Origin of the sequence: Caballeronia fortuita, assembly GCF_001544835.2 — a bacterium.
GTDB lineage: Bacteria > Pseudomonadota > Gammaproteobacteria > Burkholderiales > Burkholderiaceae > Caballeronia > Caballeronia fortuita.
Window position 1 is genome coordinate 112,729 of record NZ_FCNX02000001.1, and the last position, 57,671, is coordinate 170,399.

Genomic DNA, 57,671 nt, shown 5'->3' on the forward strand with positions numbered 1-57,671 from the left:
CGAGATCGCCGTCGACTTCGCGCAGCACGCCCGGCGGATTCTTCGCGAATTCTGGATTGCCCGGCCGCATTCCCGAACGCAGTTGATCTTCCTGCGTATCCAGCCCGTTCTTCACGTAACTGCCACGCGTGCCGTGGATCGCGAAACGCGGCGGCTCCAGCGCCGCGAGCGCACTCGCGTGCAGGACGACTTCCTTGTCGTCGTAACCGAGCACCAGATGCACGTAATCCGGCGCGTGCGCGTGATCGCGATGCGCCTTCACGAACGCCGTCACCGTCTGCGGCGCGCCGAACAGCGTCAGCGCCTGATCGATCAGATGCGGTCCCAGATCGAACAGCAAGCCGCCGCCGCGCTCCGCTTCCTCGCGCCACCGCTGTGGCACTTTCGGGCGAAAACGGTCGAAGTGCGATTCGTAATGCGTGATGCGCCCGAGCCGCCCGCTCTCGATCAGCGCACGCACCGTCATGAAATCGCCGTCCCAGCGGCGATTGTGAAACGGCGCGAACACGAGGCCTTTTTGCTGCGCGAGATCGGCGAGCGTGCGGGCGTCGCGAGCGGAAAGCGTGACCGGCTTGTCGACCACGACGTGCTTGCCCGCCGACAGCGCCCGATGCGCGAGGTCGAAGTGCGTGTCGTTCGGCGTCGCGACCACGACGCAATCGAGTTCGTCGATGGCGAGCAGCGCATCGAAATCGGCGACGATCCGCGCATTCGGATAGTCGGCCTGCGCGCGCTCGGCCTGCGACGTGGCGATCGCCGTCACTTCGGCGCGGCCGCAATGCTCGATGACGGGCGCGTGAAAAGTCGCGCCGGCGAGGCCGTAACCCATTACGCCGACCTTCAGTGCTGTTTCCATGCGGGCATCGTCCTGTTGGGAAATCGATCGGATATTGTGGCACGAACGAGGGCCGGAACCGTGCCGCTTCTATCGTGTTAACATCGCCCTCTCCTTTGCGCGCAGGTAACAGCTAGGCGCGCCCAAACTCCAAAGCCAAAACGATGTCCGCTGGTCTGAACGCCGCGCAAAGCGAAGCCGTGCGCTATCTCGATGGTCCCTGTCTCGTGCTCGCCGGCGCCGGCAGCGGCAAGACGCGCGTGATCACGCAGAAGATCGCGCATCTGATCGAAAGGCGCGGCTTCGAGCCGAAGCACATCGCCGCGCTCACCTTCACGAACAAGGCCGCGCTCGAAATGCGCGAGCGCACCGCGAAGCTCCTCGAAGGCAAGACGCTCACCGCGCCCGGCAAGGAAGGGCGCAAGATTCCCGTCAATCAGTTGACGATCTGCACGTTTCACTCGCTCGGCGTGCAGATCATGCGGCAGGAAGCGGAACACGTCGGACTGAAGCCGCAGTTTTCCATCATGGATTCCGACGACTGCTTCGGCATGGTTCAGGAGCAGCTCGGCACGACGGACAAAGGCCTGATCCGCAAGATCCAGTCGATCATCTCGCTGTGGAAGAACGCGATGGTCTCGCCCGATCAGGCCTCCGTGCTCGCGAGCAGCGAGGACGAGCATCAGGCGGCGATCGTGTATCGGAGTTACGCGGCGACATTGCACGCGTACCAGGCGCTCGATTTCGACGATCTGATCCTGCGGCCCGCGCAGCTTTTCGCGGAGAACGAGCAGGTGCGCGACAAGTGGCAGAACCGCCTGCGCTATCTGCTGATCGACGAGTACCAGGACACGAACGCGTGCCAGTATGAACTGGTGAAGCAGCTTGCCGGCCCGCGCGCGGCGTTCACCGCCGTCGGCGACGACGATCAGGCGATCTACGGCTGGCGCGGCGCGACCATCGAAAATCTCGCGCAGCTCGGCAAGGATTTCCCGAAGCTGCACGTCATCAAGCTGGAGCAGAACTATCGGTCGACGGTGCGGATTCTGACGGCGGCGAACAACGTCATCGCAAACAATCCGAAGCTGTTCGAGAAGAAGCTCTGGTCCGAGCACGGCATGGGCGACACGATTACCGTGACCGGCTGCAACGACGAAGAGCACGAAGCGGAGTCCGTCGTGTTCCGCTTGTCGGCGCACAAGTTCGAGCGGCGCACGTCGTTTCGCGATTACGCGATTCTCTATCGCGGCAACTTTCAGGCGCGCATCTTCGAACAGGTGTTGCGGCGCGAGCGCATTCCGTATGTGCTCTCGGGCGGGCAATCGTTCTTCGACAAGGCCGAGATCAAGGATCTGATCGCGTATCTGCGTCTGATCGCCAATCCCGACGACGATCCCGCGTTCATCCGCGCGATCACCACGCCGCGGCGCGGCGTCGGCAACACGACGCTCGAAGCGCTCGGCGCGTTCGCGGGCGCGGCGAAAGTGTCGCTGTTCGAGGCGGTGTTCATGGGCGGCATCGAGGCGCGTCTTTCGGCACGGCAGGTCGAGCCGCTGCGCACGTTCTGCGAATGGATGCGCCGTCTCTCCGATCGCGCCGACCGCGATCCCGCGACCGAAGTCCTCGACGACATGATGGAAGCCATCCACTACGAGTCGTATCTCTACGACGCGTACGACGAGCGCCAGGCGCAGTCGAAATGGCAGAACGTGCTCGAATTTCTCGAATGGCTGAAGCGCAAGGGTACGAAGCCGGAGGCCGCGCCCGGTACGGAGCAGACCGGTTTCGATACCGCCGACGGTTTCGCCGATGAAGGCAAGAACCTGCTCGGCCTGATTCAGACCGTCGCGCTGATGTCGATGCTCGAAGGCAAGGAAGAGGATCCGGATGCGGTGCGGCTGTCGACGGTGCATGCGTCGAAGGGGCTGGAATATCCGCACGTGTTTCTGGTGGGCGTCGAGGAAGGCATCATGCCGCATCGCGGCGGTTCGGACGATGACGCGCCCGTCGACGATGCGCGTATCGAAGAAGAGCGGCGGCTGATGTACGTGGCGATCACGCGGGCGCAGCGCAGTCTGCATCTGAACTGGTGCAAGAAGCGCAAGCGCGCGCGGGAGACGGTGGTGTGCGAGCCGTCGCGGTTCATCCCCGAGATGCTGCTCGACGATGCCCCGCCGCCGACGGCCGAAGAAGCGCCCCTGTCGCCGAAGGATCGCATGGCGATGTTGAAGGCGATGTTGCAGAAGGGATGATGCGTTTGCCGCCTTGCCAATGAGAAACCCCGCTGACGCGGGGTTTTCTGGGGCTTACTTCGCTGCGTTCGCCATGTAATCGACGGCGGCTTTCACGTCCGCATCCGATGCGTTCGATCCGCCCTTCGGCGGCATCGCGCCCTTGCCGTGCAGCGCGTAGTTGTAGACGGTTTCCATCGGCTCCTTGAGGCGCGGCGCCCACGCAGCCTTGTCGCCGAACTTCGGTGCGCCGAGCACGCCCGCCGCGTGACATGCCTGACAGACCTGTTCGTAGAGCGCCTTTCCGGCCTGAGCGGCATCGGCGCTTTGCGCGCCCGCTGCGGGCGCCGCCGATGTCTGCGGCACCGAGGCCAGCGCGGCCACGGCGGCAGCGGCTTGAGCGTTTTCGTTGGAACTTGCTGCTGCCGGCGCAGCCGCCGCAGCCGATGCGCCTGCCGCCGCGCCCGGCGCGGGCTCCGCCGGTTCGGCGAACTTGCCGCCGCTGCCGTTGGCCATGTAGACGACGGCGCGCGCGATCTCGAAGTCGCTGTAGTCGTCAGGGCTGGTGCCGCCGCGCGCGGGCATCGCGCCTTTGCCGTTGAGCGCGTTGTGCAGAAGCGTGTCATAACCTTCGCTGATGCGCGGGGCCCACGCGCCGGCGTCGCCGAACTTGGGTGCGCCCGCGGTGCCAGCGGCGTGGCAGGCGGAACATACAGCCTTGAAAACTTCCTCGCCGGTTTTGTAGACGCGCGGCGCGTTGGCGTCGCGGACATCGACCTGAGCGGCGGGCGCGATGCGCTCTTTCACCGACTGTTCGATGTCCGTGCCCGCGCCGATGCGCGTGGAGTTGTTCACGTACACCGCGAGCAGGATGATGATGGCGACCGGGATGCCGAATCCCGCGATGACCGCGGCGATGAGTTGGCCGGGTGTCTTGATCGGGGCTCCGTGGGGTGCTTCGCTCATGCTTGTCTCGTCTCCCGTTTTTTGGTGTGAGTCGGTTCAGTGACAGCGTGACAGCTCATGCATGGCGCTAGAGCGCGCCTTGGGGAAAGGCACGGTCGATTATAGACGGAACGCTTAACTGACGGCACGGAGTGGCCGGCGCGGCGGAGCGGGCGTTTACCCGAATCGTGTGATGCTTCGTGACTTGTTTCGCACGGCGCTCGAACGCCCGCACGATGGACGGCGTCACGAAAAACAGGTATTCTTTCGGATTCGCATGGGCCTTGCAGCCGTCTTACGGCAAGTTGTTCCTCCGCAAGCCCTTCTCCGATGCGCCCGTAGCTCAATGGATAGAGTACTGCCCTCCGAAGGCAGGGGTTGCTGGTTCGATCCCAGCCGGGCGCGCCAAGATTCTCACCTCATCAAACTCGCGACCAGCCGCGGCGCACTTTCAGAATCTTTCATCCGTCGGTTCGTATATCATTTGGACATCCCGCCCTTGGCAGTAAGCCGTCCGCCCATTCCGGACACGCCGAACCCTCGGGCGTTTTCATGTCTGGAGTCAGGAAGTGCCGACTGCTGTGCTGATAGACGGGGCTTACTTCGTCAAACGATTCCGTCAGATCGAACCTCAAAACGCGTACAACGCCCAGCGTGCATCGGAGCAGGCTTTTCGCTGGGCCGTCGCTCACTTGCACGAAAGCCGTAGTCGTACCAAGCATGATCTCTATCGGATTTTCTTCTACGACTGCCCGCCTGTGCAGAAGAAGCATCACAATCCAATCGACAAAAGACCCGTCGATTTCTCGAAGTCGACCGAAGCGATCTTCCGTCTCGAACTGCACGAACTTCTGAAAAAGAAGAGAAAGCTGGCGCTGCGCCTCGGCCATCTCGCCGGCGATTCGGGCTGGACGATCAAGCCTTTCGTCGTCGGCGAGTTGCTAAAAGGTCGCAAGAAATTCGAGGAACTTGCCGCCGACGACGTCTATCTCGATGTCAGGCAAAAAGGTGTCGACATGCGCATCGGCCTCGACATCGCTTCGCTGTCTTTCAAGAAGCAGGTTCGCCAGATCGTCTTGATTGCCGGTGATGCCGATTTCGTACCCGCCGCGAAACTCGCGCGCCGCGAAGGCATCGATTTCATCCTCGATCCGATGTGGCAGTCGATACCAGCGAGTCTGAACGAACACATCGACGGACTGCGATCAACCTGTCCGCAGCCCGGCAAGCGGCCACGAATCGAATCGGCCGAAGCGCTTAACGCTGCTTAGCATCGAGCTGGCTGATCGTCCCCCACCCAAACCCCATCCCCGCCAGCCACCTCCTATACCCCACCGCCATCCGATCGCACTTCTGATGCAGCTCCGCATCCAGCTCGAGCGGCAGGCGCTGCGGCCACTGCGATTCCACGATCGGCGTGTCCTGCATCAGGATCTCCATATTGAAGTCGTAGAGCTCCTGATCCGAATGCGTCGAATCATCCTCATGAATGGACACGAGCCACGCGCGCGTCTCCGTTTGGGTCACCGGCGACGCCGCCAGCAGGATATGCAGCGCGCCCGTCCCGCCCGATGCCATCTTCGTCAGCTTCGCAATCAAAGGCCGCTTCACGCGATACACATAATCGATCATCGCGCCGCCCTGCCCCGGCATGCCCGCGGGTTGCCAGTATCGGCATTGCCGCGCTTCGAGACCTTCATCGCTCGCGACGACTTCGTAATCCGGCACTTCTGTATGCGTGTCCTCGCCCAGAATCCCCGCATGCACGAACGAAAAGTGCGCCATATCCAGAAAGTTTTCGACGACACGCGGCGCCGATGACCGCACCGTCTGCGGCGCGAGATTGATGCGCCGTCCACCGGCAATCGCGGCTTCGGGAAAGAAATCGAGCGCATAAGCAGGCGCGCCGAAACACATCCAGACAACGCCGTATCGCTCCTCGCTTGCGAACGTCGTCGCGCACGCGCGCTTCGAAGGACGCAACGACGGGTTCGACGGAATCCGCAAGCACTGTCCTTCGATGTCGTATTGCCAGCCGTGATACGGACACACGATCTGATCGCGCATCACGTGTCCGAGCGACAACTGCGCGCCCCGATGCGGACAGTAATCGCGCCACACATGCGCCGCGCCGGCGCTGTCGCGCCACACGACGATCCGCTCGTCCGCGACGACGAAACTCCGCGCGGCGCCGTCGGGCACGTCTTCGCTATTGCAGACCGGCAGCCATTCGCCCGCCAGAGAAACAGAATCGTCGCGCATCACGAGAACCGGAAATAGATGTCTAAAACCCGTTCATACACGAAACACAGCGTCTTCACAAAACGTTGCAAAATAGCGGATCGCTCGCTCGGCGCAATACGATACGACTCCATTTTGCCGATGCCATGCGACGGGGCCGCAGTACAGAGCAGCAAAGATAAAAGAAAGAAATCACCAGTCAGGGGTTCAGTATGGAGCAGGCGCATCACCCGGCACGCCGGACTTATGCCTTTGCATGGTTCGAGCACCGGAATCCCGAACGGGAACAGGCCACGCTGCGAATCTGGATGGGCGCGGCGGTCCTGCTGGCCTACGCCGTCTTCGCGTGGGTACGCCCTTCACACGATGCACTGCTCGTCGCACGCATCATCGCGCTTTACGTGTCGTACGGCGCGATCACGCTGCTGATCCTGAGCCGCGTGCGCGCGCCTTCCGGCACGCGCCTCATCATCACGACCATCGCCGATCAAACGCTGCTCGGCATCGCGCTCGCCGCCGGCGGTTCGACCGCGCTGCCGCTCATCTGGGTGATGTTCTGGTTCCTGATCGGCTCGGGATGCCGCTACGGCAAGCGCCCGCTCGCCGTGTCGTGCGCGACGGCGCTCGTCATCGTCGTCGTGCTTGGGATCTGGCAGCCTTGGTGGCGCGAGAATCTGCCCGCCGCGATCGGTTTGGGGTTGAGCGTGCTCGGCGCATCGGTGTATCTGAGCGTGCTCGTCGACCGGCTCGGCAATGCCAATCGCGATCTCGCGCGGCAGGCATCGACCGATCCGCTCACGGGTCTGTCGAACCGGTATGCGCTCGAGCGCATCGTCGATCGTGCGATGACCTCGCCCGAAGCCAGCGGCGATAACCACACGGCGCTGCTACTGATCGACCTCGACGGCTTCAAGGAAGTCAACGACACCTACGGCCACGCCGTCGGCGACATGCTGCTGCAAGCCTTCGCGCAATCGCTCGCGAGGCGCATGCGCAAGTCGGACACCATCGCGCGTCTCGGCGGCGACGAGTTCGTCGTGCTCGCGCATCAGATGCGCGACCGCGCGGCCGTGCTTTCCGTGGCCGACAGCATTCATTCGACACTGCGCGCGATCACGTCCGTGCAGGAGCGGCCGGTGTCGGTATCGGCGAGCATCGGCGCGTGTTTGCTTTCCAGCGCGACGGCGGCGGCGAGCGGAACAACGAATCAGCCCGGCATGAGCGCCGTGCTGCGCGCCGCCGACCGCGCGATGTATCGCGCAAAAAGTCTCGGCGAAGGCAAGACCGTCTTCGCCGAGACGCGGGACTTCGAGGCCGGCTAAAAAACGTCAGGCTTCGACGCTCGTCCATGCCTGCTCGCGCAGCTTCGTGCGCAACCGTGCGACCGCCTGGCTGTGCAACTGGCACACGCGCGACTCGCTCACTTCCATCACCGCGCCGATTTCGCGCAGGTTCAGGCCGCGTTCGTAGTAGAGGCTCATCAGGAGCTTCTCGCGCTCGGGCAGCTTGTCGATGGCTTCGATCAGCGCGCCGCGCAGACTGTCGTCGAGCAGCGCCGAAAGCGGATCCGAACGGTCGACGCAATAGCGGTCGAGGAACGGCTCGTCGTCGGCGGAACGATCGAAGTCTTCGTAGTAGATCAGCTGGCTGCCGTGCAGGTCCTGCAGCATCGACTGATACTCGTCGAGCGGCAACTGCATGTGCTCGGCGATTTCGGTCTCGCTCGCCGAGCGGCCGAGGTTCTGCTCGACCTTGTGCACCGCCGATTCCACCTCGCGCGAAGTCTTGCGCATGCTGCGCGGAAGCCAGTCGTTCGCGCGGAGTTCATCGAGCATCGCACCGCGAATGCGCTGGCTCGCGTACGTCTCGAACTGCGCACCCTGATCTTCCTTGTAGCGGCTGGCCGCATCCAGCAGGCCGATCATGCCGGCCTGGATCAGATCGTCGAGATCGACGCTCGCCGGCATCTTGGCGACGAGTTGGAGCCCCAGCCGTCGAACGAGCGGTGCGTATTTCGTCAGCACTTCCGACTGTGAGAGTTTGCCTTGGGCGTTATACATCTTGGTCACCTATCTTGATCACATCGACGCCGTGCTGCTCATTGCAAAGCCGTGAAGCGCAGCCGCACGATGCGACGCCTCCCGCGCGCCCTTTACAGAGTCGCCAACCGGAATTCGCGCGTCTGGCTGGCCGCCCGGCTCGCGCATGTACTGCGCGGGACGCATCGGCCAGTGCAGGAGCTCCGCCGCGATCGCGCGGTAGTCGCGTGCCGCGGCCGTGGCCGGGAACGCTTCGACTGCGCAGCGTGAGAGATCCTTTGCCCGAGCGACGCGCGCATCCTCGGACACATACCCTGCCTGCACGAGCGAAACGGCCAGATACCGGCTCGCGACGCCCGACAGATTGTCGAACGCGACCGCCGCATCGGCCGGGTTCTGCACGTGATTGATGAGCACGCGGAACTGGCCGATCGCATGGGCGTAGTGCAGACGCTTCATGCACGCATACGCCTCGGTGATCGCCGACGCGGCTACCCGCGTCACGATGAGAAAGTCATGCGCCTGCGCGGCGAGCGTCGACAGCGCGCCGTGGCGATCGAGTTGCGCATCGATCAGCACGATGTCCGCCGGTCCGTCGAGCAACGCGCGGCATTGCGCGGCGTCGTGGACGATGCGTTCGTCGCGCGGCGCGGCCATCAGCGAGAAGCCGAACGGCGTGCGCTCGACGGCATCGCCGATCGCGCGCCGGCCCGACATCACCGCTGCGAGCGCGCCCGCGCCTTCGATGCCCGCGAGGCGGCTCACCGATTCCTGGCCGCGATGCTCGTCGATCACGAGCACATCCTTGCCGTGCACGGACAGCGCCGCCGCGAGATTCACCACCGCCGACGTGCAGCCGATACCCGCCGGCCCGCCCGCGACCGCCACCACGCGCGAACCGGCGCGCGTGAGGAGCCGTCGCAGACCTTCCGCCTGATCGAGCACGAACTTATCCAAAGTGCACCCCATGCAGTTCGGTCGTGGCGCGTGCGGAGAGTGCCGAGAGCAGCGCGGGCACTTCTTCGTCTTGCGGCACGAACGGCGAGTTGTCGCGCGGAATGCAGAACGCGCTCTTGATGAGAAAACGCTTGGTCGCGACGTACAGGTTCTCCGGCACCTTCTGACCCGTCGACACGTAATGCACGGGCAGCTTGTAGCGGATGACCGTATCGAGCACGCCGCCGAGATTCGTCGCTTCGTCGAGCTTGGTCAGGATGCAGCCCGCGAGCGGCGGCTGATCCGCCGCGCTCTTGTAGGCCTGCACGACTTCGTTGAGCGTGTCGCCGTGGCTCGTCGCGTTGAGCAGCAGGATGCGGTGCACCGGATGGCCCGCGCCGCACAGCATCGCGATCTGGTCCGACACCATGCGATCGCGCTGGCTCATGCCGATCGTGTCGATCAGCACGATATGTTTGTTGCGCAGTTCGGAGAGCGCGAGCTGCAGATCGGCTGCGTCCTTCACCGCGTGAACGGATACACCGAGAATCTTGCCGAAGATGCGCAGTTGCTCGTGCGCGCCGATCCGGTAGCTGTCGGTCGTGAGCAGCGCGACCTTGCTCGCGCCGAAGCGCATCACGCAGCGCGCCGCGAGCTTCGCCGTCGTCGTCGTCTTGCCGACGCCCGTCGGGCCCATCAGCGCGAACACGCCGCCGCGCTCCATCAGCGCGTCTTCGCTGTCCATCACCGGAATATTCGATTCGAGGACCTGCTGCACCCATTCCAGCGCGCCTTCGACGTTCTCCATCTCGGGCATGTTGTCCACCATCATGCGAACGAGTTGCGCGGAGAAACCGGCGGAGAAAAGACGCTTGGTCAGCAGCGCGCCCGTGGGATTCCGACGCTGGCGCTCGCCCCACAGCAAGCCCGAGAACTGCTCTTCCATCATCGAGCGCATCGACGAGAGCTCGTTCATCACCGTTTCGTTGACGACCTGCTCCATACGCGCGCGGATCGCTTCGGTGACGACAGCCGCCGCGTTCGCGGGCAAACCTTCGAAGGCGTTTTCCTTCGATGCCGGCGCGGCGTTCGCTTCGGCTGCTTCGGCGTGCGGCGCACTCGCGTTGATCTTCTGCGCGGCGCGGCGCGCGGCGACTTGCGCGGCTTCGCGCGCCCAGCCCGGCGTCACGACCTTCGGCTCGACGTGCTCGTCGGCGCGCTTGACCTGAGCCTTCTTCTCGGCGCGCGTCTCCTGCGCGGCGACCGGCACCGGCACGCCCATTCCGCGAGCGATTGCAGCCGACGCGGTCAGCGGACGGTTCGACGGCATCGATGCCTGCTGCGCGATGCGCTTCGCATGCTCGATCAGCCACGGATTGGAATCGGCCATCGTGGACGGCGTGTCGTCTTCGGCGCGAGCTTCCGGTTCGGCGTGAAATTCATCGTCGGCATCGATGTTCGCGCCGAACACCGACGAGAACACGTCGCCGCTCGCGTAGGGATTCGCGGCGGGCTGCTTCGCCGGCATCGCTGCGGCGGCGGCTGCCAGCGCGGCGCGCGAAGAACCGGCGGAGCGCACGGCGTGTTCCTTGGCGGGCGGGATCGATGCGATATCGCTGTCCGCGACACCGACGATCTCGACAGAGCCGTCATCCAGCGTGCGATTCGACAACACAACGGCATCGGGTCCGAGCGCTTCACGAACCTGGCGCAGTGCGTCGCGGCTGTTCGCGCCGATGAATTTACGAATGTTCAAACTTGCCCCCGATGAGGTGAGACTGCGATCTTTAGCAAGCGGACCCACTTGGCTCGTTGCCCTGTCCGCTTTTCAGTGAAGCCATTATTGCGAACTCGGGCGTTCGTCCATCGCTGGATAAGGGGTGAGAAAAAGGGGTATTTCGGCTGATGGAAATACGCGGCGCGTCGCGGGCGCGCGCCTTCGCCGGAAAAAGATTCCGCTTCGCCCGTTTCCTTGCGCGCGCGTCAAGGCGTAAGCTCTAGGGTCCGTTCGCCTGGCAACCGGCCATGCGAACGCCCGACATCGGCTGTAGTGCAAGGAGCGCGACGCCGCAATGCAGCCGGTTTCGCGCGCTCCCTGGATTGGATTTTCAGCCAGGGGTTGCCCTGCAAAGCGCAACGCATGGCCGTTCCGTACGTGAGCAGACCTCGACCGATTCGCCGCCCGGCCGCGCCGGACAATAAAGGAGACTTCTTCGCATGACGTCCGCTGTTCCTTCCTCACAGGCTCAAACCACCGGCGCGCGACTCGTCGTCGATGCGCTCGTTCATCACGGCGTCGAGCGCGTGTTTTGCGTGCCCGGCGAGAGCTTTCTCGCCGTGCTCGATTCCTTGCACGACGAAACCGCGCACATTCAGACGATCGTCTGCCGCCACGAGGCGGGCGCGGCGAACATGGCCGAGGCGGTCGGCAAGCTGACGGGCAAGCCGGGCATCGCGATCGTGACACGCGGGCCGGGCGCGACGCACGCGTCGATCGGTGTGCACACCGCGTTTCAGGATTCGACGCCGATGATCCTGCTCATCGGCCAATGCGCGCGCGATCACATGGACCGCGAGGCGTTTCAGGAGATCGACTATCGGCGGATGTTCGGGCAGATGGCGAAGTGGGTCGCGCAGATCGACGATCCGCGCCGCGTGCCCGAATACATGAGCCACGCGTTCCATGTGGCGATGTCGGGCCGTCCGGGTCCGGTCGTGCTGGCGCTGCCGGAGGACATGCTTACCGAAGCCGTCGACGCCGCGCCGCCCGCGCCGCGTTATCAGCGCGTGGCGGCGTCGCCGTCGGCGGCACAGATGGAACGGCTGCGCGCGTTGCTCGCGAATGCGAAGAAGCCGTTCGTGATCGCGGGCGGCAGCGGTTGGACCTCCGACGCGACGCAGGACTTCGCGCGCTTCATCGAACGATGGAAACTGCCGGCCGGCTGCGCGTTCCGCTATCAGGACACGCTTTCCAACGAGCATCCCAACTATGCGGGCGATGTCGGCCTCGGCATCAATCCGGCGCTCGCCGCGCGCGTGCGCGATGCCGACGTGCTCTTCGTGCTCGGCCCGCGCATGGGCGAATCGACGACGGGCGGTTACACGCTGCTCGACATTCCGAAGACGAAGCAGACGCTCATTCACGTGCATCAGGGCGCGGAAGAACTCGGGCGCGTGTACAGCGCGGATTTGCCGATCGTCTCGGGCATGCCGGAGATCGCGTCGCTGCTGGCTTCGCTGGAAGCTCCCGCCAGCGTTTCATGGGATGGCGAAGCCGAAGCCGCGCACGCCGCTTATCTCGAATGGCGCAAGCCGCGTCCGATGCTCGGGCGTGTCCAGCTCGGCGAAATCATGCGCCAGCTCGCGGACACGCTGCCCGCCGATTCGATCCTGACGAACGGCGCGGGCAATTACGCGACGTGGCTGCATCGGCACTATTCGTATCGGCATTTCCGGTCGCAGTGCGCGCCGACGAGCGGTGCGATGGGTTACGGCGTGCCCGCCGCCATCGCCGCGAAGTCGCTGTATCCGGACCGGACGGTGATCGCGTTCGCGGGCGACGGATGCTTCATGATGTCGAGCAACGAAATCGCCACGGCGATGCAATATGAACTGCCGGTGATTTTCATCGTCGTGAACAACGGGCAGTACGGGACGATCCGCATGCATCAGGAGCGGCATTATCCGAATCGCGTGCATGGAACGGGGCTGACGAACCCGGATTTCGTCGCGTATGCGCGGGCGTTCGGCGCGCACGGCGAGCTCGTCGAAACGACGGATCAGTTCATGCTCGCGTTCGAGCGGGCGCGGGAATCCGGTCTGCCTGCGGTCATCGAAATCCGCATTCCGCAGGATCAGAGCACGCCGGGCGCGACACTCGAACAAATTCGCCAGCAAGCCGGGCGCTAAAGGACAAACTTTCAATCTGCTTGCGACGCGCTCCCGGTGGCAGTAGAGTAGCCAGTTCAAAAACACCGGGAGTTAGCGATGCTTAAGGTTCTGGCTTTGTCGTTGGCGTTGAGTTTTTCGGGCGCGGCGTTCGCGAAGGCGGACTGCGCGGCGCATCCGAAGAGCGAATGGATGAAGGAATCGGATGCAAAGGCGCAACTGGAAGCGCAGGGCTACAAGATTCGCAAGTTCAAGGTCGATGGCAACTGCTACGAAATCTACGGCCACGACAAGGACGGCAAGAAAGTCGAGATCTATTACGACACCAAGACGCTGGCTGTCGTGAAATCGGAAGTCGAGTAAGCACGTGAAGGTGTGGGACGCGTGGGTGCGGCTCACGCACTGGGCCGTCGCGGGCATCGTCCTGTGGAATCTGTTCGGGCCGACGGATTCCACGCATCGGCTGCTCGGGTATGTCGCGGCGGGACTCGTCGCCGCGCGCATCGTGTGGGGCTTCGTCGGATCGCGTCACGCCCGGTTTTCGGCGTGGTGGCCGACGCGTTCGCATCTCCTCGGTTATCTGCGCTCGCTCGTCGCGGGAAAGCCCGAGCGTCACGTCTCGCACAATCCGCTCGGCGGACTGATGGCGCTCGTTCTGTGGGTTCTGGTTCTCGCGCTCGCCGTGTCCGGCTGGATCATGCGGCTCGATGCGTTCTGGGGCGAGGACTGGCCGCAGGATATGCACGCGTGGCTTGCCATCGCGATCGAAGTTTGCGTGTGCGTGCACGTCGCGGCGGCGGTGCTGATGAGCGTGTGGACGCGGGAGAATCTGGTTCGGGCGATGATTACCGGCAACAAAAAAGCCCCGTGACGTGAATCACGGGGCTTTCTCTTTTGAGCGCTCAGGCGAGCTTACTTCCCGCCCACGCTCTGCAACGTCGTCCACTTCCCACCGACGACCTTATACAGCGTAATCCCGCCGTTCTTCAGATCGCCCTTCGAGTCGTACGACAGGTGCTTCGCCGTCACGCCCTGCATGTCGGTCTTCGCGAGGAACGGCAGATACTTCGCCGGGTCCGTCGAGTTCGCGGCCTTCATCGCCTGGAACATGGCCATCGCGCCGTCGTAGGCGTACGGCGAGTACGTCTGCACGTCTTCGTTGAAGCGCTTCTTGTACTTCGCCGAGTAATCCGCGCCGCCAGGCATTTCGTCCATCGGCAGGCCGGCGAGCGATGCCACCGTGCCGTCGGACGCGTCGCCCGCGATCTTCAGGAACGTATCGGTCTTCACCATCTCGCCCGCCATCAGCGGCGCGCGGAAGCCGAGCGTCTTCATCTGCTTGACCATCGGGCCGGCTTGCGAATCCGCGCCGCCGTAGTACACGAGGTCCGGATTCGTCGACTTGATCTTCGTCAGAATCGCCTTGAAGTCGACAGCCTTGTCGTTCGTGAATTCACGGTCGACGATCGTGCCGCCCGCCGCCTTCGCCGCCTTCTCGAACTGGTCGGCAAGACCTTGGCCGTAGGCCGTGCGGTCATCGACGATCGCGATCTTCTTGACCTTCAAAGTCTTCACCGCGAATTCGCCCGCGACCGAGCCTTGCTGCGTGTCCGAGGTCATCATGCGGAAGGCCGTCTTGAAGCCTTGCGTCGTGTACTCGGGCGCCGTCGCCATCGCGATTTCGGGAATGCCCGCGTTCGCATAGATGCGCGATGCCGGGATCGTCGTGCCCGAATTGAAGTGGCCGAGCATGCCCTTGATGCCGTCGTCGACGAGGCGCTGCGCGACGGTCGTGCCCGTGCGCGGGTCGGCCTGGTCGTCCGCCGAGTTCAGCACGATGCGAACCGGCTTGCCGCCGATCACCGGCTTCGTCGCGTTGAAATCCTCGACGGCCAGCGTGATGCCGTTCTGCATGTCCTTGCCGTAGTGCGCCTGCGCGCCTGTCAGCGGGCCGGCGTAACCGACCTTCACGTCTTCTGCCGTCTGTGCAACTGCGGTCCCCGCGAACAGGCCGGCGAGCGTCATGGCTGCCGCCAGCTTGGTCATCGTGTGCTTCATAGCTTCTCCTGTATTCCAGTGTGGATGGCAGCCTGTGCCGGGATCGCCGTGCCTGCTGCCGATTGTTTGAATTTGTTTGAATCGAACGTTCGAGGGGTGACTCAACCGATCGTCATCAAATTCGCATTGCCGCCCGCCGCCGCCGTGTTCACGCTCACCGAGCGTTCCGTCAGCAGACGTTCGAGCGCATAGTCCTCGCCGTCGTGGCCAGCGTCGGCGAATGCTCCCGCAGCTACGCCCTGCACCGATACGATCGGTCCCGGACGTTTCGCGACTTCCTTCACGAGCGCCAGCAGTTCGTCGCTGTCGCCTTCGAACAGGACCGCATCGAAGTCTTCCGCCGCTTTACGCGACATCGCATACGGCTTGAGCGATGCCGGCAGCGACGCCGCAAGCTGCTCGCCCGCCGAGCCGCTGAACAACGCGCGATTGCCCGTCGCGAGGACGGCCGCCAGTTGCGCACGCGCGCCGCTCGCCGTCGCCGCCACACACAGCACCGTGCCGCGCGCGCCGAGCGTGTAGGTGTTGCGCTCGCCGGTCGGTCCGTTCAGAACCGTCGTTGCACCCGCCATCACGTGTTGCAGATAACCGTCGCAGCGCGCGGCCGTCTGCGGATCGCGCTCGCCGATCGCCCAGTCGCGCAAGGCGGTGAGCGCGGCCGTGGGCGTGTCCTTCGACGCGACCTGATCGACGACGAGCGTGCTCGCGAGCGACTTCGGCAAACCGACCGGGCGCTTCGCCAGCAGGCGCTGCAGATACAGCGCGCCGCCCGCCTTCGGACCCGTGCCCGACAAACCTTCGCCGCCGAACGGCTGCACGCCGACCACCGCGCCGATCACATTGCGGTTCACATAAATGTTGCCGACGTGCGCGCGCGAAATCACGTGCGCAATGGTTTCGTCGATACGCGTATGGATGCCGAGCGTGAGCCCATAACCCGTCGAGCGAATTTGGTCGAGGAGTTTATCAAGATTGGAACGGCGGTAACGCACCACATGCAGCACCGGGCCGAACACTTCGCGCTTGAGTTCGTCGATGCTGTCGAGCTCGATCAGCGTCGGCGGCACGAACGTGCCTTGCGCGCACGCGTCGGGCAGCGGCAGTTGCGTGACGCTGCGGCCCTTGTCGCGCATGCCGGCGATGTGCGCGTCGATGCCGCGTTTGGCATCGGCGTCGATGACGGGGCCGACATCCGTCGACAGACGATCCGGATTGCCGACCGCGAGCTGATTCATCGCGCCCGTCAGCATCTCGAGCGTGCGATCGGCGACATCGTCCTGAAGGCACAGCACGCGCAGCGCCGAGCAACGCTGGCCGGCCGAATCGAACGACGACTGCAGCACGTCCGCGACGACTTGCTCCGCGAGCGCCGACGAATCGACGATCATCGCGTTCTGGCCGCCGGTTTCGGCGATCAGCGGGATCGGACGGCCGTCCGGATCGAGACGCTCGGACAGCGTCTTGTTGATGAGGCGCGCGACTTCCGTCGAGCCGGTGAACATCACGGCGCGCGTGCGCGGATCGGCGACGAGCGCCGCGCCGACCGTTTCGCCATCGCCCGGCAGCAATTGCACCGCGCCCGCCGGCACGCCGGCTTCGCGCAGGATGCGCACGGCTTGCGCGGCGATCAGCGGTGTTTGCTCCGCGGGCTTCGCGAGCACCGGATTGCCGGCCGCGAGCGCGGCGGCGACCTGGCCCATGAAGATCGCGAGCGGGAAATTCCACGGGCTGATGCAGACGACCGGACCGAGCGGGCGATGCGTATCGTTCGAAAACTCCGCGCGAATCTGCGACGCGTAGTAGCGCAGGAAATCGATCGCCTCGCGAATTTCCGCGATGGCGTTAGGCAGCGACTTGCCCGCTTCGCGCACGACCAGCCCCATCAGCGTGTGCATCTGCGCTTCGAGCAGATCGGCGGCGCGCGCGAGGCAATCGGCGCGATCTTCGACGGGCGTCGCCTGCCAGATCGGCGCGGCGGCGACCGCGTTGGCGAGCGCTGCGCTCACCTGTTCCGCCGACGCTTCCACGACCGTGCCGACGAGATCGCGCAAATCCGACGGATTGCGCACATCGCGCGCCGGCTTGCCATTTTCGATGATGGTGCCGCCTTCGAGCATCGGCTCCGCGCGCCACGGATGATTCGCGCTCGCCAGCAACGCCGACGACAACGACGCCAGCCGATGCTCGTTCGACAGATCGAGGCCCATGGAATTGGAACGCTCGCTGCCATAGAGCTGGCGCGGCAGCGGAATCTTCGCGTGCGGCGCGCCGAGCGGCGTGATGGCTTGCGCTTCGTCGATCGGATCGCGCACGAGGTCTTTCACCGGAATCGATTCATCGGCGATACGGTTCACGAACGACGTATTCGCGCCGTTCTCCAGCAGACGGCGCACGAGATACGCAAGCAGCGTTTCATGCGTGCCGACCGGCGCATACACGCGGCACGGACGATTCAGCTTGTCTCGACCCGTCACTTCTTCGTAGAGCGGCTCGCCCATGCCGTGCAGGCACTGGAACTCGTACTGGCCGGGATAGTAGTTCTGCCCCGCGAGGTGATAGATCGCCGACAGCGTGAACGCGTTGTGCGTCGCGAATTGCGGATAAACGGCATCGGGCGCGCCGAGCAGCTTCTTCGCGCACGCGAGATACGAAATGTCCGTATAGATCTTGCGCGTATAGACCGGATAGCCTTCGAGGCCATCGACTTGCGCGCGCTTGATCTCCGAGTCCCAGTACGCGCCCTTCACGAGGCGAATCATCAAGCGATGACGGCTGCGGCGCGCGAGATCGATCAGATAGTCGATCACGAACGGACAGCGCTTCTGATAACCCTGCACCACGAAGCCGATGCCGTTCCAGCCCGCGAGTTCCGGGTCGAAGCACAGCGCTTCGAGCAGATCGAGCGAGATTTCGAGCCGGTCGGCTTCCTCGGCGTCGATGTTCAGGCCGATGTCATAACGGCGCGCCAGTTGCGCGAGCGAGCGCACCCGCGGCAGCAGCTCGTTCATCGTGCGTTCCTGCTGCGAGCGCGAATATCGCGGATGCAGCGCGGAGAGTTTGATGGAGATGCCCGGGCCTTCGTAGATGCCGCGCCCGCCCGCCGCCTTGCCAATTGCGTGGATCGCCTGCTCGTAGGACGCGTAGTAGCGCTGCGCGTCTTCTTCCGTCGTCGCGGCTTCGCCGAGCATGTCGTAGGAATAGCGGAAACCGCGCGCTTCGTACTTGCGGCTGTTCGCGAGCGCTTCGGAAATCGTTTCGCCGGTGACGAACTGCTCGCCCATCAGACGCATCGCCATATCGACGCCCTTGCGGATCAGCGGCTCGCCGCCACGGCCGATCAGACGCGTCAGCGCCGACGACAAACCCGCTTCGCTGTTCGTCGTCACGAGCTTGCCGGTGATCATCAGGCCCCACGTCGCCGCATTCACGAACAGCGACGGCGCCTGGCCCATGTGCGAGCGCCAGTCGCCCTTGCTGATCTTGTCGCGGATCAGCGCGTCGCGCGTCGCGCGATCGGGAATGCGCAGCAGCGCTTCGGCGAGGCACATCAGCGCGACGCCTTCCTGGCTCGACAGCGAGAATTCGTGGATCAGCCCTTCAACGCCGCCGCCCGAGCTTTTCGCGCGCAGCGCCTCGACGAGGCGCGTCGCGAGCTTTTCGGTTTCAGCGGCCACATTCGACGGCAGACGCGCCTGACCGATGAGAAATGGCACGCACTCCGGCTCGGGACGGCGATACGCCGCCGTGATTGCCGCGCGCAGCACCGATTGCGGCTGCACGTTCTGCGCAAAATCGAGGAACGGATGCGGCGCGCCTTCTTCATCGCTTTCGACGGGTGCGGCATCGGCCATTTCCGACGAGCCGTTCGCACCCGACAGTTCGGGCGGAAGCTGACCGTGCTCGATGCGCTCCAGATAAGCGAAGATCGCCTGCTTGATCAGCCAGTGAGGAGTGCGCTCGAGGCGCGTCGCGGCGTCTTTGAGCCGGGAACGCAGCAGATCGTCGACTTTGACGCCAAGGGTTGTGCTCGCCATATTTCCTTCGTTTGCCGGTCGTGTCCAACCCGGCCTGAGACCAAAAAGTTGGCGAATCGTACTCCGCTGATATAAAAGGTGCAACCGAGATTTTCGCTAGGGTTGCACCACAATGAAACCCTTACGCCACAAGGCTTTGAGCGGTGCGCCGCCGGATGCCGGGCTGGCGCTTGCCGCCTAGTAGTTTCCCTAATCCGGAATTTTTGGGACTGCCCCTAAGTAATTGCTGAGGCGCGGCCGATATAAACGCATGCGCCGCATACGGCGCGGCATTCGCGGCCGCCCTGCGCCGCGATCTCGGGGAGAGTAACGAGCATGAGCACTTGGATGGTGATAACTGGCGTTTGGGCAATGTTCGCGGTGTGCGTCGTGTTGTTCGTGCGGGGCGCGTCGCCGCATGTTCACCGCGCCGATGACGCTTCGGACCAGGGCGGCCGCGCAGCCGCCGACGTTTCCCGCGCCGAAGTCTGAATCAGACGTCGAGCGGATCGACTTCTACGTTCCAGCGCAACACGCCCTTGAGCGCGCGCAACTCCGGTTGCCACGCGCGCAGCGACGCCTGCAGCGCCGCCCGCGACGCGCTTTCGAGCAGCAGTTGCGCCCGATGCACATTGAAGACTTTGACGATGGTGAGCGGCACCGCGTCGTAGACCGTCACGCGGTCGGCGCCGGGCAGCGGCGCGAACGCAGCGGCGGCTTGCTTCAGAAACGCGAGCGCGGCATCGAGCGTGCGGCCTTCGGCGCGCAGCATCGCCTGATAGACGAACGGCGGCAGTCGCGCGTCGCGCCGTTCGGCGAGCGTCGAGTTGGCGAAACCCACGTAGTCCTGCCGCGATAACGCCTGATACAACGCGTGACGCGGATACCGCGTCTGAATCATCACTTCGCCCGGCAGTCCGGCACGTCCCGCGCGCCCGCTGACCTGCGTCAGTTGCGCGAACAGGCGCTCGCTCGCGCGGAAATCGTGGGAAAAGAGCGCGGTATCGGCATTGAGCACGCCGACGAGCGTCACGCGGCGGAAGTCGTGGCCCTTCGCGATCATTTGGGTGCCGACGAGAATATCGACCTCGCCCGCGTGGACATCGGAGAAAAGCGCCTGCGCGCTGCCCTTGCGACGCGTGCTGTCGGCATCGATGCGCAGCACGCGCGCGCCCGGCACCACGCTCGCGAGCGTTTCCTCGACGCGCTGAGTGCCGCGGCCCATCGGCGCGATATCGATGTTGCCGCACTCCGGACACGACTTCGGAATCCGCGATTCCCAGCCGCAGTGATGGCAGCGCAGCGCGCGCTCCGGCTTATGCAGCACGGCATAGGCGCTGCAGCGCGGACAGCCGGCGACCCAGCCGCAGGCGTCGCACGAGAGAATCGGCGCATAGCCGCGCCGGTTCAGGAAGACGAGACTTTGCTCGCCGCGCTCGACGCGCGACTTCAGCGCCGCGATCAACGGCCCCGCGAGACCTTCCACCGAAGCGCGCCCACGCCGCCGTTCCTCTTCGAGATCGATGAGCCTCACGCTCGGCAACGCCGCTTCGGCGACGGCGCGGCGGGCGAGCGTGAGCCGCGTGTAGCGGCCTTGCTCCGCCTGCCACCAGGTTTCGAGCGATGGCGTCGCGGAGCCGAGCACGACGGGAACATCCAGTTGCTTCGCGCGATAGATCGCCAGATCGCGCGCCGAGTAGCGCAGCCCTTCCTGTTGCTTGTACGCGGGATCGTGCTCTTCATCGACGACGATGATCGCGAGCTTCGGCATCGACGCGAGAATCGCGAGACGCGTCCCGAGCACGATGCGCGCGCCGCCCGTGTGCGCCGCGAGCCAGTTGCGCGCGCGCTCGCCTTCCGCCAGGCCGCTGTGCATCGTGACGATGGCGCCGTCGGCGAGCGCCGCGAACCGCGCGCGGAATGCCGCCTCGAACTGCGGCGTCAGGTTGATCTCGGGAACGAGAACGAGCGCTTGCGCGTCCGGGCGCGCGGCGAGCAACGCGGCAAGCGCGTGAAGATAGACCTCGGTCTTGCCGCTGCCCGTCACGCCGTGAAGCAGGAACGGAGCGAAGCCTTGTGCGCCGGAAATGGCATCGACCGCATCGCGCTGTTCGTCCGTGAGAACCGGCAGCGGCGCTGTTCCGGTCGGCAATGCGGGCATAAGCGATTCCAGCCCGGCGACGTCCGCCGTCACCGTTTCTTCGATCCAGCCGCGCGCGAGCCAGTCGTCGAACGTCGCACTCGCCTTCGGATGCAACGCGCGCGCATCCGATAGCGCCAGCGACGGCTCTTGCGCGAGCGCATCGGCGAGACGGCGCAGGGCGATCGCGCGCGCGGGCAACGCTTCGGGAAGCTGCGCGCGTCCTTCCGCAAGCATTCTGTAGCGCGGCTCAACGGCGAAAAGACGCTCCCAGCGCGCGGCATCGCGCAATGCCTGGGGCATCGCGGGCAGCGCGACCTCGCCAAGGCCGCGCTGGTAGTAATCGGCGGCGAATCCGGCCAGCGCGATCCATGTTTCGGAGAGCGGCGGGCATGCGCCGCAGACGGCGGTGACGCCGCGCAGTTTGCTCGCGGGCACGTCGCTTGTATCGGCGATTTCGCAAATCAGCCCGACGACTTCGCGCCGCCCGAACGGCACCTGCACCAGCATCCCGACGACGGGCACATCCGGCAGTCCGTAGCGATAGTCGAACAGCACGGGCATGGGCTGATCGACGGCGACGCGCACGAAAACGTCGGTCACCGCGCGCAGCCCCGCATAGAACGCTCAGACGTGAAAACGTGCCCGCGCGGGGCGAAGTTAAAGTGAAACATCAGAATCGCCCGTAAACCGCCGATTATTTTTAGATTTCCGATGCTTTCCACAGGCCTGTGGATAACTTTGTTGAGAAGTGCGTTCGTGTCCGCCGCAAACAATGTCACGAATCGCTTATGTGCGCTGACCCACATTTCGGGCGAAGCCCTTAAAAACTCTTAAAAATCATTAGCTTGAAGCGTAAATAGCGACACTTTATTGGTTGCCGCCGGCCATACGTCTGATGGCGCGCCGCAGCGAATAAAATGTGCATAAGTTCAGTCTTGACATCGGGGAATGCCGCGTGAGCCGGGCGATCCGGACGAAATGCTCCAGCCCCTGATCAGTTGCTCCGAAGCACCGACATTGCGGTGCAGCATGTGTCCGCAATGTCGGATTTCGGACGCATGTTATTGCGTGGCTCGGCCAGCGCGCATCGCCCGGCTATGGCGATGAACTTCATCGACCAACTCGGCGACGCTCTCTGGCGGCGTGAATTGCGAGATGCCGTGGCCCAGATTGAACACGTGGCCCGGAAAATTTCCGAAGCTCTCGAGCACCGCGCGCGCTTCGGTGCGAATCGCCGCGGGCGGCGCGAACAGCACGTTCGGATCGATGTTCCCTTGCAGCGCCACACGCGATCCGACTTTCTCGCGCGCGCGTCCCAGATTCATCGTCCAGTCGAGACCGACGGCATCGACGCCCGTTGCCGCGATTTCTTCGATCCACAGGCCGCCGCCCTTCGTGAAGGTGATGACCGGCACGCGCGCGCCTTCATGTTCGCGCTTCAGCCCCGCGACCACCTTCGCGATGTATTCGAGCGAAAAGCGCTGATATGCGCCATCGGCGAGTGCGCCGCCCCAGGTATCGAAGATCATCACGGCCTGCGCGCCCGCTTCGATCTGCGCGTTCAGATAGGCGGTGACGGCTTGCGCGTTGACGTCGAGAATGCGATGCATCAGGTCCGGGCGCGCATACGCCATCGATTTGACCGTGCGATGGTCGTCGGAGCCGCCGCCTTCGACCATGTAGCACGCGAGCGTCCACGGACTGCCCGAGAAGCCGATCAGCGGCACCTTCTGGCGGCCTTGCGCGTCGGTCAGCGCGCGGCGGATCTGGCTGACGGCGTCGGTGACGTAAGACAGCGTCGCGCCGATGTCGGGCACGGCAAGGCGCTTCACATCGTCTTCGGTACGCACGGTGCGCTCGAAACGCGGACCTTCGCCCTGCACGAAGTTCAGACCGAGGCCCATCGCGTCGGGGACGGTGAGGATATCGGAGAACAGAATGGCCGCGTCGAGCGGAAAGCGTTCGAGCGGCTGAAGCGTGACTTCGGTCGCGTAGTCCGGATTCTTCGCGAGGCCGAGAAAGCTGCCCGCGCGGGCACGCGTCGCGTTGTACTCCGGCAAGTAACGCCCTGCCTGGCGCATCAGCCAGATCGGCGTGTAGTCGGTCGGCTGGCGCAGCAGCGCGCGCAGGAAGGTGTCGTTCAGAAGAGTGTGTGCCACGTCGCTCGATGCTGAAGGCAGAGAATCGTCCATTCTACCGGAGCGCCCGGACGTTTACGCCGAGTGAGGCCGGCAATTCCGGACGAGTGATGGCGCACGGCCTATGTCGTTTGGCCGGGTTTCGGACAGCCGGCGGCGTCGTTATGATCGATGTGCTTACACAACTAGAACCAGGAGAATCGATGCAACGCACGTTTGTCAGAATCGCCGCCTCCGCCCTTGCAATGTCCGTCGCGCTCATGAACGTCGCGCAGGCCCAGACGGTTCAGGCCGGCACCGTCGCGGGCGCGAAGCCCGCCGCGCCCGCGGCCGTTCCAGCGCCCTCGCGCCTCGACGACGTGCTCGCGCGTCACACGCTGCGCATCTGCACGACAGGCGACTACAAGCCTTACTCCTTCCTGCGCGCGGACGGACAGTTCGAGGGCATCGACATCGATCTCGCGGAAAGTCTCGCCAGGTCGCTGGGCGCGAAGGCCGAGTACGTGAAGACGTCGTGGTCCAGTCTGATGAACGATTTCATCGCCAAATGCGATATCGCCGTGGGCGGCGTCTCGACCACGCTCGAGCGGCAAAAGCGCGCATTCTTCACCGCGCCGTACATGGAAGACGGGAAGACGCCCATCGTGCGTTGCGACGATGTGGACAAGTATCAGACGGTCGCACAGATCGATCAGCCGAACGTGCGGACCATCGTTAATCCGGGCGGCACCAACGAGCGCTTCGCGAAGCAGTTCTTTGCGCACTCGCAGTTGATCGAGTACCCGGACAACGTGACGATATTCAAGCAAATCCTCGACGGCAAAGCCGACGTGATGGTCACCGACGCCTCCGAAACACTGCTTCAGCAGAAACTCAATCCCGGTCTTTGCTCGGTGCATCCGGACAAGCCGTTCCAGTTCGGCGAAAAGGCGTACTTGCTTCCGCGCGGCGACGTGCCGTTTCAGCAATATGTCGATCAGTGGCTGCACCTCGCCCGGTCGTCGGGCGAGTTTCAGGCCGTGTACGACAAGTGGCTGAAGTGACGCTCAACGTAAGCGCTCAGCGATCGGCGCGCATGAGTTCGCCCGTGCGCTCGCCAATCCTGCGCAGCCAGCCAAGCGCCGCTTCCGATTGCGAATGCATGCGGCCGAAGCCGTGCGTCATGTCGCGCGCGTCGATCATCTCGACGCGCCCGCCGTTTGCTTCGAGAAAGCGCCTAAGCTCGACGGCGTCGTCGTAGAGCGGATCGAACGCCGCCGCGACGACGATCGCGGGCGCAGGCGTGCGCTCAAAGGGCTCGGACAGCGGAAAGGCCCGCACGTCGTGCTCGTGCGGCGTCTCGCCCGACAGGAACTGCGTCCAGTACCACTTCATTTCTTCGTTGGTGAGGCCGGGGCCGTTCGCATTCGCGATACAGCTCGGACTCTCGAACTGGCGGCGCATGACCGGATAAAGCAGCAACTGCAGCCCGACGAGTCCCGCGACGCGTTCGTTCGCGCCACGCGCCGCGACGACCGACAGATGCGCGCCCGCGCTATCGCCGCCAACTGCGAGCCGATCGGTCGCGAAGCCAAGCCGCGAGCGATGCTCGGCGAACCAGACGAGCGCGTCGAGCGCGTCGTCGCACGGTGCGGGAAATGGATGCTCCGGCGCCAGCCGATAATCGACACTCGCCACTGCGCACTGCGAATCGCGTGCGAGCCGCGCGACGAGGCCATCATGCGTATCGAGATCGCCGACGACCCAACCGCCGCCGTGGAAGTACACGAGAAGCGGCAGCGGGCCGCGCGCCGCTTTCGGCTTGTAGATGCGCGCGGCGATCGTGCGGCCGTCGAGCGGCAGTTCGATGTTCTCCGTCGTCACGGCATCGTCGCGGTCCGCGGCGTAAGCTTTGGCGACTTCACTGAAGCGCGCTCGCACCGCTTGCGCGTCGGCGGTGAGACCGAGCGGCGGAAACATGTCCTCGACGGCGCGGTAGTAGCGAAGCAAGGCTGCATCGACGGTCATACGTGTCTCCATAGCGTTTTGGTGTCCGGTGCGGGGATTTCAGGGGAGTTGCGCATCGATTTCATGCGTCCAGGCGTTCTATTTTCATGGAGAAATAGAATAATCGCATTAGCCCGAAAAACGGTATTTCGCATCCATCTAACGTCGATCGGATAATTCATCCGAATAACAGACAATATATCGAGGAAAATCGGGCGAACCGCGCGAGAATATTTCCTCGAAAGCTTATATGGCGCGGGTTACAACCTGAAACACTTTGTTACGGCGACTCGGAATCAATTCGCCCACAATCTGTTCAAACGGTTTCAACACGGATGTATTGGGCTGCGTTGTGCGAAAGCTGCGTGGTTCAATGGCAGGCTGTGGACGAAGTTCCCTTATTTGGGGCATCGGTGTTGGGGTCGTTATTCGAATGTAAGCTATTCGGAACATCCCACGTTTGGTCTCCTCGCGCTAACCCCGTAGCGTGTGGTTTTTAGCGGGCTCCAGGCCCGCTTTTTTTTCGCCCGGACAAACGTTTGCGGTTTTGAGCAATCAACCTCGAACGTTTCGTCTCAAGACAGAAGGGAGCGCCGCAGCGCTCCCTTTGTCGTTTATTGCGGCGATCCTAGTCGGAAGTTACGCGGTTTTCGCTTCAGCGAGCTTCAGTTCGTCAATCATCCGTGCGCGCATAACGAACTTCTGCGCCTTGCCGGTAACGGTCATCGGCAACTCGTCGACGAAGCGGATGTAGCGCGGAATCTTGTAGTGCGCAATCTGCCCGTGACAAAACTCGCGGATCTCGTCCTCGCTTGCCTGTTCCCCTGGACGCACGACGATCCACGCGCACACTTCCTCTCCGTACTTTTCATCGGGCACGCCGAATACCTGCACCGACTGCACCTTTGGATGCCGGAACAGGAATTCCTCGATCTCGCGCGGATAAATGTTTTCTCCGCCGCGAATCAGCATGTCCTTCAACCTGCCGACGATGTTGCAATAGCCTTCGGCATCGATCGTCGCAAGATCGCCCGTGTGCATCCAGCCATCGACGATCGCCTCGCGCGTCTTGGCTTCGTCGGCCCAGTAGCCTTTCATCACCGAATAGCCACGCGTGCAAAGCTCGCCGGTTTCGCCGACTGGCACGACGTTCCCCAGCGGATCGACGATCTTCACCTCCAGATGCGGCTGGATACGCCCGACGGTCGTGGTGCGCTTGTCGAGCGGATCGGTCGTCGAGCTTTGGAAGGACACCGGGCTCGTCTCCGTCATCCCGTATGCGATCGTAATCTCGCCGAGATGCATCTTCGACACGACGCGCTTCATCGTCTCGATCGGGCACGGCGAGCCCGCCATGATGCCCGTGCGCAGGCGGCTCAGATCGTACTTCCCGAAGTCGGGATGATCGAGTTCGGCGATGAACATCGTCGGCACGCCGTGCAGCGCAGTGCATTTTTCATCGTGGACGGCGGCGAGCGTCGCGCCGGGATCGAACGCTTCGCCCGGAAACACCATTGCGCAGCCGGTCGACACGCACGCGAGCACGGCCAGCACCATGCCGAAGCAGTGATACAGCGGCACCGGAATGCACAGCGAGTCCTGCTCGGTGAGGCGCATCGCTATCGCGATATAGCGCGCGTTGTTGACGATGTTCCGATGCGTGAGCGTCGCGCCCTTCGGATTGCCGGTCGTGCCGCTCGTAAACTGGACGTTGATCGCGTCGTCTGGGCCGAGTTTGGCTTCGAGCGCATCGAGCTTGGTCACGTCGAGCGCTTCGGCGCCGAGACGCATCACTTCATCGAAATCGAGCATGCCGGGCGTCTTTGCATCGCCCATGCGGATCACCGCGCGCAATTCCGGCAGCTTCGCGGCGTGGAGCGCATTCGGCGCGGCGTTGGCGAGTTCGGGCGCGAGCGCCTGCAGCATCTCCAGATATTTCGACGATTTGAATTGCTCGGCAGCGACGATCGCCTTGCAGCCGACCTTGTTCAGCGCGTATTCGAGTTCGGCCAGCCGGTACGCCGGATTGATGTTCACCAGCACGGCGCCCATGCGCGCGGTTGCGAATTGCGTGAGCAGCCATTCGACGCGATTCGGCGACCAGATGCCGACGCGATCGCCCGCCTGAATGCCGAGCGCAAGCAACCCGCTCGCGAGGATATCGACCTGATTCGCGAACTCGCGCCAGGTCCAGCGGATATTTTGTTCGCGGAACACGACCGCCGGGCGATCGGGAAAACGGCTCACGGTGTCAAGAAGAAAACGCGAAACCGTCGCGTCGCTCAATGGGATATCGGCGCTGCCGCGTACGTGAGAGATTCCGTCGCGTGGTTCGATCTGCGCGCCGGACTGCGTCGGTTCAGTTGCCATCGATGGTCTCCGCCAATATGAATCGCCGCCCGATGAAGGCTAAATGCAGGCCATTGTGCAACGCGAAGACACATGCGGCATTGGGTGTTTCCCCGCAATGCCATTCGAAGCCTGCAAGAAAACCCGTTCCGATTCAATCGCTTGATGAAGAACGACCTGCAAGCCACATATCCGATATGCAGATTTGCACGCGCGATTTGCCGATTTGGAGCATGAAAAAAGCAGCCCGAAGGCTGCTTTCTCAAACTGCTGAACGCTTAGCGCGTTATCCGCTCAGTGCTTCGCGTGCGCCTTGCGCAGACGCTGGATCGCCGCGAGTTGAGCCGTCGCATAGGCGAGTTCCGCTTGCGCGGTCGCGTACTCGAGCTCCGAGGTGTTGTTCTGAATCGCTTCCTCGGCGCGCTTTTTCGCCTGCTCCGCCTTTGCTTCGTCGAGATCGGCGCCGCGGATGGCGGTATCGGCGAGCACGGTCACGATGCCCGGCTGGATTTCGAGAATCCCGCCAGCCACGAACACGAACTCTTCCGAGCCGTCTTCCGCCTCGATGCGCACCGCGCCCGGACGAATACGCGTGATGAGCGGCGTGTGGCCCGGCAGAATGCCGAGTTCACCCGCTTCGCCCGGCAGCGCGACGAACTTCGCCTGGCCCGAGAAGATCTGCTCTTCCGCGCTGACGACGTCTACCTTGATGGTTGCCATATGTGTCGACTCCTGGGGTCTTTGTGTCATTCGTGGACGTCAGCGCAAGGCACCAACGTCCGCCGCAAAAACACTCAGCCCTTACTGGATCTTCTTGGCCTTTTCGAAGGCTTCGTCGATCGTGCCGACCATGTAGAACGCCTGCTCCGGCAGATGATCGCATTCACCTTCTACGATCATCTTGAAGCCCCGGATGGTTTCCTTCAGCGGCACGTACTTGCCCGGCGAACCCGTGAACACTTCAGCGACGTGGAACGGCTGCGAAAGAAAGCGCTGGATCTTACGCGCGCGCGCGACCGACAGCTTGTCTTCCGGGGACAGTTCGTCCATGCCCAGAATCGCGATGATGTCGCGCAGTTCCTTGTAGCGCTGCAGCGTTTGCTGCACGCCGCGCGTGATCGAGTAGTGCTCTTCGCCGATCACGTTCGGGTCGATCTGACGCGAGGTCGAATCGAGCGGGTCCACGGCCGGATAGATACCCAGCGAAGCGATGTCACGCGACAACACGACGGTTGCGTCCAAGTGGCCGAAGGTCGTAGCCGGCGACGGGTCGGTCAAGTCATCCGCAGGGACGTACACGGCCTGAACCGACGTGATCGAGCCGGTCTTGGTCGACGTAATACGCTCTTGCAGCTTGCCCATTTCTTCAGCCAGCGTCGGCTGATAGCCCACTGCCGAAGGCATACGGCCGAGCAGTGCGGACACTTCCGTACCTGCCAGCGTGAAACGGTAGATGTTGTCGACGAAGAACAGCACGTCCAGACCTTCGTCACGGAAGTGCTCGGCCATCGTCAGACCGGTCAGCGCGACGCGCAGACGGTTGCCCGGCGGCTCGTTCATCTGGCCGTACACCAGCGCGACCTTGTCGAGAACGTTCGAGTCCTTCATTTCGTGATAGAAGTCGTTCCCTTCACGGGTACGCTCGCCAACGCCCGCGAACACGGAGTAACCGCCGTGCTCCTTCGCGATGTTGTTGATGAGTTCCATCATGTTCACGGTCTTGCCCACGCCTGCACCGCCGAACAGACCGACCTTGCCGCCCTTCGCGAACGGGCAGATCAGGTCGATGACCTTGATGCCGGTTTCGAGCAGTTCCGTCGACGGCGACAGTTCGTCGAACGCCGGTGCCTGCTGGTGGATCGAGCGCGTCGTTTCGCTGGAGATCGGACCCGCTTCGTCGATCGGACGGCCGAGCACGTCCATGATGCGGCCGAGCGTCGGCTTGCCGACCGGCACGCTGATGGGCTTGCCCGTGTTCTTGACCATCGTGCCGCGGCGCAGGCCGTCGGATGCACCCAGACAGATGGTGCGAACCACGCCGTCGCCCAGCTGCTGCTGGACTTCGAGCGTCAGTTCGGTGCCTTCCAGAATGAGCGCGTCGTAAATCTTCGGCATTTGCGCACGCGGAAATTCCACGTCGATAACGGCGCCGATGCACTGTACGATCTTGCCTTCTACCAAAGCAGTAGTACTCATCGCATTTCCTTTAGATACTGTGTTCTTTCACGCGGCCATCAGACCGCTGCGGCGCCGCCGACGATTTCCGACAATTCTTTCGTAATCGCGGCCTGGCGGCTCTTGTTGTAGACGAGCTGCAGTTCGTTGATCACGGTCTTCGCGTTGTCCGACGCGGCCTTCATCGCGACCATGCGCGCCGATTGCTCCGACGCCATGTTTTCCGCGACCGCCTGATAGACGAGCGCTTCGACGTAGCGCACGAGAAGCTCGTCCACCACGGTTTGCGCGTCCGGCTCGTAGATGTAATCCCACGAAGTCTTCGGCGTGACGCCGTCCTCGTCCTTCGCGTGAAGATCATCCACCGACAACGGCAGCAACTGCTCGATCACCGCTTCCTGCTTCATCGTGTTGATGAAGCGCGTGTACGCGAGGTACACCGCGTTGATCTTGCCTTCCGAATACAGGTCGAGCTGCACCTTGATCGCGCCGATCAGCTTTTCCAGATGCGGCGTGTCGCCCAGCTGCGTGACTTGCGAAACGACCTTGGCCTTCAGGCGATTCAGGAAGCCGAGTCCCTTGCCGCCGATCGCCGAAGCTTCGATCTGAACACCGGACTGATCCAGTTCCTTGATCTTGCTCAGCGACGCACGCAGGATGTTCGTGTTCATGCCGCCGCACAGACCTTTGTCGGTCGTGACGAGGATCAGGCCGGCCGTCTTCACGCCCTTGTTCTCGACCATGAACGGATGGCGATACTCCGGGTTCGCACGGCTCATGTGCGATGCGATTGCGCGGACCTTGTCTGCATACGGACGGGCGGAACGCATGCGCTCCTGGGCGCGACGCATCTTCGATGCGGCGACCATTTCCATTGCTTTCGTGATCTTGCGCGTGTTCTGCACGCTCTTGATCTTGCCGCGAATTTCCTTCATTCCAGCCATTGCTTACTCCTAGACCGAAGCCGCGCGGCACCTTCGGGCGCCGCGCGTTGCCTCTATATCCCGATCAATAAGCGCCCGACTTCTTGAAGTCCTTCAGCGCGGCATGCAGTGCGCCTTCGTCGTCCTTCGACAAGTCTTTGTTGTCTTCGATGCGCTTGATCAGATCGCCGTGGCTCGTCTTCAGGAATTCGCGCATGCCCTTTTCGAACGGCAGCACTTGCGAGACTTCGAGATCGTCCAGATAGCCGTTGTTGGCCGCGAACAGCGCCACCGACAGTTCCCACACTTGCAGCGGCTGATACTGCGGCTGCTTGAGCAGTTCCGTCACGCGGCGGCCGCGCTCGAGCTGCTTGCGGGTGGCTTCGTCGAGGTCCGATGCGAACTGCGCGAACGCAGCCAGCTCGCGATACTGCGCGAGGTCGGTACGGATACCGCCCGACAGCTTCTTCACGACCTTCGTCTGAGCCGCACCACCGACGCGCGACACGGACACGCCGGCGTTGATTGCCGGACGGATACCCGCGTTGAACAGGTCGGTTTCAAGGAAGATCTGGCCGTCGGTGATCGAAATCACGTTCGTCGGAACGAACGCGGTCACGTCGCCGGCTTGCGTTTCGATGACGGGCAGCGCCGTCAGCGAGCCGCTCTTGCCCTTGACTTCGCCGTTGGTGAACTTTTCGACGTACTCTTCCGAGACGCGAGCCGCGCGCTCGAGCAGACGCGAGTGCAGATAGAACACGTCACCCGGATAAGCTTCACGGCCCGGCGGGCGGCGCAGCAGCAGCGAGATCTGGCGATACGCCCACGCTTGCTTGGTCAAGTCGTCATAGACGATCAGCGCGTCCTGGCCGCGATCGCGGAAGTATTCGCCCATCGTGCAGCCGGCGTACGGCGCGAGATATTGCATCGCTGCCGATTCCGAAGCAGAAGCCGCCACGACGATGGTGTACGCCATCGCGCCGGTTTCTTCGAGCTTGCGCACCACGTTCATGATCGACGAAGCCTTCTGGCCGATCGCGACGTAGATACAGATGAGGTCCTTGCCTTTCTGGTTGATGATCGCGTCGACGGCCACCGCGGTCTTGCCGCACTGACGGTCGCCGATGATCAGCTCGCGCTGGCCACGGCCGATCGGCACCATCGAGTCGATCGACTTCAGACCCGTTTGCACCGGCTGCGACACCGACTTACGCCAGATCACGCCCGGCGCGATCTTTTCGATGGCGTCCGTTGCCTTCGCGTTGATCGGGCCTTTGCCGTCGATCGGGTTGCCGAGCGCATCGACCACGCGGCCGATGAGTTCCGGACCGACCGGCACTTCGAGAATGCGGCCCGTCGTCTTGACGATGTCGCCTTCCGAGATGTGCTCGTACTCACCGAGAATAACGGCGCCGACCGAGTCACGTTCGAGGTTCAGCGCGAGGCCGAACGTGTTGCCCGGGAATTCGAGCATTTCGCCCTGCATCACGTCCGACAGGCCGTGGATGCGCACGATACCGTCGGTCACGGAGATCACGGTGCCCTGGTTGCGAACGTCCGCGCTCGCTTCAAGGCCCTGGATCCGGCTCTTGATCAGCTCGCTGATCTCAGAGGGATTGAGTTGCATTATTCGCTCCTGATAGTCAATTCTGTTGCGTGCCAGTCATGAGACTCGGTTGACCGCATTAATTCGCAAATTAAGCGGTCAGAGCCGTCTGCATGCTGGCGAGGCGCGCGCGGACCGAGGTATCGAGCACTTCGTCGCCAACCGTCACGCGAACGCCGCCGATCAGCGACTGATCGATATCGACGATCGGTTTCAGCTTGCGCTGGAACTTGCGTTCGAGGCTTGCAACGAGGTCGTTCAACTGCTCGCCTTCGAGGGGGAACGCGCTCACGATGTGAGCATCGGCAGCACCTTCACGGGCGTTCTTCAGTTCGTCGAACTGGACGGCAATTTCCGGCAGCAGCGGCAGGCGATGGTTCTCCACCAGCATGCCGACGAAGTTCTTCGCCTGGGGCTGGCTTTGAGCCAGCGGCGACTTCACTGCGGCGAGCAGGAGATCGACGATTTGCTGGCGGCTCACCTTCGGGCTCGAAGCGACCGATTCCACTTCGGGCAGACGCGCAACCTGTGCCAGCTCCTCGACGAAGGTGGACCAGCCCGCGAGATCGCCGGTTTCGGCCACGCGGAACAGCGCTTCTGCGTAAGGACGGGCGATGGTTGCAAGTTCGGCCATGATCAGAGCTCGGTTTTGAGTTGATTCAGCAGATCGGCGTGTGCCTTCTGATCGACTTCGCGCTTGAGAATCTGCTCAGCGCCTTTCACGGCCAGCGCCGCGACTTCGCCACGCAGCGCTTCGCGAGCCTTCACGATTTGCTGGTCGGCGTCGGCTTTCGCTTGCGCGACGATGCGCGCGGCTTCGGCCTGAGCGTTTGCCTTGATTTCTTCTGCGACCGCGGCGGCGCGCTTTTCAGCGTCGGCGATGCGTTGCTGGCCGTCGTTGCGCGCTTGCGCGAGTTCCTGGTCGACGCGCTTGTGCGCAGCTTCGAGTTCCGCTTTGCCCTTGTCGGCGGCGGCGAGGCCGTCGGCAATCTTCTTCGAGCGCTCGTCGAGGGCGTTGATCAACGGCGGCCACACGAACTTCATCGTGAACCACGCGAGGATCAGAAACACGACCATTTGCGCAAACAGGGTTGCGTTGAGATTCACGGTGTTTCCTTAAACGTTGCTTGATCGGAGGTGAAACGGTTAAAAGGCGCTCATCGGCTTGTTGAGCTCGATCAGCGCCTCACCCGTTCCGTTCAGCGTCTTTAAAAAGTCAGACGCACACTTCCGAGGAACCTCAGCCTGCGAGCTTCGAGAGCAGCGGGTTCGCGAACGCAAACAGCATTGCCACACCAACGCCGATCAGGAACGCCGCGTCGATCAGACCAGCCAGCAGGAACATCTTGGTCTGCAGCGGGTTCATCAGTTCCGGCTGGCGGGCGCATGCTTCGATGTACTTGCCGCCCATCAGACCGATACCGATACAGGCGCCGATTGCACCCAGGCCGATGATGATGCCGATACCGATGGCGGTCAGACCCTGGATGTTGGCGATGAAAGCTTGCATGATCACTCCTTTGATTAAAGACTTTGGAACTGGATTTATAAAAAACGAAAACCTAAAACCTGAACGATTCCGGAACGTGCCGCAACGCGTCAGTGCGAGTCATGCGCCTGGCCGATATACACCAGCGTCAGCATCATGAAAATGAACGCCTGCAACAGCACGATCAGAATGTGGAAGATCGCCCAAACCGTGCCCGCGACCACATGGCCGATGAAGCCGAGCACGGAAGCGTCCGCACCGAACGTCCACATGCTGCCCAGAAGCGCTATCAGCAGGAACAGCAGTTCGCCTGCGTACATGTTGCCGAACAGCCGCATGCCGAGCGAAACCGTCTTGGCGACGAACTCGATGATGTTCAGCGCGAGGTTCGGAATCCACAGCAGCGGATGCGCGCCGAACGGAGCGGACAGCAGTTCGTGCACGAAGCCGCCGGCGCCCTTGATCTTGAAGTTGTAGTAGATCATCAGCACGAACACGCCGAGCGCGATGCCGATGGTGCCGTTCAGATCGGCCGTCGGCACGATGCGATGATGCGGCAGGACGTTTTCGAGACCGAGCCAGCCGATGATTCGGCCCGGCAGATCCACCGGGATGAAGTCGAGCGAGTTCATCAGGGCGACCCAGACGAACACGGTCAGCGCGAGCGGAGCGATGAAGCGGCGGCTGCCGTGGATCATCGACTTCGACTGGTCTTCGACCATCTCGACCAGCATCTCGATAGCGCACTGGAAACGGCCGGGAACACCGGACGTCGCCTTACGCGCCGCGAGGCCGAGAATGACGATGGTGAGGACGCCGCATACGATCGACCAGAACAGCGTGTCGAGATTCCAGACGTGAATGTCGAAGATCGACGTCTGCGCGTGCGTGGAAAGATTCTGCAAGTGGTGCGCAATGTACTCGGACGGATCCAGAGCGTGCGTTCCTTCGCTAGCTGCCATATCGTTAAAGCCACCCAAATTGTCAAAAATCTTTCGCCGCCTGTCGTCTCCGAGCCGCCGCTTCGCGTTGCGGCTCCGGGTCGAGAGGCCCGAGTGCGGAACGTGGCCCGCACCTGTTCATATGTGATGCTACTTGCAACTCGTACCGCGGACACTTACCTGGGACGTCAAGAATCGTTACCGTAAAGCCATGGCAACCCAGTAAGTCTTCAAAGCGACGATGTACGTGACGAGCAGCGGCAGCCACAACGCGCTCTTGTACCAGTACGCGACCGCCACGAACATGGCGATCGTCGCTCCCATCTTCAGCGCCTCGCCGATCATCCAGCTCATGATCGTCTCCGCGCCGCTCTTCGCCTTCAGGCGCGCGGCGAACAGAGCGCTCGGCACCCAGCAGATTGCTCCCCCCAGAAATGCGGACAGCGCAGCATCGCCCGGCGGCTTGTAGAACAGCCACCACAACAGCGTCGCACCCAGGGACAAAACCATTTGCGCTGCCACCACCTTGAACGGCGTGACACGCGATGGACGACTCACCTCGGGCCCAAACAGCTTCTGTGCCTGGTCCCGCGTGAGCGGAACGATATTGTTATCTTGCGCCTCGGCATCCCACGATTCGCTCGACGAACTGCGCGGCTGATTTCCGGAGGCCTTTGCATCGCCGGTTGCGTGAGCGTTCGGCGCTCGATTTTTCTCTCGCACCGTCTTCCAACCTTCAACCAAAAGTCCGGGGAAAATCACCCTGCGCTTTCGCTGCGCTTTCGAGGTGGCCTAGCTGATAAATCCGGGCGATTGTAAGCGATTGTTGTCGCGGATTCAATAGTTTAGGTGCGTCAAAAACCAAGCAGACGAACCTTAAAAATCGGTCTCGAAAGCGAGACTTTTCTTGCAATTGCAAGGAGATTCTCAGGCGTTCCAAAAGCACTTCCCGACGATCAGACGAGCGCCCAACCGACCACCATCGCCACGATCCAGAACGGTATCGAGACCAAGTGGAACGGCTTCCACATGCCCTTCTCGCCCGACAACCTCACGGCGATGAGATTGGCCAGCGAGCCGATCGCGAAGCCGAAACCGCCGACGCTCACGCCGAACGCGAGCGCGCGCCAGTCCTTCGAGAACTCCGCGAGCACGATTGCCGCGGGTACGTTGCTAATCGCCTGGGACAGCAGGGCGCCGGCCGCATATGCGCGCGTCGGCGTATCGATGCCGATCTGCGCGATGCCCGCGTGAATCGACGGCAACGCTGCCGCGCTGCGCAACACGATGAACATCAGCACGAAGATGAGCAGCAGCAGCCAGTCGATCTCGAAGACCACCTCGCGATGCCACGACAGAAAAACGAGCGCGAGGACGGCGAGCGCGGGACCGGCATGATGAGCATCGGCGAGCGCGACGAACGCGGCGAATGCCAGCACGCTCACGCCGCACAGCACGCGATCGACGCGATGCGCTTCGACATCGCCCGAAAGATCGAGCGGCTTGGCTTGGAACATCGCGAATGTCACGATGCCGAGCAGCGCCATCAACGCGGCGCACAGCGGCAGCATCGCCCAAACGAACGCCCCGAAACCGACGCCGCCCGTCTGCCAGAGAAACAGGTTTTGTGGATTGCCGAGCGGCGTGAGGATCGAGCCGGCATTGACCGATAGTGCGATCACGATGACGAGCCGCTTGATCGGCAGAGGCGCCAGCTTGTTCAACGACAATGCGAGCGGCACGACCGCGAATAGCGCGACATCGTTGGTCAGCACGGTCGACAGGCCCGCCGCAAGCGCCACCAGCAGCAGCGCCAGCGTGCGCTCGCCATGAATGTGATGCACGAGCCGGTGAGCGGCCCACATCAGGAATCCTGATAATTCGATCGCCTTGGTCAGGATCAGAAGGCCGGCGAGCGTGAGGACCGTCTGCCAGTCGACGAGACCGGGCAGTGAAACCAGAGGACGCGGATGCGCGATTTGCAGCACGACGAGCGCGACGACGAGAATCGCGAGAACCGGCTCTTTCGAGACGGCTCTCCAGATGCGCGCGAGAAAGTCGGAACGTGTGCGTTTGGCGTCGAATTCGGGCAAGATGCGCGCGTATCAGGCGGACGCAGCGGGCGTTTCGATGCTGCCGCGCAATTTCGTGAGGATGCCTTCGAGCGAATCCAGATTGCCGAAGTCGATCGTGACCTTGCCGCGCCCTCGTCCGCCGAGCTTGATCTTCACGTTGGCCGCCAACAGGTCCGACAACTCTTCTTCGAGACGGCGCGTATCGCGTCCGCCGTCGTTTGCTGCACGTGCCTTGGTCGCGGGCGCTTCCTTTGTCGTGGCGGCGACAAGGCGTTCCGTTTCACGCACCGACAGACGGCGATTCACGACGTGATTGGCAAGCTGGATTTGCGTCGCGGCATCGACGGCGAGCAGCGCGCGGGCGTGGCCCATGTCGAGATCGCCGGCGAGGAGCATCGTCTGGACGGGCGTCGCAAGATTTAGAAGACGCAGCAGATTCGAGACCGCGCTGCGCGAGCGTCCGACCGACTCGGCCGCCTGTTCGTGCGTGAAGCTGAACTCATCGAGCAGACGCTGGATGCCTTGCGCCTCTTCCAGTGGATTCAGATCTTCGCGCTGAATGTTTTCGATCAGCGCCATCGCGGCGGCCGCCTGATCTGGCACGTTTTTTACGAGCACGGGAACTTCGTCGAGACCGGCGAGGCGTGCCGCACGGAAACGCCGCTCGCCCGCGATGATCTCGTAGTGCTCGTCGCCGACCGAGCGCACCAAAATCGGTTGCATCAGGCCTTGCGCGCGGATGCTTGCTGCAAGCTCCTGAAGCGCGCCCTCGTCCATGCGCGTTCGCGGTTGATACTTGCCCGCCTGCAACTTGTCGAGCGGCAACACGGAGGGCGTGCCTTCACCGCGCACGGCTTCCGTAATGTCGACGCTGCCGCCGAGCAACGCATCCAGACCTCGGCCCAAACCCTTCTTCTTCATCACAGCGCTCATTTCGGTTCCTCCATCGGCGTTCCGTGCCGCATCGAATGGGTTTGTTTAGTTCACGTTGAGCGCACGCACGCGCTCGATCATTTCATTGCCGAACTGGATATATGCCTGCGCGCCGCGCGATGACTTGTCGAACACGACGCCCGGCAGCCCGTAGCTCGGCGCCTCGGCGAGACGCACATTCCGCGGGATCACGACATCGAACAGCTTGCTGCCGAAGTGTTCCTTCAATTGATCCGACACTTGTTGCTGCAGCGTAATTCGGGGATCGAACATGACGCGAAGAAGACCAATCACCTTCAAGTCGCGGTTCAGGTTCGCGTGAACCTGCTTGATCGTGTTCACGAGGTCCGACAAACCTTCCAGCGCGAAGTATTCGCATTGCATCGGAATCACCACACCATGTGCTGCGCACAACGCGTTCAACGTCAGCAGCGATAGTGCCGGAGGGCAATCGATCAGTACGAAGTCATAGTCATCAACTACTTCCTCGATGGCAGCCCGGAGAATGCGCTCGCGATTTTCCATGTCCACGAGTTCGACCTCGGCACCTGCGAGCTCGCGGTTTGCCGGCAGGACGTCATAGCCGACGGCTTCCGGACGCGTACGGGCTTCGCGCAGTGTGACGCCATCGACGAGCACTTCATAGACCGTGTTTTCACATGCCGACTTGTCGATGCCGCTGCCCATCGTCGCGTTACCCTGCGGATCCAGGTCGATCAGCAGCACACGTTGGCCGAGTCCCGCGAGACTCGCCGCGAGATTGACCGCCGTGGTGGTCTTTCCAACGCCGCCCTTCTGATTTGCGACGCAGAAGATTTTTGCCATCGTTTAGTGTCCTCGTTTCTTCGCTGTCAGAAGATCAGCGTGTCTGGAATGCCGGATGGAAACCTTACGGCGGACTGTCATATCGGTTCGACAGCGATTTCGACGAGATGCCGCTCCGCGTCGAGCATCGGCACGCTCAGGCGCTCGATGCCAAGCACCGTGGCGCCCGGCGGCACGCGGGCGGCTTCCGCGTCGGGCTTTACACCCTTCATCGCGAGAATCCTTCCATTGTCCGCAACCAGATGACGCGAAAGTGTAACGAAATCGGAAAGTTCTGCGAATGCGCGCGACACGATTACATCGAATTTTCCAGGGACTTCAATGCCCGGACGTAAACTTTCGACACGTCCGGTCACGATCGACAAATTAGTCAGACCTAGCTGAGCTTTTGCCTGCGACTGAAAAGCGGTTTTCTTGTGAACAATGTCGTTCAATGTGACGCGCAATTCAGGCAGCGCGATCGCCAGCACGATGCCGGGAAGTCCGCCGCCCGATCCGACGTCCAGCGCGGTCGCTGGCTTACGGACTGACACGGCAGGCACGATTGCCAGCGAATCCAGAATATGCTGAGTAAGCATTTGCTGCGGATCGCGGATAGCCGTCAGGTTGTAGACGGAGTTCCACTTGGCAAGAAGCGCCACGTAATCGAGCAACTTCTGACTATGCGATTCAGACAGCGTCAGTCCGAGTTCAGCGACGCCCTTCTCGAGTGTCGTCGACAGGAGATAGTTGCGTTCGGTCATTGAACTGCCGTCGAATTGCCGCTGGCCGAGTCATCGCCGGATGCATTACGGCCGCGTCGACCGGCGCCACGCTTCAGATGAACCATGAGTAGCGAAATCGCAGCCGGCGTGATCCCCGAAATACGCGACGCTTGGCCGATGGTCTCGGGACGATGCTGCATCAGCTTCTGGCGAGCTTCGAAAGAAAGACCACGGACTTCGTTGTAATCAAGCGCAGCGGGGAGGCGGGTGTTTTCTTGCGCACCGTTCCGGACGATTTCGTCTGCCTGCCGGTCGATGTAACCTTGGTACTTCACGCCGATCTCAATCTGTTCCTTGATCTGCGTCAGTAAAACTGCATCGTCGGCCAACGGTGTTTCAGGGCCGCACGCGCCATCGCGGAGGGTGCATATTCCATCGTAGGAAACGCCGGGGCGGCGCAACAGGTCGGCAAGGCTATATTCGTGATCGATGGGCTTGCCGAGCAGGGCCGTCGCCTCTTCCGCCGGCAAGGTCTTCGGATTAACCCAAGTCGTGCGAAGGCGCTCTGTTTCACGTGAAACAGCATCGCGCTTTCGGCTAAACGCGTCCCAACGGACATCATCGATGACGCCCAACTCACGTCCGACCTCTGTCAAACGCATGTCCGCATTGTCTTCCCGCAGCGATAGACGATACTCCGCACGGCTCGTGAACATCCGATACGGCTCCGACACGCCACGCGTCACGAGATCGTCGACGAGTACGCCGAGATAAGCCTGATCGCGGCGCGGCGACCACGCATCCTTCCCTTGCACCTGAAGTCCGGCGTTGATTCCTGCCAGCAAGCCCTGCGCAGCCGCTTCTTCATAACCCGTCGTACCGTTTATTTGGCCCGCAAAGAACAGGCCGTTGATCGCTTTCGTTTCGAGCGACGCCTTCAGCGCACGCGGATCGAAGTAGTCGTATTCGATCGCATAGCCCGGACGCAGAATATGCGCGTGCTTTAGACCGCGCATCGAGCGGACCAGATCGAGCTGGACATCGAAGGGAAGGCTCGTCGAAATGCCGTTCGGATAAAACTCGTTCGTCGTCAGCCCTTCCGGCTCCAAAAAGATCTGATGCGCATCCTTCGAGGCAAAGCGATGAATCTTGTCCTCGATCGACGGGCAATAGCGCGGTCCAACGCCTTCGATCACGCCGGTGTACATCGGCGAGCGGTCCAGCCCGGATCGGATAATGTCGTGCGTCTGCGCGTTCGTATGCGTGACCCAGCACGGCAACTGACGCGGATGCTGCTCAACGCGTCCAAGGAACGAGAACACCGGGATTGGATCGAGGTCGCCTGGCTGTTCTTCGAGCTTCGAGAAATCGATTGTGCGCCCGTCGATACGCGGCGGCGTGCCAGTCTTCAACCGTCCCTGCGGTAACTTCAGTTCCTTGAGCCGAGCCGAAAGCGATACGGCTGCCGGATCGCCCGCGCGTCCGCCCACGTAGTTGTTGAGGCCGACATGAATCTTCCCGTCGAGGAATGTCCCGGCGGTCAGTACGACAGCGCGCGCACGAAAACGCAGTCCGACCTGCGTCACAGCGCCGACAACGCGATCGCCCTCAACCATCAAATCATCGACTGCCTGCTGGAACAGCCACAGATTTGGCTGATTCTCGAGCCGATGACGGATCGCCTGCTTGTACAAAATTCGATCTGCCTGAGCGCGGGTCGCCCGAACAGCAGGTCCCTTCGACGAATTGAGGATGCGGAACTGGATCCCTGATTCGTCCGTGGCAGCCGCCATCGCACCGCCAAGGGCATCGACTTCCTTGACGAGATGGCCTTTGCCAATGCCGCCAATCGACGGATTGCAGCTCATCTGGCCGAGCGTCTCGATGTTATGCGTCAGAAGCAGCGTCTTGCAGCCCATTCTGGCCGACGCAAGCGCGGCTTCGGTGCCTGCGTGACCGCCACCGACGACAATCACATCAAATTCTGTGGGATAAAGCATTGAGATCTCGTGTGCGAACGACACGAACCTGAGAGAAGATAGCTTCGAATTATAACGGTTTCCTTCCGCACTCGAATTCGGCAGATCAACCGAAGCAAAAAAATGGCGTGTTTCACGTGAAACACGCCATCGCTGAGAGCGGAGAGTGTCGCGTCTATGCGACTTTTTTTGTCAAGCCAAGGTAGGTCTCGATGACTTGCGGATCATGCTGGAGGGCGTTGGCATTGCCTTCGAGTGCAAACTCGCCCGTCTCAAGAACATATCCGTAGTCCGAGATCTGCAGCGCAGCCCGCGCGTTTTGCTCAATCAGCAAGGTCGCGACACCCGTCTGCCGGAGCGCACTGATGATGTGAAAGATCTCTTTAACGATCAGCGGGGCAAGTCCAAGGCTCGGTTCGTCGAGCATGAGAACCTGAGGCTTTCCCATCAACGCGCGCCCCACGGCCAGCATCTGGCGTTCTCCGCCCGACAACGTTCCAGCCGCCTGCTTTCGACGTTCCTTCAGTCGGGGAAAGAGCTGGAACACGTGATCGAGCTGATCGAGATAGTTGCGCTCGCCCGCCTTCTTCCGACGATAGGCGCCAAGGACCAGATTGTCCTCGACCGCCATCGTCGCGAACAATTCGCGCTTCTCCGGTACAAGACACATTCCACGTGACACCCGGCGCTCGATCGCCAACGCGGAAATTTCATCGCCGAGATAACGCACGCTGCCCTTTGCGTGTCCCGTTTGGGGCAAGGCGCCCATGATCGCGTTGAGTAAGGTCGACTTCCCTGCTCCGTTCGGTCCGATCACGGAGACGATCTGCCCCGCCCCAACGGTCAGCTTCCCGTCGTGCAGCGCCTCCACTTTGCCATAGCGCACTGACAAGCCTTCGACCGTCAGAATCGGATTAGCGACTGCGTTCGATTCTTTCGACATCATTCCACTCCGCCCAAGTATGCTTCGAGAACCGCGGGATCTTTTTGTACCTCGGTGGGAAGTCCCTCTGCGATTTTGGTGCCGAACTCCATCGCCACTAGCCGATCGGTTAGATTCATCACGAAGTCCATATCGTGCTCAACCAGAAGCACGCTCATTCCTTCCGCGCGCAGCTTGCGAAGCAAATCGGCGAGTTGCAGCTTTTCCTGGTAACGCAGACCCGCAGCCGGTTCATCCAGAAGCAGCAGCGTCGGATCGCAGCAGAGCGCACGTGCGATTTCAAGAATCCGCTGCTGACCAAGCGCGAGACTGCCGGCCTCGCTATAAATATGTTTCTCAAGCCCAACGCGTTTGATTTGCTTCGCAGCTTCGGCCATCAATCGCGCCTCTTCCGCGGCGTTCAACCGCACGACGCTGCGCCACACGCCCGTTTTGCCTCGCAGATGGGCACCAATCGCAACGTTCTCCAGCACGGTCATCCCCGGCAGCATCTTGACGTGTTGAAACGTACGGCCGATTCCGCGCTTGACAATTTCTCGCGAGGTCAGCTTCTCAATGCGCTCGCCGTGGAAGCTGATCGCGCCGCTCGTTGCCTGAAGCACGCCAGTCACGAGATTGAACGTCGTCGACTTGCCTGCGCCGTTCGGACCGATCAGTCCGATGATCTCGCCCGCATTGACCTCGAAACTCACATCATTGACCGCGACAAGTCCGCCGAACTGCTTGCGCGCCTTATCGACGACGAGCAAGCGCTCGCCAGCCGCTGGTTTGCTGCGCTGCGGAAAATTTTCGCCATTTTCCGGCACGTGTGCTCGCGGGCCGCGCGGGAAGATACGCGCCACGAAGGGCCACACGCCCTGCCGCGCATACTGAAGCAACAGCACCATCACCACACCGAAAACGATGATCTCAAAATTGCCGTTCGCGCCGATGAGCTTCGGCAGCAGCGTCTGCAGGTAATCCTGTAGAACGGTGAGAATCGTCGCGCCGAGAATCGCACCCCAGACATGCGAAACGCCGCCAACCACTGCCATGAACAGGAATTCGATGCCGTGATTCAGCCCGAACGGCGTCGGATTCACTGCGCGCTGCAGGTGTGCGTACAGGAAGCCCGAAATCGCTGCCAGAACCGCCGCGTAGATGAAGATGACCACGCGCATCCACGCGGTGTTGACGCCCATCGCTTCGGCCATCGTGCCGCCGCCGCGCAGCGCGCGGATCGCCCGGCCCGGTCGACTATTAAGCAGATTCTGAACAGAGATCACCGCAAGCAGCACGACGACCCAGATCAGGTAGTAGATGCTGCGGCCCGATTCGAGCTCCCACCCGAACACGCTCAGGACCGGAATGCCGTTGATGCCGTCGTACTTGCCGAGCAACTCCATGTTGCCGAAAAGGTAGAACAGCGACAGTCCCCACGCAATCGTGCCGAGCGGCAGGAAGTGCCCGGAAAGCCGCATCGTGATGAGGCCGAGCAACAGTGCGATGAACGCCGTCAGCACGACGCCCGCGATTAGCGCGAGCCATGGCGACACCCCGTAGCGCGTTGTCAGGAAAGCCGTCGCATACGCGCCCACGCCGACGAACGCGGCCTGCCCGAAGCTCGTCATCCCTCCGATACCCGTCAGCAGCACAAGCCCGATCGCGACGATCGAGTAGAGGCCGATGTAGTTCAGCAGCGTGATCCAGTACTCGGGCACGGCGACCGGTCCCGGCAGAATCGGCAACGCGAAAACGATCAGCAGAAAGATCCAGAAAGAGCGGAATTTCATCGGCTTACTCCTCGTCCTCGTCCGAATGCGGGCTCGCCAGGCTTCGCCACAGCAGGACCGGAATAATCAATGTGAAGACGATCACCTCCTTGTACGCGCTCGCCCAGAACGACGAATACGATTCGAGCAGACCGACCAGGATCGAGCCTGCCGCCGCGAGCGGATAGCTCACCAGACCGCCGACGATCGCGCCCACGAAACCCTTCAGGCCGATCAAAAAGCCCGAGTCGTAGTAGATCGTCGTGATCGGCGCGACGAGCACGCCGCACAACGCGCCGAGGCCCGCTGCAAGCGTGAACGCGAGACGCCCTGCCTGCGTCGTGCCGATGCCCACGAGCCGCGCGCCAAGCCGGTTCACGGACGTCGCGCGCAGCGCCTTGCCTGAGATCGAGCGATCGAAGTAGAAGTAGAGCGCGACGATCAGCACGACCGCCGTCCCCACGACCCACAAGCTCTGCCCGGAAATCGACACGCTGCCGAGATTGAACGTGGCATCGGAGAATGCTGTCGTGCGCGAGCCCTCCGCGCCGAACATGACGAGGCCGAGACCGACCATCGCGAAATGCACCGCCACCGCGACGATCAGCAGCAACAGCGTGCTCGCCTCAGCGATCGGCTCATACGCGAGGCGATAGACGAACGGCCCCATCGGCACGACGATCAACAACGTCAGCGCAATCTGCGCGATCATCGGCAGAGGTTGCGCGAAAACGGCCTGCGTGATGCCCCACACCGCAACAGGAAACAGCAGATACTTGCCCGCCAGAATGGCAAGCAAACGGCCGATCTGGTGATATCGCGCAGGATGCCGAACAATGCCGGCAATTTCAGCGACGAAGCAGCCGACGCCCATCGCGATGAGCAGATAGCAGGTAGCGGGCAATTTCTGCGTCTGCAACGCGGCCAGCGTGAGCGCGCCATACGCAACGAACTCGCCCTGCGGAATGAAAATGACGCGTGTCACGGAGAACACGAGCACCAGAGCGAGCGCGAGCAAGGCGTAGATCGCGCCCGTGGTGATCCCGTCCTGCGCGAGGATCGCCGCAATCGATAAGTCCATACTTCCTCTTCGGAGCTTGCACGAAACATGGCAAACGGCGCGCCGTTACCGGTGCGCCGTCTGTCTTGAAAATAAGCCGAAAAAATGTCCGGCGGCGCTCAGTCGTTGAGCAGCTTCCACTTGCCGTCGACGATCTGCACCATCACGCGCGCGCGATTGTCGAAGCCGTTGTGATCGGTCGGCGTCATGTTCATGATGCCGTGCGACACCGGCAGATCCTTCAGGTTTTCCAGCGCGGCGCGCAGCGCTTCGCGGAATTCCGGCGTGCCCGGCTGGCCCTTCTTCAGCGCCTCGGGAATTGCGCGTTGAAGCATCTGTCCAGCGTCCCACGCGTGGCCCCCGAACGTCGACAGCGAACCCGCGCCGTAGGCTTTCTCATAAGCATCCTTGTAGGCCGCCGACGACTTCTTCACCGGATTGCTTTCCGGCAGTTGCTCGGTGACGAGCACAGGACCGGCGGGCAGAATCTCGCCCTCGCAATCCTTGCCGCAGACGCGCAGGAAATCGTTGTTGGCGACGCCGTGCGTCTGGTAGACCTTGCCCTTGTAGCCGCGCTCCTTCAGCGCCTTCGCCGGCAACGCGGACGGCGTGCCCGCGCCCGCGATCAGCACCGCGTCCGGGTTCGCGCCCATCGTCTTCAGCACCTGGCCCGTCACGGATGTGTCCGTGCGGTTGAAGCGCTCGTTCGTGACGATCTTCAGCTTGTGCGCCGTGGCCGCCGTGTTGAACACGTTGTACCAGCCGTCGCCGTAGGCATCCGCGAAGCCGATGAAGCCGACCGTTTTCACGCCGTGCTTCTCCATATAGCTCGCGATGGCATCGGCCATGAGCGCGTCGTTCTGCGGCGTCTTGAAGACCCACGCTTTCTTCGCGTCCATCGGTGCGATGATCGCGGCCGATGCGGCCATCGAGATCATCGGCGTCTTGCCGGCGGCGGTCGGATCGATCATCGCGAGCGAGTTCGGTGTGACGGTCGAGCCGACGATGGCATCGACGTGATCTTCATCGATCAGCTTGCGTGTGTTCTGAACGGCGCGGCTCGTGTCGGAACCATCGTCGAGGACGATCCATTCGACCGACTTCCCGCCGATTTCCTTCGGCAACAGCGCGACGGTATTTTTCTCGGGAATCCCGAGCGATGCGGCCGGTCCTGTCGCCGAGAGCGTCACGCCGATCTTCACTTGCGCGAGCGCCGCGCCTGCCCCTGCAAGCGCGCTGCCCGCGATGGCGAGCGCGATGCCCGTCTTGATCCATGCTTTCTTCGTTTTCATTGCTTGTCTCCAAACGCGCACACTGACGGTGCGTTGCTGCGAGTTGTTATCGATGCCGCTTCCCTGGCTACCCAAAGAGCCGCCCCAATCTATTTACCGCGTCACTGCGTGCCAAGGCTCGTTTTCCCTGACCGTTCGCGCCCTCTTCTTTTCTGGGACGTTCACTACCCGGCGCAGAAAAAAGGCGCGTTCGAAACGACGCGCCTTGGTTCTCCGAATCAATTCACATGCGGCTCCGTCAATTGCCCGAGAGCTTCCACTTGCCGCCCGCGATCTCCACCATCACGCGCGCGCGTTGATCGAGTCCGGAGTGATCGTTCGCGCTCATGTTGAAGATGCCGTGCGACGCAGGCAGATTCTTCGTCTCTTCGATAGCGCCGCGCAACGCGTCGCGAAACGCCTGCGTGCCCGGCTGGCCCTTCTTCAACGCGACGGGAATCGCGCGCTGCAGAATGAGGCCCGTGTCCCACGCATGGCCGCCGAACGTCGACACGGAGCCCGCGCCATATGCGCCTTCATACGCCTTCTTGTACGTGAGCGCGGCCTGCTTCACGGGATTGCTGTCGGGCAACTGCTCCGCGACGAGCAGCGGTCCAGCGGGCAGGAACGTGCCTTCGCAGTCCTTGCCGCACACGCGCAGGAAGTCGTTATTGGCGACGCCGTGCGTCTGATAGATCTTGCCCTTGTAGCCGCGCTCCTTGAGCGTCTTCTGCGGCAGCGCGGCCGGCGTGCCCGCGCCCGCGATCAGCACCGCATCCGCGTTCTGCGACATCATCTTGAGCACCTGGCCCGTCACCGAGGCGTCGTTGCGCGCGAAGCGCTCGTTCGCGACGATCTTCACCTTCGCGAGATCGGCGGCTTTCGAGAATTCCTTGAACCAGCTCTCGCCGTAGGCATCCGAAAAGCCGATGAACGCGACCGTCTTCACGCCGTGATTCGACATGTGCTGCGCGATCGCCGTGGCCATCAGGATGTCGTTCTGCGGCGTCTTGAAGGCCCACGCGCGCTTGCTGTCCATCGGTTCGACGATGCTCGCGGCTGCGGCCATCGAGATCATCGGCGTATGCGTTTCGGCGGCGATGTCGATCATCGCGAGCGAGTTGGGAACGACGGTCGAGCCGACGAGTGCATCGACGTGATCTTCGCTCGTCAGCTTGCGCGCGTTCTTGACGGCCTGAGTGGAATCGGTGGCGTCGTCGAGAACGATGTACTCCACCTTCTGCCCGGCGATTTCCTTGGGCAATAACGCGATCGTGTTCTTTTCCGGAATGCCGAGCGACGCCGCCGGACCCGTTGCCGAAACCGTCACGCCGATTTTCACGTCCGCCAAAACCTGATTGCTGATTACCGCCGATAATGCCGCGACAGTCATTGCGACCGCCTTACCCCGTAAAGCCAACTTCATCGATCTGCGCCCCGTAATTCGTATGTCTGAGTAAAGAACCGCCTGCGAATATGCGCGAGTTTTTTGCGCCAAGCCGAATCGCCGACCGATGGGTCGGGAAATGCAGTGTAGCGGACTCACGCGCCGCCCAGCAAGCGTTTTGAAGGATTGAACGTGCGCTTCAGCGTTGTTTTTTCGACGCTTTTGGCAATGGCGCAACGAGCTTCGTAAAACGTCGGGAAAACCCGCTTCAATGTCCGATGAGTTTTATTCGTATTATCGACGGGCAATAAAAAAAGCGCTGTTGGACTCATCCAACAGCGCTTTTCGGTCGGGCACTTCGTGCCTCATGTCTCCTCGTTCTCCACCTCAAAAATCTGGGTGCAACAGAACTAGGACGCATGTTAAAGAACGCAACACTGCACGACAACCTAGCATTTACCCTAGTGGTGCACAAAAGCACCTCAACGGGGCGTATTTCTTGCAATTCAGCGGGCATCCTCCAACTGTTGAAAATTTCCGATTGCTTCGCAATTCGAACTAAATCGCATCAGCCTTGCAGCGGCCGGACCCGCGCGACGATCTCCCCGACGATCCCGCGCCGGAACACCAGCACACACGCGATGAAGATAAGCCCCGTCACGATCGTCACCGATTCGCCCAGCGAGTTGAACCACGACACGCCCGTCAGCCGTGCGATGCCGCTGCCGATATCCCCGAGCCGGTCTTCCAGCGCGACGATAATCGCCGCGCCGAGCAGCGGCCCGAACATCGTGCTCATCCCGCCGACGAGCGTCATCAAGACGACGAGGCCGGACATCGTCCAGTGTGCGTCGCCGAGCGTTTCGAAGCCGAGCACGAGCGTCTTCATCGAACCGGCGAAACCCGCGAGACCCGCCGACAACACGAACGCGAGCAGCTTATAGCGCGACGTGTCGTAGCCGAGCGAGATCGCGCGCGGCTCGTTCTCCTTGATCGCGATCAGCACTTGTCCGAACGGCGAATGCACGATGCGCACGATCAGCGCGAACGCGAGCAGCATCACGACGAGCACGACGTAGTACAGCGTGATGTCGTTGCCGAGATCGATCGCGCTGAAGAGCTTGCCGCGCGGCACGCCTTGCAGGCCGTCTTCGCCGTGCGTGAAGGGCGCCTGGAGAAAGACGAAGTACACCATCTGCGCGAGCGCGAGCGTGACCATCGCAAAGTAGATGCCTTGCCGCCGGATGGCGATCAGCCCTGCGACGAGACCGAGCAGCGTTGCCGCCGCCGTGCCCGCGAGCACGCCGACTTCGGGCGTGAAGTTGAGCGTCTGGATGCCGTAGCCGGTGACGTAGCCCGCGGATGCGAGGAACATCGCGTGTCCGAACGACAGCAGCCCCGTATAGCCGATCAGCAGATTGAACGCGGCCGCGAAGAGCGCGAAGCACAGCACCTTCATCATGAACAGCGGATACACGCCGACGAACGGCGCCACGATCAGGCCGATCAGCAACAGGCCGTAGAGCGCTTTTCTCTGCATCATTTTTCCTTGCCGAAGAGTCCTGCCGGGCGAATCATCAACACGATCGCCATGATGACGAAGACGACCGTCGCGGACGCTTCCGGATAGAACACGCGCGTGAAGCCTTCGATCACGCCGAGCAGCAGACCCGTGAGAATCGAGCCCATGATCGAACCCATGCCGCCGATCACGACGACCGCGAACACGGTGATGATCATCGACTGGCCCATCAGCGGCGACACCTGAATGACCGGCGCGGCGAGCACGCCCGCGAACGCCGCGAGCGCGACGCCGAAGCCGTAGGTGAGCGTAATCATCAGCGGCACGTTGACACCGAACGCCTCGACGAGCTTCGGGTTCTCCGTGCCCGCGCGCAGATACGCGCCGACGCGCGTCTTCTCGATCACGAACCATGTCGCGAAACACACGACGAGCGACGCGACGACCACCCACGCGCGATAGTTCGGCAGGAACATGAAGCCGAGATTGGTCGCGCCCGACAGCAGCGACGGCACGTCATAAGGCTGACCGGACGAACCGTAGATGGAGCGGAACACGCCTTCGATCACGAGCGTGAGACCGAAGGTGAGCAAGAGGCCATAGAGATGATCGAGCTTGTAGAGCCAGCGCAGCATCGAGCGCTCGACGATCACACCGAACAATCCGACGATGACGGGCGCGAGCACGAGCATCGCCCAATAGGGAACATTGAGATACGAGTAGCCCATCCACGCGAGCATCGCGCCCAGCATGAAGAGCGCGCCGTGCGCGAAGTTGATGACGTTGAGCAAGCCGAAGATCACCGCGAGCCCGAGGCTCAGGATCGCGTAGAACGAGCCGTTCACCAGCCCGAGCAGAAGCTGGCTCATCATCGCGGCGAGTGGAATGCCGAATATTTCCATTGAACCTGCCGTCAGAAACGTGTTGACGCGGTTGCGACGGCAAGGCGGCCTTCTCGCCGCCTGCCTCGCGAACGCGCTGAAGCACTAGCAGCCGCTTACTTCCAGAGCTTGCAGCGCGATTCCGCCTTCGTGCCGAACGCCTGATCGCCCGGAATCGTCGCGGTGATCTTGTAGTAGTCCCACGGCTCTTTCGATTCCGACGGCTTCTTCACTTCCATCAGGTACATGTCGTGAATCATCGCGCCGTCTTCGCGGATATAGCCCTTCGCGTAAAAGTCGTCGATCTTCGCCTTCTTGAGCTGCGCCATGACCTTGTCGCTGTCGGTCGTGCCCGCGGCCTTCACCGCGTTCAGGTACGTCGTAACGGCGGAATAGTCGGCGGCCTGAAGGCTGCCCGGCATCTTCTTCATCTTGTCGAAGTAGCGCTTCGCCCACGCGCGCGTCTTGTCGTCCTTGTTCCAGTACCAGCTATCCGTCGCGACGAGACCTTGCGTTGTTTCGAGACCGAGCGAGTGGATATCGGAGATGAAGATCAGCAGCGCGGCGATCTTCATCGACTTGGTGATGCCGAATTCCTTCGCCGCCTTGATCGAGTTGATCGTGTCGCCGCCCGCGTTCGCGAGTCCTAGCACTTGTGCCTTCGAACCCTGCGCCTGCAACAGGAACGACGAGAAGTCCGACGCCGACAGCGGATGCCGCACTTCGCCGAGCACCTGGCCGCCGTTTGCCTTCACGACATCCGCCGTGTTCTTTTCGAGCGCTTTGCCGAACGCATAGTCGGCCGTCAGGAAGTACCACGTCTTGCCGCCCTGCTTCGTCACGGCGGAACCGGTGCCTTTCGCGAGCGCCATCGTGTCGTATGCGTAGTGAACCGTGTACGGCGAGCATTGCTCGTTGGTCAGGTTGTCCGCGCCCGCGCCGATGTTGATGTACGGCGTCTTCTTCTCCGCCGCGACCTGCGCGCTCGAGAGCGCCGTCGCCGAGTTCGTTCCGCCGATGATGACGTTCACGCCGTCGCGATCGATCCATTCACGCGCGCGCGATGCCGCGATATCCGCCTTGTTCTGGTGATCCGCATACACGATTTCGATGGGCTTGCCGTTCACCTTGCCGCCGAAATCCGCGACCGCCATGCGGATCGCTTCGAGGCCGCCTTGACCGTCGATGTCCGCGTAGAGGCCCGACATGTCGGTGACGAAACCGATCTTCACGGTGTTGCTGTCGGCGGCGTGGGCGCCCGTGCTCATCACCGCCACACTCGCCGCCGCAGCCGCAAAGCACAGAGTAGAGAGGCGCGCGAGGGTCTTCTTTTTCATTCCAGTCTCCATGAGTTTTGATTTGATGCGGTGTTACTGGTGTTGCCCTTTCCGATGTGCCGCCTGCGGGATCGATTACACCCCGAGCAGTTCGTGCAGCACCGGCATCTTCGCTTCGAGTTCCCCCGCGCCGAAATGCTCGACGATGTTTCCGTGCTCCATCACGTAGAAGCGGTCCGCGAGCGGCGCCGCGAAACGAAAATTCTGTTCGACCATGACGATCGTGTAGCCGCGCGACTTGAGCATCAGGATCATGCGCGCGAGTGTCTGCACGATGACCGGCGCGAGACCTTCCGATATTTCGTCGAGCAGAAGCAGATTCGCGCCCGTGCGCAGGATGCGCGCGACGGCCAGCATCTGCTGCTCGCCGCCCGAAAGACGCGTGCCCTGACTGGCGCGGCGCTCCTTCAGGTTGGGGAACATCGAATAGAGCTCGTCGAGCGACATTGCGTCCTTCGGCTTGCCGATCATCGGCGGAAGAAGAAGGTTCTCCTCGCAGGACAAGCTCGAAAAAATGCCGCGCTCCTCCGGACAATAGCCGACCCCGTAATGCGCGATCTTGTGCGTGGCGAGGCCGACGGTCTCGTGTCCCGCGACACGAATCGAACCCGTCCTTCGCCCTGTGAGACCCATGATGGCGCGCAGCGTCGTCGTGCGGCCCGCGCCGTTGCGGCCGAGCAGCGTGACCACTTCGCCGCGATTCACCTTGAGATCCACGCCGTGCAGGATGTGCGATTCCCCGTACCACGCCTGCAGGCCCGCAATTTCCAGCGCGGGCACATTACCCGCCGCGCCGTTCGCCTCGCGCGAGCGGCGCTCCTCCGCGATCGTACTCATGCATGCGCTCCGGTGAGCGCCGCATCGGCGCTGCCCATGTAGGCTTCCATCACGAGCGGATTCTTCGATACTTCCGCGTAGCTCCCCTCGGCAAGCACTTCGCCGCGCTGAAGCACGGTGATGGTGTCGGAGATGCCCGCGATCACGTTCATGTTGTGCTCGACCATCAGGATGGTGCGGCCCGCCGATACTTTCTTGATGAGCGCCGTCACGCGATCGACGTCCTCGTGTCCCATGCCTTGCGTCGGCTCGTCGAGAAGCATGAGCTCCGGCTCCATCGACAACGTAGTCGCGATCTCCAGCGCGCGCTTGCGGCCGTATGAAAGTTCGACGGTCTTCGTATCGGCGAAATCGGTGAGGCCGACTTGCGTGAGCAGATCCATCGCGCGATCGTTGAGGGCATCGAGAGTACGTTCGCTGCGCCAGAAATGAAACGACGTGCCGAGCTGACGCTGCAGGCCGATGCGCACGTTCTGCAGCACCGTCAAATGCGCGAACACGGCGGAGATCTGAAACGAGCGGATGATGCCGCGCCGCGCGATGTGCGCCGGGCGCTCGCGCGTGATGTCCGCGCCGTTGAAAACGATCTGGCCCGCAGTAGGTTCGAGAAACTTGGTGAGCAGATTGAAGCAGGTGGTCTTGCCCGCGCCGTTCGGCCCGATCAGCGCATGGATCGAACCACGGCGCACGCGCAGGTTCACGCCATTCACGGCCGTGAAGCCTTTGAATTCCTTGGTGAGCCCTCGCGTTTCGAGAATGGTGTCGCCGAGAATCATGTCCCCTTCCATGCGAAGTGAAACGCTGGGCAAAAGCTGTTCGCCCGCGCCTTATTTTTTCTTCCCGCGCGCACCGAACGTTGTCTCCATTCCGGTTTGCTTCGCTTCGCGCGCCGCTGTTGCGTGCGCACAAAGTAAGCGCGTGGCATGCCGAGCATCACTAATTCTGGGGCCATTGTCGCGCCAATGATGCAGCGCAATCATTGGGATTTGCACTAACTAACGAATTGCTTGGAGCGTTCACATGTGCACGCAAGCGGGGCACGGCGCGTGCTAATTCCGCGCGCATATAAGCATCGATCGATAAAGCGTCATGCGCGCGCCATGCACATGTCATCCCCGCATGTGCAATACCTTTCATCGATTCATCGATTCATCGATTCATCGATTCATCGATTCGTCATGCAAGCGCCGTCGCGATCACTTCCTGCGCTTCGATGCCGCGTCTGTCTTCGCGGATCATGTCGCTCGCGCGCTCCGCGATCATCAAGGTCGGGGAGTTCGTATTGCCCGATGTGATCGTCGGCATCACGGAGGCATCGACTACACGCAAGCCGCGTACGCCGATCACGCGCAAGCGGCTGTCGACGACCGCGCCCGGGTCGTTGTCCGTGCCCATGCGGCATGTGCCGACCGGATGGAAGATCGTCGTGCCCACCTTGCCCGCGGCTTCGACGAGTTCTTCCTGCGTCTGGAACTCGATGCCTGGCAAGATCTCTTCGGGTGCGTATCGCGCGAGCGCGGGCGCGCTGACGATGCGCCGCGTGAGCCGCAAGGCGTTCGCCGCGACTTCGCGGTCGCGCTCCGTCGAAAGATAGTTTGGCGCAATCAACGGCGCCGCATGTGCATCGTGCGATTCGATATGCACGCTGCCGCGCGATGTCGGCCGCAAGTTGCACACCGATGCCGTGAACGCGTTGAACGCATGCAGCGGTTCGCCGAAACGTTCGAGCGACAAGGGCTGAACGTGATATTGCACATCGGGCCGTTTGATCGATGCATCGTCGGGATTCGACTTCGCGAACGCGCCGAGCTGCGATGGCGCCATCGACATCGGGCCGCTGCGCATCAACGCGTATTGCATGCCGATGAAAAGCTTGCCCCACCAACGCGCGGACAACGTGTTCAACGTGCGCACGCCGTTGACTTTGTATGCCATGCGCAATTGCAAGTGGTCCTGCAGATTTTCGCCGACGCCGCGAAGACTCTTCACGACGTCGATACCCAGACGCTGAAGACGCGCGCCATTGCCGATGCCCGAGAGTTCGAGAATCTGCGGCGAGTTCACCGCGCCCGCGCTGAGAATCACTTCGCATCGCGCACGCGCGAGATAGTCGACATCGCCGCCGCGATATTCGACGCCCACGCACCGCACGCCTTCGCACACGAGACGTTGCGTGTGCGCGCCGGTGATCGTCGTGAGATTGGGACGCTTCATCGCTTCGCGCAGGAAAGCCTTCGCCGCGTTCCAGCGAATGCCGCCGCGCTGGTTCACTTCGAAATAGCCGACGCCGGTGTTGTCGCCGCGATTGAAGTCATCGGTGGCGCGGATGCCGCTTTGCTGCGCGGCTTGCGCGAAGGTTTCGAGAATTTTCCACTTCAGGCGCTGCTTTTCGACGCGCCATTCGCCGCCCGCGCCGTGCCATCGATCGCCGCCGCCGTGATGATCTTCGCTACGCCTGAAAACGGGCAGCACGGAATCCCATGACCAGTTCGGATCGCCGCTGACGTGCGCCCAATCGTCGTAGTCCTCGCGCTGGCCGCGCATGTAGATCATGCCGTTGATCGACGAACATCCGCCGAGTACACGTCCGCGTGGATACGCCAGCTTGCGGCCGTTGAGGCCCGGTTCGGCTTGCGTCTTGTAGAGCCAGTCCGTGCGGGGATTGCCGATGCAATACAGATAGCCGACCGGAATGTGGATCCAGTGGTAGTCGTCCTTGCCGCCCGCTTCCAGCAGCAAAACGTTGACGTTCGGGTCTTCGGTCAGGCGGTTCGCCAGCACGCAGCCGGCGGTGCCCGCACCCACGATGATGTAGTCGAATTCGCCTTCCAGCTTTCGGGCGTCCTTCTTCATTTTTTTGTCTCCTGTTCGGCCTTTTCTTTTCTCTCGTGGATGGCCTGTGTTCGTGTCGGTTTATTTGCGTTGCCCCTGTGCGGGGCGGCAGTCACTTTCTTTGCTGCTGCAAAGAAAGTAACCAAAGAAAGCAGCTTCTGTTACGCCCGCGGTCATACGCACGTTGGGTAGTTCTCTCGTCCTCCGTGGCACTCGCCTAAGTGTCGCCCTCGGCAGATTGACCCGGCTTGGCTCGCGCACGATCCGTCTCATCGCGCCGCATTTCCCGCTGGTTCGCTCCGGTTCCTCCGCCCCTGCGCTTCGCGCGGGCGTTGGGTTCTTTTTCAGGGTACTTCTCGTCTTGGCTTCTTTTCCAATCAGATATGTTCAACTGTCTTATAAGGCAGGCTAATATCAGGCATGGACTACACCCTCCTGCGCGCTTTTCTTACCGTCGCCCGCGAAGGCAATCTCACTCGGGCCGCCGCTCGCCTGCATCTCACGCAGCCGGCCGTCAGTCTGCAAATCAAGAATCTTCAGGAAATGCTCGGCGTCGTGCTGTTCTCCCGGACATCGCACGGTCTTCTCCTCACGCGCGACGGCGAAGCACTCCTGCCCCACGCTGAACGCGCCCTCGCCGCCGCCGCCGATGTCCAGCGCGCCGCTGCCGCATTACGTCACGAAGTCAGCGGCACATTGCGCATCGGCACGATTCTCGATCCCGAATTTCTTCGCCTCGGCGGATTTCTCCGGCAACTCGTGGAGACGCATCCGCGCATCGAAACATCGATGCGGCACGGCATGTCGGGCTGGGTGCTCGAGCGCGTGAAGGCGCGCGAGCTGGATGTCGGCTATTACATCGGCGATCCAGCCATCGACGGCACGCGCGACGGCGAACGCTTCCACGTCGTCCGGCTCACGCCGTTTCAGTATCGCGTACTCGCGCCGGCCGGCTGGCACAACCGCGTCAACAAAGGCAAACGCAACTGGGCCGCGCTCGCTAAACTGCCGTGGATCTGGACGCCGCCCGAATCCGCGCACAACCGGCTCCTGTCGCGCATCTTCCGCGAGGCCGGCGCAATGCCGGTGATCGTCGCGGAAGTGGATCAGGAGCCGTCGATGCTCGATCTCGTCAAATCGGGCGTCGGCCTCTCGCTCGCACGCGATTCGATCGCGCTCAGCGAAGCGCATGCGCACGCGCTGACCATCGTCGAAGGCGTCACCGTGCCGACACAACTGTCGTTCGTCGCTCTCTCCGAACGCCGCGACGAACCGGCGATCGCGACGGCGCTGCGGCTGATCGACGCGCAATGGTCCGTGTCGTGACCATTCGAGGGCAAATCCCGACTTCCCGCGCAAGGACTTTCAAGCGCGCTTCATCGATCGTCTGCTAGGCTGAGTGCTCTTTTTTTCACATTCAACCGGCTTCCAGGAGTCTTCATGGCACGCAACATCGAAATCAAGGCGCGCGCGCATCAATTCGAGCAACTGCGCGAACGCGCAGCGGCGCTCGCCTCCGACGCGCCGCTGGTTTTCCGCCAGCAAGACTTCTTCTACGACGTGCCAACCGGCCGCCTCAAACTCCGCCAGTTCGACGACGGCACGCCCTCCGAACTGATCTTCTATCAGCGCGACGACCGCGACGGCCCGAAAGTCTCGTACTACTCGCGCAGTCCGGTGACGAATCCCGAAGCCATGCACGCGCTGCTCGCGCAGGCGCTGACGACGCGCGGCATCGTCTCGAAAGAGCGGCACGTGTATCTCGTCGGACGCACGCGGATTCATCTGGATCGCGTCGATGGACTCGGCGATTTCATCGAGCTTGAAGTAGTGCTCGGCCAGGACGACGACGAGGCCGGCGGCGAAGAAGAAGCGCACGCGATGTTCGCGCGCTTGGGCGTGGCGCAGACGGACCTCGTGCCGCTCGCTTACGTGGATTTGTTGAGCCCGGAGTCGTCGTCGGCCAGGTGAGACAGCGGCAGCGGGCCATTGCGCTTGAAGGTCGTCAGCACGATGTTCGAGCGCACGCTGTCGACGCCCGGCACGCGCATCAGCTTCTTCATCACGAATCCCGATAGCGCGTTCAGATCCGGCGCGACGATGCGCAAGAGATAATCGGCGTCGCCGACTGTCGCATGGCATTCGAGCACTTCGGGCAGCATTTCGATCTGCTGCTGAAACTGCTCGATGATCGAATCGCCATGATGCTTTAGCTTCAGGCTCGTGAACGCCGTCACGCCCAGGCCGAGCTTTTCCGGCCGCAATACCACGCGATATCCCTCGATCACACCCGTTGCCTCCAGCCGCTGCAAGCGCCGCCCGATCTGCGACGGCGAAAGCGGCACCTGCTCGCCAAGTTGCTGATGCGTGGCGCGCCCGAAGCGTTGCAGCACGTCGA

Annotated in this window: 48 protein-coding genes and 1 tRNA gene (2 of these 49 only partly in view); 10 read left to right on the forward strand and 39 right to left on the reverse strand. The window is 62.3% G+C overall.

What is annotated here, in order from left to right; genetic code table 11:
* Positions 1-856: the 5' portion of an oxidoreductase gene (locus AWB77_RS00550; protein ID WP_061132466.1), read on the reverse strand. It extends 191 nt beyond the left edge of the window; 856 of the gene's 1,047 nt are visible here — the first part of the coding sequence; its start codon is at positions 854-856; the stop codon falls past the left edge of the window.
* Positions 857-999: 143 nt separating this feature from the next.
* On the opposite strand from AWB77_RS00550, the gene AWB77_RS00555 reads away from it, so the two are divergent.
* Positions 1,000-3,087, forward strand: a complete 2,088-nt coding sequence (locus tag AWB77_RS00555; protein ID WP_061132467.1) for a UvrD-helicase domain-containing protein — start codon at positions 1,000-1,002, stop codon at positions 3,085-3,087.
* Between the two features lie 54 nt (positions 3,088-3,141).
* Here AWB77_RS00555 and AWB77_RS00560 read toward each other — a convergent pair whose 3' ends face one another.
* Positions 3,142-4,032, reverse strand: a complete 891-nt coding sequence (locus AWB77_RS00560; RefSeq protein WP_061132468.1) for a c-type cytochrome — start codon at positions 4,030-4,032, stop codon at positions 3,142-3,144.
* Positions 4,033-4,343: 311 nt separating this feature from the next.
* Between AWB77_RS00560 and AWB77_RS00565 the strand changes: the two genes are divergently transcribed.
* Both AWB77_RS00565 and AWB77_RS00570 read left to right on the forward strand, forming a co-directional pair.
* A tRNA-Arg gene (locus tag AWB77_RS00565) sits at positions 4,344-4,419 on the forward strand.
* Between the two features lie 161 nt (positions 4,420-4,580).
* Positions 4,581-5,282 carry an NYN domain-containing protein gene (locus AWB77_RS00570; RefSeq protein ID WP_061132469.1) on the forward strand — a complete coding sequence of 234 codons (702 nt, stop codon included), beginning with the start codon at positions 4,581-4,583 and terminating at the stop codon, positions 5,280-5,282.
* Here AWB77_RS00570 and AWB77_RS00575 read toward each other — a convergent pair.
* Positions 5,269-6,273, reverse strand: a complete 1,005-nt coding sequence (locus AWB77_RS00575) for a Rieske 2Fe-2S domain-containing protein (protein WP_061132470.1) — start codon at positions 6,271-6,273, stop codon at positions 5,269-5,271. The genes AWB77_RS00570 and AWB77_RS00575 overlap by 14 nt on opposite strands.
* A 191-nt stretch (positions 6,274-6,464) precedes the next feature.
* On the opposite strand from AWB77_RS00575, the gene AWB77_RS00580 reads away from it, so the two are divergent.
* Complete coding sequence (locus AWB77_RS00580; RefSeq protein WP_061132471.1) at positions 6,465-7,574, forward strand: GGDEF domain-containing protein; 1,110 nt, start codon at positions 6,465-6,467, stop codon at positions 7,572-7,574.
* Between the two features lie 6 nt (positions 7,575-7,580).
* Here the strand turns inward: AWB77_RS00580 and AWB77_RS00585 are convergent, their stop codons facing one another.
* Genes AWB77_RS00585 through flhF form a run of 3 tightly spaced genes read right to left on the reverse strand, consistent with a single transcriptional unit; the run spans position 7,581 to position 10,983 of the window.
* The gene (locus AWB77_RS00585; RefSeq protein ID WP_061132472.1) at positions 7,581-8,312 is read right to left on the reverse strand and encodes an RNA polymerase sigma factor FliA; all 732 of its coding nucleotides are present in this window, start codon (positions 8,310-8,312) and stop codon (positions 7,581-7,583) included.
* A gap of 18 nt (positions 8,313-8,330) precedes the next feature.
* A complete protein-coding gene (locus AWB77_RS00590) occupies positions 8,331-9,248 on the reverse strand; it encodes a MinD/ParA family ATP-binding protein (RefSeq protein ID WP_061132473.1) in 918 nt (305 codons plus the stop codon).
* On the reverse strand, positions 9,241-10,983 hold the full coding sequence (gene flhF / locus AWB77_RS00595) for a flagellar biosynthesis GTPase FlhF (RefSeq protein ID WP_061132474.1): 1,743 nt from the start codon (positions 10,981-10,983) through the stop codon (positions 9,241-9,243). The genes AWB77_RS00590 and flhF overlap by 8 nt, the downstream gene beginning before the upstream one ends.
* Positions 10,984-11,444: 461 nt before the next feature.
* On the opposite strand from flhF, the gene AWB77_RS00600 reads away from it, so the two are divergent.
* From AWB77_RS00600 to AWB77_RS00610, 3 genes are all read left to right on the forward strand, one after another.
* Positions 11,445-13,136, forward strand: coding sequence for a thiamine pyrophosphate-binding protein (locus tag AWB77_RS00600; protein ID WP_061132475.1), 1,692 nt, complete (start codon positions 11,445-11,447; stop codon positions 13,134-13,136).
* Between the two features lie 78 nt (positions 13,137-13,214).
* Positions 13,215-13,478 (forward strand): PepSY domain-containing protein, encoded by a 264-nt coding sequence (locus tag AWB77_RS00605; protein ID WP_061132476.1) that lies wholly within the window; start codon positions 13,215-13,217, stop codon positions 13,476-13,478.
* A 4-nt stretch (positions 13,479-13,482) separates the two neighbouring features.
* Complete coding sequence (locus AWB77_RS00610; protein WP_061132477.1) at positions 13,483-13,986, forward strand: cytochrome b/b6 domain-containing protein; 504 nt, start codon at positions 13,483-13,485, stop codon at positions 13,984-13,986.
* Between the two features lie 41 nt (positions 13,987-14,027).
* Here AWB77_RS00610 and AWB77_RS00615 read toward each other — a convergent pair whose 3' ends face one another.
* The 4 genes from AWB77_RS00615 to hemE all read right to left on the reverse strand — a co-directional run bounded on the left by AWB77_RS00615 (position 14,028) and on the right by hemE (position 23,488).
* Positions 14,028-15,173 carry a branched-chain amino acid ABC transporter substrate-binding protein gene (locus tag AWB77_RS00615; protein ID WP_061132478.1) on the reverse strand — a complete coding sequence of 382 codons (1,146 nt, stop codon included), beginning with the start codon at positions 15,171-15,173 and terminating at the stop codon, positions 14,028-14,030.
* A 101-nt stretch (positions 15,174-15,274) separates the two neighbouring features.
* The gene (gene putA, locus AWB77_RS00620; RefSeq protein WP_061132479.1) at positions 15,275-19,207 is read right to left on the reverse strand and encodes a trifunctional transcriptional regulator/proline dehydrogenase/L-glutamate gamma-semialdehyde dehydrogenase; all 3,933 of its coding nucleotides are present in this window, start codon (positions 19,205-19,207) and stop codon (positions 15,275-15,277) included.
* Between the two features lie 472 nt (positions 19,208-19,679).
* Positions 19,680-21,929, reverse strand: a complete 2,250-nt coding sequence (locus tag AWB77_RS00625; RefSeq protein WP_061132480.1) for a primosomal protein N' — start codon at positions 21,927-21,929, stop codon at positions 19,680-19,682.
* A 461-nt stretch (positions 21,930-22,390) separates the two neighbouring features.
* Entirely contained in the window at positions 22,391-23,488 is a 1,098-nt protein-coding gene (gene hemE, locus AWB77_RS00635; RefSeq protein WP_061132482.1) for a uroporphyrinogen decarboxylase, read from the reverse strand.
* Between the two features lie 182 nt (positions 23,489-23,670).
* Here hemE and AWB77_RS00640 point away from each other — a divergent pair, with 182 nt between their 5' ends.
* Positions 23,671-24,510: a transporter substrate-binding domain-containing protein gene (locus AWB77_RS00640; protein ID WP_061132483.1), complete on the forward strand. Its 840-nt coding sequence runs from the start codon at positions 23,671-23,673 to the stop codon at positions 24,508-24,510.
* A gap of 16 nt (positions 24,511-24,526) precedes the next feature.
* On the opposite strand, the gene AWB77_RS00645 is transcribed toward AWB77_RS00640, so the two are convergent.
* From AWB77_RS00645 to AWB77_RS00775, 28 genes are all read right to left on the reverse strand, one after another.
* Positions 24,527-25,474 carry an alpha/beta hydrolase gene (locus AWB77_RS00645; RefSeq protein WP_061132484.1) on the reverse strand — a complete coding sequence of 316 codons (948 nt, stop codon included), beginning with the start codon at positions 25,472-25,474 and terminating at the stop codon, positions 24,527-24,529.
* A gap of 618 nt (positions 25,475-26,092) precedes the next feature.
* Entirely contained in the window at positions 26,093-27,823 is a 1,731-nt protein-coding gene (locus AWB77_RS00650) for an AMP-binding protein (RefSeq protein WP_061132485.1), read from the reverse strand.
* A 273-nt stretch (positions 27,824-28,096) separates the two neighbouring features.
* Positions 28,097-28,522 carry a F0F1 ATP synthase subunit epsilon gene (locus AWB77_RS00655; RefSeq protein WP_029672474.1) on the reverse strand — a complete coding sequence of 142 codons (426 nt, stop codon included), beginning with the start codon at positions 28,520-28,522 and terminating at the stop codon, positions 28,097-28,099.
* 81 nt (positions 28,523-28,603) lie between these two features.
* On the reverse strand, positions 28,604-29,998 hold the full coding sequence (gene atpD / locus AWB77_RS00660; RefSeq protein ID WP_061132486.1) for a F0F1 ATP synthase subunit beta: 1,395 nt from the start codon (positions 29,996-29,998) through the stop codon (positions 28,604-28,606).
* Between the two features lie 38 nt (positions 29,999-30,036).
* Positions 30,037-30,921, reverse strand: a complete 885-nt coding sequence (gene atpG / locus AWB77_RS00665; protein ID WP_061132487.1) for a F0F1 ATP synthase subunit gamma — start codon at positions 30,919-30,921, stop codon at positions 30,037-30,039.
* Between the two features lie 64 nt (positions 30,922-30,985).
* Positions 30,986-32,527 (reverse strand): F0F1 ATP synthase subunit alpha, encoded by a 1,542-nt coding sequence (gene atpA, locus AWB77_RS00670; protein ID WP_061122080.1) that lies wholly within the window; start codon positions 32,525-32,527, stop codon positions 30,986-30,988.
* 70 nt (positions 32,528-32,597) lie between these two features.
* Positions 32,598-33,140: a F0F1 ATP synthase subunit delta gene (locus AWB77_RS00675; RefSeq protein WP_061132488.1), complete on the reverse strand. Its 543-nt coding sequence runs from the start codon at positions 33,138-33,140 to the stop codon at positions 32,598-32,600.
* 2 nt (positions 33,141-33,142) lie between these two features.
* The gene (locus AWB77_RS00680) at positions 33,143-33,613 is read right to left on the reverse strand and encodes a F0F1 ATP synthase subunit B (RefSeq protein WP_008352476.1); all 471 of its coding nucleotides are present in this window, start codon (positions 33,611-33,613) and stop codon (positions 33,143-33,145) included.
* Between the two features lie 133 nt (positions 33,614-33,746).
* A complete protein-coding gene (gene atpE, locus AWB77_RS00685; protein WP_007180033.1) occupies positions 33,747-34,016 on the reverse strand; it encodes a F0F1 ATP synthase subunit C in 270 nt (89 codons plus the stop codon).
* 89 nt (positions 34,017-34,105) lie between these two features.
* On the reverse strand, positions 34,106-34,957 hold the full coding sequence (gene atpB / locus AWB77_RS00690; protein WP_061132489.1) for a F0F1 ATP synthase subunit A: 852 nt from the start codon (positions 34,955-34,957) through the stop codon (positions 34,106-34,108).
* A 177-nt stretch (positions 34,958-35,134) separates the two neighbouring features.
* Complete coding sequence (locus AWB77_RS00695; RefSeq protein ID WP_244158375.1) at positions 35,135-35,698, reverse strand: ATP synthase subunit I; 564 nt, start codon at positions 35,696-35,698, stop codon at positions 35,135-35,137.
* Positions 35,699-35,892: 194 nt separating this feature from the next.
* Positions 35,893-37,029 carry an SLC13 family permease gene (locus AWB77_RS00700; protein ID WP_061132490.1) on the reverse strand — a complete coding sequence of 379 codons (1,137 nt, stop codon included), beginning with the start codon at positions 37,027-37,029 and terminating at the stop codon, positions 35,893-35,895.
* A gap of 12 nt (positions 37,030-37,041) precedes the next feature.
* Positions 37,042-37,944 (reverse strand): ParB/RepB/Spo0J family partition protein, encoded by a 903-nt coding sequence (locus AWB77_RS00705; RefSeq protein WP_061132491.1) that lies wholly within the window; start codon positions 37,942-37,944, stop codon positions 37,042-37,044.
* 45 nt (positions 37,945-37,989) lie between these two features.
* The gene (locus tag AWB77_RS00710; RefSeq protein WP_061132492.1) at positions 37,990-38,769 is read right to left on the reverse strand and encodes a ParA family protein; all 780 of its coding nucleotides are present in this window, start codon (positions 38,767-38,769) and stop codon (positions 37,990-37,992) included.
* 77 nt (positions 38,770-38,846) lie between these two features.
* Positions 38,847-39,512, reverse strand: a complete 666-nt coding sequence (rsmG, locus tag AWB77_RS00715) for a 16S rRNA (guanine(527)-N(7))-methyltransferase RsmG (RefSeq protein ID WP_061132493.1) — start codon at positions 39,510-39,512, stop codon at positions 38,847-38,849.
* Positions 39,509-41,473: a tRNA uridine-5-carboxymethylaminomethyl(34) synthesis enzyme MnmG gene (gene mnmG / locus AWB77_RS00720; RefSeq protein ID WP_061133093.1), complete on the reverse strand. Its 1,965-nt coding sequence runs from the start codon at positions 41,471-41,473 to the stop codon at positions 39,509-39,511. Before mnmG ends, rsmG begins: the two co-directional genes overlap by 4 nt.
* 154 nt (positions 41,474-41,627) lie before the next feature.
* Positions 41,628-42,395, reverse strand: a complete 768-nt coding sequence (locus tag AWB77_RS00725) for an ABC transporter ATP-binding protein (protein ID WP_061133094.1) — start codon at positions 42,393-42,395, stop codon at positions 41,628-41,630.
* Positions 42,395-44,167 (reverse strand): branched-chain amino acid ABC transporter ATP-binding protein/permease, encoded by a 1,773-nt coding sequence (locus AWB77_RS00730; protein ID WP_061132494.1) that lies wholly within the window; start codon positions 44,165-44,167, stop codon positions 42,395-42,397. The genes AWB77_RS00725 and AWB77_RS00730 overlap by 1 nt, the downstream gene beginning before the upstream one ends.
* A 4-nt stretch (positions 44,168-44,171) precedes the next feature.
* On the reverse strand, positions 44,172-45,227 hold the full coding sequence (locus tag AWB77_RS00735) for a branched-chain amino acid ABC transporter permease (RefSeq protein ID WP_061132495.1): 1,056 nt from the start codon (positions 45,225-45,227) through the stop codon (positions 44,172-44,174).
* 98 nt (positions 45,228-45,325) lie between these two features.
* A complete protein-coding gene (locus AWB77_RS00740) occupies positions 45,326-46,498 on the reverse strand; it encodes an ABC transporter substrate-binding protein (RefSeq protein WP_061132496.1) in 1,173 nt (390 codons plus the stop codon).
* 238 nt (positions 46,499-46,736) lie between these two features.
* The gene (locus AWB77_RS00745; protein WP_061132497.1) at positions 46,737-47,903 is read right to left on the reverse strand and encodes an ABC transporter substrate-binding protein; all 1,167 of its coding nucleotides are present in this window, start codon (positions 47,901-47,903) and stop codon (positions 46,737-46,739) included.
* 116 nt (positions 47,904-48,019) lie between these two features.
* On the reverse strand, positions 48,020-48,196 hold the full coding sequence (locus AWB77_RS35495; protein ID WP_157694716.1) for a hypothetical protein: 177 nt from the start codon (positions 48,194-48,196) through the stop codon (positions 48,020-48,022).
* Between the two features lie 236 nt (positions 48,197-48,432).
* On the reverse strand, positions 48,433-49,404 hold the full coding sequence (locus AWB77_RS00750; protein ID WP_061133095.1) for a branched-chain amino acid ABC transporter permease: 972 nt from the start codon (positions 49,402-49,404) through the stop codon (positions 48,433-48,435).
* Complete coding sequence (locus tag AWB77_RS00755; RefSeq protein ID WP_061132498.1) at positions 49,404-50,288, reverse strand: branched-chain amino acid ABC transporter permease; 885 nt, start codon at positions 50,286-50,288, stop codon at positions 49,404-49,406. The genes AWB77_RS00750 and AWB77_RS00755 overlap by 1 nt, the downstream gene beginning before the upstream one ends.
* A gap of 95 nt (positions 50,289-50,383) precedes the next feature.
* On the reverse strand, positions 50,384-51,604 hold the full coding sequence (locus tag AWB77_RS00760; protein ID WP_061132499.1) for an ABC transporter substrate-binding protein: 1,221 nt from the start codon (positions 51,602-51,604) through the stop codon (positions 50,384-50,386).
* A gap of 75 nt (positions 51,605-51,679) precedes the next feature.
* Positions 51,680-52,441 carry an ABC transporter ATP-binding protein gene (locus tag AWB77_RS00765; RefSeq protein ID WP_061132500.1) on the reverse strand — a complete coding sequence of 254 codons (762 nt, stop codon included), beginning with the start codon at positions 52,439-52,441 and terminating at the stop codon, positions 51,680-51,682.
* Positions 52,438-53,217 carry an ABC transporter ATP-binding protein gene (locus tag AWB77_RS00770; protein WP_061133096.1) on the reverse strand — a complete coding sequence of 260 codons (780 nt, stop codon included), beginning with the start codon at positions 53,215-53,217 and terminating at the stop codon, positions 52,438-52,440. Before AWB77_RS00770 ends, AWB77_RS00765 begins: the two co-directional genes overlap by 4 nt.
* Before the next feature lie 400 nt (positions 53,218-53,617).
* On the reverse strand, positions 53,618-55,294 hold the full coding sequence (locus tag AWB77_RS00775; protein WP_061132501.1) for a GMC family oxidoreductase: 1,677 nt from the start codon (positions 55,292-55,294) through the stop codon (positions 53,618-53,620).
* Positions 55,295-55,693: 399 nt separating this feature from the next.
* On the opposite strand from AWB77_RS00775, the gene AWB77_RS00780 reads away from it, so the two are divergent.
* A complete protein-coding gene (locus AWB77_RS00780) occupies positions 55,694-56,599 on the forward strand; it encodes a LysR family transcriptional regulator (protein WP_061132502.1) in 906 nt (301 codons plus the stop codon).
* 114 nt (positions 56,600-56,713) lie between these two features.
* Entirely contained in the window at positions 56,714-57,244 is a 531-nt protein-coding gene (locus tag AWB77_RS00785; RefSeq protein ID WP_061132503.1) for a class IV adenylate cyclase, read from the forward strand.
* On the opposite strand, the gene AWB77_RS00790 is transcribed toward AWB77_RS00785, so the two are convergent.
* A protein-coding gene (locus tag AWB77_RS00790) for an Lrp/AsnC family transcriptional regulator (protein WP_061132504.1) crosses the window boundary here: on the reverse strand, positions 57,202-57,671 show its 3' portion. It continues 34 nt past the right edge of the window; 470 of the gene's 504 nt are visible here — the last part of the coding sequence; its start codon lies off the right edge, out of view; it ends in the stop codon at positions 57,202-57,204. The two genes, AWB77_RS00785 and AWB77_RS00790, sit on opposite strands and share 43 nt — an antisense overlap.

Bases quoted from the DNA above. Each gene is read 5' to 3' on its own strand.
- AWB77_RS00675 (WP_061132488.1), bottom strand. From the start codon at position 33,140: ATGGCCGAACTTGCAACCATCGCCCGTCCTTACGCAGAAGCGCTGTTC.
- AWB77_RS00560 (WP_061132468.1), bottom strand. From the start codon at position 4,032: ATGAGCGAAGCACCCCACGGAGCCCCGATCAAGACACCCGGCCAACTC.
- atpB (WP_061132489.1), bottom strand. From the start codon at position 34,957: ATGGCAGCTAGCGAAGGAACGCACGCTCTGGATCCGTCCGAGTACATT.
- AWB77_RS00730 (WP_061132494.1), bottom strand. From the start codon at position 44,167: ATGAAATTCCGCTCTTTCTGGATCTTTCTGCTGATCGTTTTCGCGTTG.
- AWB77_RS00785 (WP_061132503.1), top strand. From the start codon at position 56,714: ATGGCACGCAACATCGAAATCAAGGCGCGCGCGCATCAATTCGAGCAA.
- putA (WP_061132479.1), bottom strand. From the start codon at position 19,207: ATGGCGAGCACAACCCTTGGCGTCAAAGTCGACGATCTGCTGCGTTCC.
- AWB77_RS00615 (WP_061132478.1), bottom strand. From the start codon at position 15,173: ATGAAGCACACGATGACCAAGCTGGCGGCAGCCATGACGCTCGCCGGC.
- AWB77_RS00580 (WP_061132471.1), top strand. From the start codon at position 6,465: ATGGAGCAGGCGCATCACCCGGCACGCCGGACTTATGCCTTTGCATGG.
- AWB77_RS00735 (WP_061132495.1), bottom strand. From the start codon at position 45,227: ATGGACTTATCGATTGCGGCGATCCTCGCGCAGGACGGGATCACCACG.
- atpA (WP_061122080.1), bottom strand. From the start codon at position 32,527: ATGCAACTCAATCCCTCTGAGATCAGCGAGCTGATCAAGAGCCGGATC.
- AWB77_RS00740 (WP_061132496.1), bottom strand. From the start codon at position 46,498: ATGAAAACGAAGAAAGCATGGATCAAGACGGGCATCGCGCTCGCCATC.
- AWB77_RS00645 (WP_061132484.1), bottom strand. From the start codon at position 25,474: ATGACCGTCGATGCAGCCTTGCTTCGCTACTACCGCGCCGTCGAGGAC.
- atpD (WP_061132486.1), bottom strand. From the start codon at position 29,998: ATGAGTACTACTGCTTTGGTAGAAGGCAAGATCGTACAGTGCATCGGC.
- AWB77_RS00585 (WP_061132472.1), bottom strand. From the start codon at position 8,312: ATGTATAACGCCCAAGGCAAACTCTCACAGTCGGAAGTGCTGACGAAA.
- AWB77_RS00725 (WP_061133094.1), bottom strand. From the start codon at position 42,395: ATGTCGAAAGAATCGAACGCAGTCGCTAATCCGATTCTGACGGTCGAA.
- atpG (WP_061132487.1), bottom strand. From the start codon at position 30,921: ATGGCTGGAATGAAGGAAATTCGCGGCAAGATCAAGAGCGTGCAGAAC.
- AWB77_RS00600 (WP_061132475.1), top strand. From the start codon at position 11,445: ATGACGTCCGCTGTTCCTTCCTCACAGGCTCAAACCACCGGCGCGCGA.
- AWB77_RS00555 (WP_061132467.1), top strand. From the start codon at position 1,000: ATGTCCGCTGGTCTGAACGCCGCGCAAAGCGAAGCCGTGCGCTATCTC.
- AWB77_RS00780 (WP_061132502.1), top strand. From the start codon at position 55,694: ATGGACTACACCCTCCTGCGCGCTTTTCTTACCGTCGCCCGCGAAGGC.
- AWB77_RS00750 (WP_061133095.1), bottom strand. From the start codon at position 49,404: ATGCAGAGAAAAGCGCTCTACGGCCTGTTGCTGATCGGCCTGATCGTG.
- AWB77_RS00640 (WP_061132483.1), top strand. From the start codon at position 23,671: ATGCAACGCACGTTTGTCAGAATCGCCGCCTCCGCCCTTGCAATGTCC.
- AWB77_RS00745 (WP_061132497.1), bottom strand. From the start codon at position 47,903: ATGAAGTTGGCTTTACGGGGTAAGGCGGTCGCAATGACTGTCGCGGCA.
- mnmG (WP_061133093.1), bottom strand. From the start codon at position 41,473: ATGCTTTATCCCACAGAATTTGATGTGATTGTCGTCGGTGGCGGTCAC.
- AWB77_RS00705 (WP_061132491.1), bottom strand. From the start codon at position 37,944: ATGAGCGCTGTGATGAAGAAGAAGGGTTTGGGCCGAGGTCTGGATGCG.
- AWB77_RS00655 (WP_029672474.1), bottom strand. From the start codon at position 28,522: ATGGCAACCATCAAGGTAGACGTCGTCAGCGCGGAAGAGCAGATCTTC.
- AWB77_RS00710 (WP_061132492.1), bottom strand. From the start codon at position 38,769: ATGGCAAAAATCTTCTGCGTCGCAAATCAGAAGGGCGGCGTTGGAAAG.
- AWB77_RS00605 (WP_061132476.1), top strand. From the start codon at position 13,215: ATGCTTAAGGTTCTGGCTTTGTCGTTGGCGTTGAGTTTTTCGGGCGCG.
- AWB77_RS00650 (WP_061132485.1), bottom strand. From the start codon at position 27,823: ATGGCAACTGAACCGACGCAGTCCGGCGCGCAGATCGAACCACGCGAC.
- AWB77_RS00770 (WP_061133096.1), bottom strand. From the start codon at position 53,217: ATGATTCTCGGCGACACCATTCTCGAAACGCGAGGGCTCACCAAGGAA.
- atpE (WP_007180033.1), bottom strand. From the start codon at position 34,016: ATGCAAGCTTTCATCGCCAACATCCAGGGTCTGACCGCCATCGGTATC.
- AWB77_RS00760 (WP_061132499.1), bottom strand. From the start codon at position 51,604: ATGAAAAAGAAGACCCTCGCGCGCCTCTCTACTCTGTGCTTTGCGGCT.
- AWB77_RS00775 (WP_061132501.1), bottom strand. From the start codon at position 55,294: ATGAAGAAGGACGCCCGAAAGCTGGAAGGCGAATTCGACTACATCATC.
- AWB77_RS00755 (WP_061132498.1), bottom strand. From the start codon at position 50,288: ATGGAAATATTCGGCATTCCACTCGCCGCGATGATGAGCCAGCTTCTG.
- AWB77_RS35495 (WP_157694716.1), bottom strand. From the start codon at position 48,196: ATGAGTCCAACAGCGCTTTTTTTATTGCCCGTCGATAATACGAATAAA.
- AWB77_RS00765 (WP_061132500.1), bottom strand. From the start codon at position 52,441: ATGAGTACGATCGCGGAGGAGCGCCGCTCGCGCGAGGCGAACGGCGCG.
- AWB77_RS00575 (WP_061132470.1), bottom strand. From the start codon at position 6,273: ATGCGCGACGATTCTGTTTCTCTGGCGGGCGAATGGCTGCCGGTCTGC.
- rsmG (WP_061132493.1), bottom strand. From the start codon at position 39,512: ATGACCGAACGCAACTATCTCCTGTCGACGACACTCGAGAAGGGCGTC.